37 protein-coding genes and 4 tRNA genes are annotated in these 40705 nt (G+C 40.4%); 3 read left to right on the forward strand and 38 right to left on the reverse strand.

The window, feature by feature from the left end:
- Positions 1-130: 130 nt before the first annotated feature.
- The 15 genes from ACYH0O_RS24595 to ACYH0O_RS24665 all read right to left on the reverse strand — a co-directional run bounded on the left by ACYH0O_RS24595 (position 131) and on the right by ACYH0O_RS24665 (position 12006).
- A complete protein-coding gene (locus tag ACYH0O_RS24595; protein WP_482630703.1) occupies positions 131-925 on the reverse strand; it encodes an MBL fold metallo-hydrolase in 795 nt (264 codons plus the stop codon).
- Positions 926-930: 5 nt separating this feature from the next.
- Complete coding sequence (locus ACYH0O_RS24600; protein WP_482630704.1) at positions 931-1740, reverse strand: two-component system regulatory protein YycI; 810 nt, start codon at positions 1738-1740, stop codon at positions 931-933.
- On the reverse strand, positions 1727-3085 hold the full coding sequence (locus ACYH0O_RS24605) for a YycH family regulatory protein (RefSeq protein ID WP_482630705.1): 1359 nt from the start codon (positions 3083-3085) through the stop codon (positions 1727-1729). The genes ACYH0O_RS24600 and ACYH0O_RS24605 overlap by 14 nt, the downstream gene beginning before the upstream one ends.
- Positions 3082-4905: a cell wall metabolism sensor histidine kinase WalK gene (walK, locus tag ACYH0O_RS24610; RefSeq protein WP_482630706.1), complete on the reverse strand. Its 1824-nt coding sequence runs from the start codon at positions 4903-4905 to the stop codon at positions 3082-3084. The genes ACYH0O_RS24605 and walK overlap by 4 nt, the downstream gene beginning before the upstream one ends.
- A 6-nt stretch (positions 4906-4911) precedes the next feature.
- The gene (gene yycF / locus ACYH0O_RS24615) at positions 4912-5619 is read right to left on the reverse strand and encodes a response regulator YycF (RefSeq protein ID WP_113969391.1); all 708 of its coding nucleotides are present in this window, start codon (positions 5617-5619) and stop codon (positions 4912-4914) included.
- A gap of 216 nt (positions 5620-5835) precedes the next feature.
- A complete protein-coding gene (locus ACYH0O_RS24620; RefSeq protein ID WP_482630707.1) occupies positions 5836-7323 on the reverse strand; it encodes a peptidoglycan DD-metalloendopeptidase family protein in 1488 nt (495 codons plus the stop codon).
- Positions 7324-7676: 353 nt separating this feature from the next.
- A tRNA-Phe gene (locus tag ACYH0O_RS24625) sits at positions 7677-7749 on the reverse strand.
- A gap of 30 nt (positions 7750-7779) precedes the next feature.
- Positions 7780-7856 (reverse strand) — tRNA-Asp (locus ACYH0O_RS24630).
- A 105-nt stretch (positions 7857-7961) separates the two neighbouring features.
- Positions 7962-8033: transfer RNA gene (locus ACYH0O_RS24635), tRNA-Glu, on the reverse strand.
- Between the two features lie 17 nt (positions 8034-8050).
- Positions 8051-8126, reverse strand: a tRNA-Lys gene (locus ACYH0O_RS24640).
- A 174-nt stretch (positions 8127-8300) separates the two neighbouring features.
- Positions 8301-9266, reverse strand: coding sequence for a nuclease-related domain-containing protein (locus ACYH0O_RS24645; RefSeq protein WP_482630708.1), 966 nt, complete (start codon positions 9264-9266; stop codon positions 8301-8303).
- 298 nt (positions 9267-9564) lie between these two features.
- Complete coding sequence (locus tag ACYH0O_RS24650) at positions 9565-9978, reverse strand: DUF350 domain-containing protein (RefSeq protein WP_148970568.1); 414 nt, start codon at positions 9976-9978, stop codon at positions 9565-9567.
- Between the two features lie 15 nt (positions 9979-9993).
- A complete protein-coding gene (locus ACYH0O_RS24655; RefSeq protein WP_482630709.1) occupies positions 9994-11235 on the reverse strand; it encodes a glutathionylspermidine synthase family protein in 1242 nt (413 codons plus the stop codon).
- A 1-nt stretch (position 11236) separates the two neighbouring features.
- Positions 11237-11545 carry a hypothetical protein gene (locus ACYH0O_RS24660; protein WP_113969395.1) on the reverse strand — a complete coding sequence of 103 codons (309 nt, stop codon included), beginning with the start codon at positions 11543-11545 and terminating at the stop codon, positions 11237-11239.
- Entirely contained in the window at positions 11545-12006 is a 462-nt protein-coding gene (locus ACYH0O_RS24665) for a hypothetical protein (protein WP_482630710.1), read from the reverse strand. Before ACYH0O_RS24665 ends, ACYH0O_RS24660 begins: the two co-directional genes overlap by 1 nt.
- A gap of 129 nt (positions 12007-12135) precedes the next feature.
- Here ACYH0O_RS24665 and ACYH0O_RS24670 point away from each other — a divergent pair, with 129 nt between their 5' ends.
- Positions 12136-13158, forward strand: a complete 1023-nt coding sequence (locus tag ACYH0O_RS24670) for a potassium channel family protein (RefSeq protein WP_482630711.1) — start codon at positions 12136-12138, stop codon at positions 13156-13158.
- 41 nt (positions 13159-13199) lie between these two features.
- On the opposite strand, the gene ACYH0O_RS24675 is transcribed toward ACYH0O_RS24670, so the two are convergent.
- Positions 13200-14492, reverse strand: coding sequence for an adenylosuccinate synthase (locus tag ACYH0O_RS24675; protein WP_149154935.1), 1293 nt, complete (start codon positions 14490-14492; stop codon positions 13200-13202).
- A 799-nt stretch (positions 14493-15291) separates the two neighbouring features.
- Here ACYH0O_RS24675 and ACYH0O_RS24680 point away from each other — a divergent pair.
- On the forward strand, positions 15292-17016 hold the full coding sequence (locus ACYH0O_RS24680; protein ID WP_149154936.1) for an ABC transporter ATP-binding protein: 1725 nt from the start codon (positions 15292-15294) through the stop codon (positions 17014-17016).
- Between the two features lie 48 nt (positions 17017-17064).
- Here ACYH0O_RS24680 and dnaB read toward each other — a convergent pair whose 3' ends face one another.
- The 11 genes from dnaB to ACYH0O_RS24735 all read right to left on the reverse strand — a co-directional run bounded on the left by dnaB (position 17065) and on the right by ACYH0O_RS24735 (position 28769).
- Positions 17065-18417, reverse strand: coding sequence for a replicative DNA helicase (dnaB, locus tag ACYH0O_RS24685; protein ID WP_482630712.1), 1353 nt, complete (start codon positions 18415-18417; stop codon positions 17065-17067).
- 230 nt (positions 18418-18647) lie between these two features.
- Complete coding sequence (rplI, locus tag ACYH0O_RS24690) at positions 18648-19094, reverse strand: 50S ribosomal protein L9 (RefSeq protein WP_149154938.1); 447 nt, start codon at positions 19092-19094, stop codon at positions 18648-18650.
- On the reverse strand, positions 19091-21064 hold the full coding sequence (locus ACYH0O_RS24695; protein WP_482630713.1) for a DHH family phosphoesterase: 1974 nt from the start codon (positions 21062-21064) through the stop codon (positions 19091-19093). Before ACYH0O_RS24695 ends, rplI begins: the two co-directional genes overlap by 4 nt.
- A 26-nt stretch (positions 21065-21090) precedes the next feature.
- Entirely contained in the window at positions 21091-22014 is a 924-nt protein-coding gene (locus ACYH0O_RS24700) for a YybS family protein (protein ID WP_149154940.1), read from the reverse strand.
- Positions 22015-22389: 375 nt separating this feature from the next.
- Positions 22390-24450, reverse strand: coding sequence for a methyl-accepting chemotaxis protein (locus ACYH0O_RS24705; protein ID WP_482630714.1), 2061 nt, complete (start codon positions 24448-24450; stop codon positions 22390-22392).
- A 230-nt stretch (positions 24451-24680) separates the two neighbouring features.
- Positions 24681-24917: a 30S ribosomal protein S18 gene (gene rpsR / locus ACYH0O_RS24710; protein WP_034764780.1), complete on the reverse strand. Its 237-nt coding sequence runs from the start codon at positions 24915-24917 to the stop codon at positions 24681-24683.
- Positions 24918-24958: 41 nt separating this feature from the next.
- Entirely contained in the window at positions 24959-25474 is a 516-nt protein-coding gene (gene ssb, locus ACYH0O_RS24715; RefSeq protein ID WP_034764778.1) for a single-stranded DNA-binding protein, read from the reverse strand.
- A gap of 80 nt (positions 25475-25554) precedes the next feature.
- Complete coding sequence (rpsF, locus tag ACYH0O_RS24720) at positions 25555-25842, reverse strand: 30S ribosomal protein S6 (RefSeq protein ID WP_034764776.1); 288 nt, start codon at positions 25840-25842, stop codon at positions 25555-25557.
- Between the two features lie 397 nt (positions 25843-26239).
- Positions 26240-27340: a redox-regulated ATPase YchF gene (gene ychF / locus ACYH0O_RS24725; protein WP_482630715.1), complete on the reverse strand. Its 1101-nt coding sequence runs from the start codon at positions 27338-27340 to the stop codon at positions 26240-26242.
- Positions 27341-27614: 274 nt separating this feature from the next.
- Positions 27615-27815: a DUF951 domain-containing protein gene (locus ACYH0O_RS24730; protein WP_034764770.1), complete on the reverse strand. Its 201-nt coding sequence runs from the start codon at positions 27813-27815 to the stop codon at positions 27615-27617.
- Positions 27816-27839: 24 nt separating this feature from the next.
- A complete protein-coding gene (locus ACYH0O_RS24735; protein ID WP_482630716.1) occupies positions 27840-28769 on the reverse strand; it encodes a mechanosensitive ion channel family protein in 930 nt (309 codons plus the stop codon).
- A 261-nt stretch (positions 28770-29030) separates the two neighbouring features.
- On the opposite strand from ACYH0O_RS24735, the gene yyaC reads away from it, so the two are divergent.
- Positions 29031-29651 (forward strand): spore protease YyaC, encoded by a 621-nt coding sequence (gene yyaC / locus ACYH0O_RS24740; protein ID WP_482630717.1) that lies wholly within the window; start codon positions 29031-29033, stop codon positions 29649-29651.
- Between the two features lie 47 nt (positions 29652-29698).
- Here the strand turns inward: yyaC and ACYH0O_RS24745 are convergent, their stop codons facing one another.
- The 11 genes from ACYH0O_RS24745 to rpmH all read right to left on the reverse strand — a co-directional run bounded on the left by ACYH0O_RS24745 (position 29699) and on the right by rpmH (position 39972).
- Complete coding sequence (locus ACYH0O_RS24745; RefSeq protein WP_482630718.1) at positions 29699-30412, reverse strand: DUF554 domain-containing protein; 714 nt, start codon at positions 30410-30412, stop codon at positions 29699-29701.
- 148 nt (positions 30413-30560) lie between these two features.
- Positions 30561-31400: a ParB/RepB/Spo0J family partition protein gene (locus tag ACYH0O_RS24750; protein WP_482630719.1), complete on the reverse strand. Its 840-nt coding sequence runs from the start codon at positions 31398-31400 to the stop codon at positions 30561-30563.
- Positions 31393-32154, reverse strand: a complete 762-nt coding sequence (locus tag ACYH0O_RS24755; RefSeq protein WP_148970551.1) for a ParA family protein — start codon at positions 32152-32154, stop codon at positions 31393-31395. The genes ACYH0O_RS24750 and ACYH0O_RS24755 overlap by 8 nt, the downstream gene beginning before the upstream one ends.
- Before the next feature lie 232 nt (positions 32155-32386).
- Positions 32387-33250 carry a nucleoid occlusion protein gene (gene noc / locus ACYH0O_RS24760; RefSeq protein WP_149154947.1) on the reverse strand — a complete coding sequence of 288 codons (864 nt, stop codon included), beginning with the start codon at positions 33248-33250 and terminating at the stop codon, positions 32387-32389.
- 118 nt (positions 33251-33368) lie between these two features.
- Positions 33369-34085 (reverse strand): 16S rRNA (guanine(527)-N(7))-methyltransferase RsmG, encoded by a 717-nt coding sequence (rsmG, locus tag ACYH0O_RS24765; RefSeq protein ID WP_482630720.1) that lies wholly within the window; start codon positions 34083-34085, stop codon positions 33369-33371.
- A gap of 20 nt (positions 34086-34105) precedes the next feature.
- Positions 34106-35998 carry a tRNA uridine-5-carboxymethylaminomethyl(34) synthesis enzyme MnmG gene (gene mnmG / locus ACYH0O_RS24770; RefSeq protein ID WP_482630721.1) on the reverse strand — a complete coding sequence of 631 codons (1893 nt, stop codon included), beginning with the start codon at positions 35996-35998 and terminating at the stop codon, positions 34106-34108.
- Positions 35999-36055: 57 nt separating this feature from the next.
- A complete protein-coding gene (mnmE, locus tag ACYH0O_RS24775) occupies positions 36056-37441 on the reverse strand; it encodes a tRNA uridine-5-carboxymethylaminomethyl(34) synthesis GTPase MnmE (protein WP_482630722.1) in 1386 nt (461 codons plus the stop codon).
- 324 nt (positions 37442-37765) lie between these two features.
- The gene (jag, locus tag ACYH0O_RS24780; RefSeq protein WP_482630723.1) at positions 37766-38383 is read right to left on the reverse strand and encodes an RNA-binding cell elongation regulator Jag/EloR; all 618 of its coding nucleotides are present in this window, start codon (positions 38381-38383) and stop codon (positions 37766-37768) included.
- Positions 38380-39168, reverse strand: coding sequence for a YidC family membrane integrase SpoIIIJ (gene spoIIIJ / locus ACYH0O_RS24785; protein WP_149154952.1), 789 nt, complete (start codon positions 39166-39168; stop codon positions 38380-38382). Before spoIIIJ ends, jag begins: the two co-directional genes overlap by 4 nt.
- A 134-nt stretch (positions 39169-39302) precedes the next feature.
- Positions 39303-39677 carry a ribonuclease P protein component gene (gene rnpA, locus ACYH0O_RS24790; protein ID WP_149154953.1) on the reverse strand — a complete coding sequence of 125 codons (375 nt, stop codon included), beginning with the start codon at positions 39675-39677 and terminating at the stop codon, positions 39303-39305.
- Positions 39678-39837: 160 nt separating this feature from the next.
- Entirely contained in the window at positions 39838-39972 is a 135-nt protein-coding gene (rpmH, locus tag ACYH0O_RS24795; protein WP_034764748.1) for a 50S ribosomal protein L34, read from the reverse strand.
- Positions 39973-40705 lie beyond the last annotated feature (733 nt).

The raw sequence follows: 40705 nt of genomic DNA on the forward strand, positions 1-40705 counted from the left end.
TGAAAAAAGTGTAAGAATTTCATATACTTACTGGATATGTAAATACAAAAAGAAGACAAAAAAAGGTGAAGACATCAGCCCTCACCTTCTTCATACCTTCAAAAGAAAAATCGTAAACATTTGAATCGGTTTAAATCGCAACTAAAGGTGTTGGTACTTTAGGGTCCGTATCAAATAAATCAATTTGTTCTCCTACTACTATTCCTTGTGACTCGAGTGTTTGCGTCACACTCATTCTGGCTAGATCTTTCATATTGTTATCCAGGCTCAAATGGGCAAGGTAAATCCCTTTAGTGTTATCACCTATCACTTCACTCATAGCAATGGCAGCATCCTCATTAGAAACATGTCCATAATCACCAAGAATCCGACGCTTTATATTCCACGGATACCGGCACATTCGGAGCATGCCCACATCATGATTACTTTCAAATACATACGCATCGGCATTGGAAATGATCCCTTTCATCCGATCACTTACATATCCCGTGTCGGTTACCAGAACAAGCTTTTTCTCTCCCTGGTGGAAAATATAGAACATTGGCTCTGCCGCATCATGTGAAACCCCGAAGGACTCAATGCTCAATCCTCCAAAGTGCTTGGCTGTTTCCATATCAAACGAAAACTTCTGTTCCGTATCTATTTTCCCTACTAACCTGTCCATGGCATTCCATGTCTTATCGTTGGCATAGATAGGAAGCTTGTACTTTCTCGCAAGCACACCGATCCCTTTAATATGATCACTATGCTCATGAGTAACAAGAATACCCGATAAATCTTCTATCTTTCGATCAATCTGACTGAACAGTCCTTCCATCTGCTTGCCGCTCAATCCTGCATCGACAAGAAAGGAATGCTCTTCCGTCTCCACAAATATCGCATTTCCTGTACTGCCACTGGCAAGCACACTAAAATGCATGGTCATATCTCTCACTCCATTGTTTCTTTTTCTGGTTTGGTCACTTCGAAAATCTGTCCTTCAACTGCATTAATAAATAGGTCTTCCTTATTATCACCTGATTCAACAACAAAGTGCCAGGTTGGTGCCAGGACTTGGGATTCTTCACGTGATAAAAAAGTATAGTATCCCAGTTCAGGTGTTTCGATCGTACTGCCCGTGCTTATCTTATGATTGGTCCACAAAACCTGAAGAGCTTGAAGAGGAGTAAGCAGGCTTTTCTTTTCCCCGCTTAATTCTTCTAAATCCTCAAGCAGTGTTTGTTTATAAGAGACGATTTCATTTTTTTCATTTAGAACAAGAACCACTTTTCCATTTGAATTGTTAAAAAGCTGTCTGCCTTTATACGTCTGATAATAAATAATCGTTTGTTCAGCTTTATTATATTTCCAGAAGCTGTACTTTTCGCCGCCTGCGACCTGGTTTTTCATAAAATCGTTTAATTCGTCCGGCGAAAAATTCTCACTGATGGAGTATGGTTCTTCTAACGTTGAATGAATCGTATTATCAGTGACAACACTGACATCTTGATTTTTCAACTTTTCTATTTCACTCTCCGTGAACACCTTCGTTTTTGCACTAATATAGGCTTCTTTCAATGGATCCTTTGATAGATTATTCGGGTAATCAATTTTATCGGCCTTTAATTGCTCTTCAAAGGAAACTTGACTTAACGTTTCTGGATTGCTTTCAGATACTTTGTTAATGAACAACGACATTAAAAAGATGTCTAAAATAAGAAAGACAATAATAAAAATGCTCTTCGTTTTACTCCAGTCCAATTCCAAGCCCCTCCTGTTCTTCCAAAGGTAGCCGTAACCAATTACCATCGTATTTATAATACCAGGAAGGTTCAAATACAAGGAATTTTCTATTCGATTCATTAGTATCTCTAGTCATCTTATATCCGACAATGACATCTTCTACATACTCCAGGTTGATGGTGTCATCCTTTGCCAATAGATATAAAACGGTAGATCCGGATGGCAATCTCATCTCGTTTACACTATCAAACTTCAACTTCAGATCATAATCTAATTTAAAGTAAGGACGATTGTACTCGTTAACCGACTCCTGACCCATGATTTGAGAAATTTCAGCCATCCCGTTTTCATTAAAAACAGGATAATTTTGCACAAATAGTCGGTAGACGATTTTATTCTCTAGAGGGCTGATCGAGAAAAATTGATATTGATCAGTCCATCCACCATGATCATTCACAAACTCCATGCTTTTTTGAAGCAGCTCTGTGGCAGACGATCCTCCATTTTTTTCTTCTGATGGATTTACATAAGACAACGTGTTATGTTCTTTATTCGTTTTTAATAAACTATATACATTTGTGAATTTTTCTCCCTGCTCAGTAAAACCCTTATCTACACTATTGGGATCACTAAACAGTGCCTGTACATACTCTTCGGGGGAATCAAGGTCCGAATAATATCTATAGCTGATATAATCCTCAGGATTTTTGGGCAGAAAGATCGTTTTTTTATTATTTAATGGCTGTTCAATATATTCATCAAAATTATAAACGGCTTTTTGAACAAAGCTTTTTTCGAAAGCTTCTAAACTGGCACGGTCTACCCGGCTTTCATAAAATTTCTTTTCTCCTTCTTCATATAAAACAAAATATACGGAACCTGTATCTGAACCGTTATTATTCAGGTCGATAATGATTCGGTTAAATGAACCGTTCAGGGTGTTTTTCTCCTCTATTTTTAACACTTGACTATAAATAGAGAGTGGAACATTATCTGGGAAAACAATTTCTACCTTTTTCTCACCGTGTATAACAGATTTGATTTCTGACATATTATACTCTCTTGAAAGATCTTTCATATCAAATAATGTCCAGGTTCTTAATTGTTCAATAACCTTATTGATTTCGAATTCATCCGAAGTCCCGACTGTCTTACTTCCTGAATGATAGAAAAGTTTAAACGGTTTGATTAGAACGCTGTTCAGTTCATTCTCAGGTATCTTGTCTCCCACGGCTACATCGTAAGCTTCATCTTTATTAATCGTATCGTATCCTGGTTGATACGTCCAAAGATTGAAGGTAAGAAATATACTGATGCATACGAGCAGCGTTAGAATTATTGATTTGATTTTTTCATAATTCATGACCAATCATCCTCTTGAGTGGAATCATATGGGAGAGTGAATGTGATGGTGGTTCCTTTTCCTTCAGTACTTGTCGCCCATACGTCACCACCATGTGCTGAAATCATCTCTTTTGCTATGGCAAGGCCAAGTCCTGTGCCACCCATTTGTCTTGTTCTGGCTTTATCGACACGATAGAAACGCTCAAAGATTTTCTCCAGATTTTCTTTCGGGATCCCTAATCCTTGATCTGATACACTGATTTCAATATATCCGTTCTTTTCTATGGTTTTAAATGTAATGGTACCGCCCTCTGGTGAATATTTCAAAGCGTTCGAAATGATGTTATCCAAAACCTGTGTTATTTTATCCTGATCCACTCCCACAAACATTGCTTTGTCTGGTAAGAAACGGTTAAAGGTCACATTGACATTCTTAGTCATTTCAAATCGATCAATGATTTTATGGAAAAAGAGAATGAAATCAACCCAATCTTTATTAAAACGATAGTCTTTACTATCCATTTTCGATAATTGAAGAAGATCATTTACTAACCGAATCATTCTCTCCGTTTCATTTTGAGTGACATCAAGGAATTGAGGTGCGATGTTTTCATCTTGCCATGCCCCTTCTGCTAATGCCTCTAAGTAACTCCTCATCGTTGTAAGCGGCGTACGAAGTTCATGGGATACATTTGCAACAAATTCCCGTCTCTCTAAATCAATTTTCTGCTGCTCCGTAATATCATGTAATACCGTTATCAGACCGTTCACAAACCCGGTCTCTTTTTGAATAATGGAGAAATTCGCCCGTAAGATATAAGGTTTTTCTTTAGTGCTGTAATCTAAAATGATCGAATCCTGTTCATTGGACAGATCATCAAACGTGTATTCCTCATCCAATCCCAGTAAGGATACAATGGGTTGAGAAACGACTGTTTCACGTGAAACATTCAGCATATCCGCTGCAGGATCATTAATCAGAATGACCCGTCCTTTTCGATCTGTTGCAATGACACCATCGGTCATATAGGAAAGCACGGAAGAAAGCTTTCTTCGCTCGCCCTCCGTCGTAGCTTGGGCTTCTTGAAGACGTTTCGTCAAATTATTGAATGTAATCGCAAGCTGACCTATTTCATCGTACCCGTAGACCTTTACTTTTCTGGAAAAGTTTCCTTTTGCCATAGCGAGTGCTTGTTTTCTCATATCAGATATCGGTCTTGTCACGGTTTGAGCCAATAACACACCCAATATCGCTGTTATGACTAAAGCAATTAGGGTACCATTCGTAAAAATCTTGTTGATTTCACTCATTTGGTCATAAACCGACTCAATTTCACCGACAAGATAAATAGCACCAATGACTTCTTCATTTGAAGTTATTGGTGCTGTATACACCCAGATTCGATCTTTCGTTTTATCATCAAGATAGATATCCTCATGACCTAATCCTATTCCCAGTGCTCTTTTAACTTCTTTCTCCCCACTAACCTGCCCAACTAAACTCTGATTATTGGGATCTGAGGTCCCAATAATCTTAGTTCTATCATTGATTACTCGAATTTCTGAGATGTCTGATGTTTTACTATCATCCAACACTCTCCGGATATCTTCTTCGAGTGTGGGATCATCTTCACTGCGTTTCTTTACTATTTCTTCACGAATTGTATACTCTAATAATTCCACTCTATTTTTAATAGAAGTTTGGAAATTATCGACGAGCTTCTCTTCTAGGGCCCTTACAAAATATACACCGATAATCTGCATGGCGAGAAGAATGAGCAGAACATAAATCAAAACGAATTTCAGATGTATGGAACGGGTTAAACCAACTTTCTTCATTACAAATTACTCCTGTTCAGGATTTCGTAAGTAATAACCGACTCCTCTACGTGTTACGATCCAGGTAGGGTGACTTGGGTTGTCTTCAATTTTCTCGCGAAGACGTCTGACGGTAACATCGACAGTACGTACATCTCCGTAGTAATCATAACCCCAAACAGTCTGAAGCAAATGTTCACGGGTCATCACTTGTCCAATATGCTTCGCTAAGTAATGAAGAAGCTCAAACTCACGATGTGTCAGCTCAATCGTTTCTCCTCTTTTAGAAACAACATACGCATCCGGATGGATGGTTAAAGAACCTACCGTAATTTCATTGTTCTCATCTTCAGCATTTTGCTGTGCCCCTTGCTGATGGCGTCGCAGATTAGCTTTCACACGGGCAATCAATTCACGTGTACTAAAAGGTTTCGTTACATAATCATCAGCACCCAGTTCTAAACCCAGTACCTTATCAATTTCAGAGTCTTTCGCTGTCAGCATAATGATAGGCATTTCATACTTCTTCCTGATTTCACGGCAAACTTCCATTCCATCACGATTCGGAAGCATAATATCAAGAAGGACAAGATCAGGCTTGATTTCTTCAGCCATCTTGACGGCTTCGTCTCCATCATACGCACAATGTACTTCATAACCTTCTTTTTTCAAATTAAACTGTAGTATATCTGCAATTGGTTTCTCATCGTCAACGACTAATATTTTCTTCTCCATGTCAATTGATCTCCTTTAGAAAAAAGTAATGTATCATATAAAGTTGTGATTAGTATAGGATTCTTCCTTTAAATTTATCACTATCTCCATATTAATTCATCTTTAACTCTATCATAACCTTTATTTCATTTCTTTTTGACTACAATCTAAATATAACAAAGGGGACTGACAAATAAAATGATTGTGTCAGTCCCATGATTGATTACCTATATACAATTACAATACATCTAATGGATTGATAAGTGATCCATTTTTGTAAACTTCGATATGCAGGTGAACACCGGTAGATTCACCAGTTGAACCCATGATACCGATTTTTTGACCTCTTTCCACCGTTTGACCGGCAGAAACAGAAATGGAATCTAAATGAGCATAAATCGTTTTATATCCATTTCCATGATCGATCACAACTTTATTTCCATAACCGCCATCGTCCCAACCGGCAGAAACGACTCTTCCGTTATCAACGGATTTAATTGTAGGATTATCTGGTCGCGCAATGTCGATCCCTTTATGAACTTTACCCCATCTTGGTCCTTGTTTAGAGGAAATATAACCGCCATTTGTCGGCCATGCAAAGTTTCCTGATCCCCTTGATGGAGTTGCTTTTGTTCCTTTAATGACAATATATTTCACTGGATCTTTTAGTTTCTTCTCTTCTTTTACATTTTTCTCGATTTGAGAACCGTTCACTTCTTTTGTTTCAAACGTAACGGATTTCTCACCTTCTTGACCTTCCTGCTTCACTTTCGTATCGCCTTTATTCATAGAAGAGTCTTCTACTACTTCTTTCTCATAGGCAATCTTTTCGATCTTGTTAGCTTCTTTCTTAACAAGTACATGGACAAGAGGTTCATAGACGGTCACAATTAACTCCGAACCGACTTTAAGGGCATCGTCTTTTTTCAGCTCTGAGTTTAATTCCAGCAACTTCCCTGTGGTTAACTGATGCTCTTCTGCAATCGTACCAAGAGCATCACCTTCTTGAATCTTATATTTCTTTTCTTCTAAGGTACCCTTCTTAAGAAGATCTGCAGCTTCCTTAGAAGACATCATTTCTTCCGGCTCCACTTGCGTCTTCTTCATCTCTACCTCTTCTTTAAAAGAAACTTCTAATAAACGTGTTTCATTTTCCTTTAAAGCGGGTAGAGAAGAGGATGAAGAGTCACTTTTTCGCGCTTCCAATTCGCTTAACTCTTCTTCAGAAACATAGTTGAGCTTAAAAGTCTTTAAAGCTTCTTCAGCTGCCTTTTCATCTTTTACATAAGCAACAGGTTTATTGTTCACAACTAAAGCAAAAGCATTTGCTTCAACCGATACTGATTTATTTAGATTCTCAATTACCTTTTGATTGTTTGTTTTCACAGCAGAAAACACATTCTCAGGTATGTACGTTACATCATGAGTAAAATCAACCTGGAAATCCGTGTATTCCTTCTTAGCCTCAGACAGTTTCTCATCCAAAACAGCTTCTACTTCTTCCTGATTCGTTACTGCCCCTACATACTCACTACCCATATATACATGATAGATGGTTTGAAGATTTTCATCCGTTCCAGTACTTGCTGCCGCAGATGAAAAAGTTAGAGTCGTAAGAGCGAGAGTTGTAATCCCTACTCTTTTTACAAATTGATTGGATCTATGTCGAATATTAAGTTTTTTATATTTTTCTAAAATGGGTGTTAATTTCTCTCCAAAACTCATTGAGTTGCCTCCTATAAACTAAAGCAAAAATCCCAGTTACGGTAGTTCATTAAGCCTAATTTAGTAAAATTCTATAAAATTCGTACTTTACTAATTTACCATAATTCGACGAAATCCGGGACACAGAATTAAGATTGTAATAAAACTGTATAATTGATTAGAGTTCAAAGTAAGCGCTTCAATGGTGTTTTTAGCGTCACAGTGGGAACCAGGTGGGTCTAAAGGTGGATGATCCGCTGAAACAATCATGGTAGAAATTAGAGGAATTTTATAATGTTTTGTTACAATAGTGTTACAAAGGCAAATAAAAAAGTACTACGAGAGTCAAAGTCGTCGCAGTACTTTTTGTAAGATGGCTCAGGACGGAATCGAACCGCCGACACATGGATTTTCAGTCCATTGCTCTACCAACTGAGCTACTGAGCCATATCGTTTTAATAGAATCAAATATGTAAATGGCGGTCCGGACGGGACTCGAACCCGCGACCTCCTGCGTGACAGGCAGGCATTCTAACCAACTGAACTACCGGACCAAAAATTTTTGCGATAGCAAAATATTTTTCCTTTAATTGCTTTAGCAAAATATTTTCATGAAGCTACATCAACAAAACTATCAATCTCACTTCAAAAAATAAAAATGACCCATACGGGATTCGAACCCGTGTTACCGCCGTGAAAGGGCGGTGTCTTAACCGCTTGACCAATGGGCCATGTAGAGAGAAAAAAATGGTGAGCCATGAAGGATTCGAACCTTCGACCCTCTGATTAAAAGTCAGATGCTCTACCAACTGAGCTAATGGCTCTAAGTATATATATAAACACTAATAGCAAGCTTGATCAGAGCCGCTTTCGTGACAACGAAATTAATATTATCACAGTATGAATGTCGAGGGCAATAGTTTTTTTGGATTTATTGTCGAAATTTATTTCTTGGGGAATAATTTAGAGGGATTTCCGATATGAAGTATTTCTCAAAGCTATTTGTGCTTAGATGGCAAAGTGTGGACTCGTCCTTTTCCTTTCCCACGATAACCTACACATACGGAGTTTAATATTCTTGTTGCAAGGGCAGGTGAAGAAATCCTTAAAAAGTCTTTCAGTTGTTGTCCGGTAATTTCTTCTCCAAAAAGCAGATTGTAATGCTCGAGTGCCTCAAGATGAGCTACTTTCGACTTTGTTTTACATTTAGGACAGGACCAGTATCCATGCACTCTATCTAAGGGAAGATAACTACAAATCTCACAAAATACTCCATTTATTATTTCTTGTCTGGATATATTATATTGATTTAGTACTGAGGGGTTCAGTGGGGTATCAAATTTTTTTATTAGCTTAATCATCTTTCTAATATCTCTATCCAGTAAAATATTTTTATGAGATTCATTATTCATTTGAGAAATTTTTTTGGGGAGCAAAGCAGCGTGGATGACCTTTTGACTTACATTCTTATCATTTGAACGAATAATTGTCTGGGGGTTACTGATAACGATGAGTGTGTGGATTGGGATTGGAGGGAAATGATGCTCATGTAACCATGATTTAAATTGAGATTCTTGCCTGCCAATTTGAATAATAGGATCAGGCAGTGCAATTTCAACACCGTTCTTCTTCTGTATCATTTGATGAAAGGTTGAATCAAAGTCTATCGACCCGGCTATATTTTTCACTTCTAAAATGAGTGCAAAGCTTTTTGTTAATAGTAAAGTATCAATCTGGAAATATCGACCGTTTATAAAGAGGCGTAAGTCATGAAGAATATAAAAGGATTTGTCGGGGAGAAGGCTTAAAAAATAGTCGATTGATTTCTCTCCATTATAACCGGCTAAACTTTTTGAGAGGTTTTCTTTAATAAAGTTTGTTTTAGAATGGGTCTCAAGGATACGTAAGAGCAGGACCTGCAGTTTTTGAATTTTAATCGGAAAAGGACGTTCTTTACTGATCATTTCATCACTCCAATACTAATTTTTTATTTATATTCTACTTTTATTAAAGAAACCCTGCTTTTTTCTGATGATATCTTAACAATAAATTGATGCGAGAGAGGTTTATTTTCAAAACTTGACCTTTTATTTTCAAAAATAGTATTTTATTTTCAAAAACCTCACTTTTATTTTCAAAACTGGAAATTTATTTTCAAGAATGCATTAAATCCGATAATACCTAGAACTCACCAGCAAAAGAAGACCCACCACCAGAGCACCAACACAACGCTCCAGCAGCAGATCTCCATCATAACCAATATTAATAAGTCAAACTAGCAGCCACAACCAATCCCACTACAATCGCAGCAGAGAATAGGCTGAATCCAATGGCGATATTTCCTTCTTCCACTTTCTTCGCTAAATTCGTCTTAGGTGTTAGTACGTACTCAATGATCCAGTAGGCGATGACTTGAGTGGCGATACCGATGAGTCCCCAGATAAAGGCGTCAAGCAAATTCAGGCTGTTAGCCCAGACGGTGTAGATGACGATGGCGAGTCCGATGGCTTTTCCCCATAGTTTGAGGGCTACGGCAATGTTTCCTTCCCTGATTAAGGTAGCTTCTGAGAATTTGGTAGTAAAGGCGAAAACGGTGATTCCGAGGATCATCAGTCCAAGGCCCGTTCCGACGTGAGCCAGAAAGCTGAGTAGTGCTTCACTTGTTATGATTTGCATGAGTTTCTCTCCTTTTTATTTCTTCTGTAACCCTACAGGCAGAAAGTATGATTCGTTATCGGTGATGGCGTTACCAGCCCGTATTCCGATTGCACCGGCCGTGCCATTAATAATGAAACTGCCTACCATCAAACTTGCATCCTTTATTCCCTCATCCGTCTTAATCGCAGCAACAGGCAGAGGGATAAATTGTTGGAATACTGGCAGGGTCTGCTTATAGGTTTCTTTTTTATCTTCTAAAAGGATCTTTCCTGTCGCTTCAATGATTTTGACCGTATCTCCTTCACGGCCAAATGCAGGTTTTTGAACGTAGGTGATCCCATTCTTCTCGAATTGATCAGAATCTAAGTAAGTTGGAAGAAAGTATCGTTCGATCCATTGATGTTCCTCATCTGTATAGAAGGCACTACATGCTTCATGAAGACCCCATATAAGTGCTTGAACTCCTTTAGACTGGAGTAAAAAAGCGGAGGGAGGATTCAAGATGGCAACCTTTTTTTCCAATACCATTTGCATCAGGTCCAAGCCTACATAATCTTCTGTCAGTGGATCCTTATCTTCAATGAGATGTTCGACAGGATACGTCGGCCGGTATAATACATCAATCCGCTCCCCTTGAGGAGTATAAAGACCATCTTCTCGAATCTGCAGCTGATCCAGGCTCACATATTCAGACGGCACACCTGAAAGCTTTTGTAGATATTTTGTTGTCAGGTGATCCTCTTCGTGATCCTGGTGAGAGGTGAAGACGATCTTAGGTTCGCCTTCCCGTTGCAAAGACTTCCAGGAAGATAAGAGTGCCCGCTTTAGCTCTTTCGCTAACGCTACCTCGAATCCCTCATTAGGATTTGAACACCCGAAATACTGACAAACCTTTTCATTCACATGATAAAGCTCTTTGATGAAGGTGGGGGTGTCGCTATTGAACTCTAATAGCTTGATTTCCCTACCACTTACAACGAAATCAAAGCGACCAACAATACATTCTTGAGGAATGGACTTAAACCTTATATAGGAAAGAGATTCCTTTGGAAAACCTAGCTCCAGAAGGGTATCATCCTCCAGCTCACGAAGTAGATCCGCACTTTTTTGATAAATAGTGTACACTCTTCGGGATGCTTCATGAATCGCTGAAATCGTGTCACGTGATTCCATCTTAATATCCAATAACGAGTACTCCAAGTCATATAAATCATGCCAAAACTCCGGGATGCGCTGATAGAAAGCGTTTCTTTTATCGCGGTGAGAGGCTATCATTTTATCCTCCGAACCCGCCCTTGGAGCCGCTTCCGATACCTGATTTATAGCTCTTAGAGTACGATTTATAGCTTGAATAATTTTTTAAACTGGATTTATTTTTGAACATTCTACCAGCAAACCAAAAGTAGCCAAAGTGAGGGGAACGGTCGTCATCACAATAATACGTGCCGCTTTCGTCATCCCAATCCCAGTCATCACAGTCAACATCTGTCGGTTCAGGTGGAAGCTCCTGATTTCCACAGCCGGTTACCGATATCGCCATCACGGATGCGACTACCCCAGCCATCATTTTCTTCGTTTTGTTCATTATCTTTCCTCCTCCAGCTTATAGCCCGTTGTTTTTACATATAATATATACACATAGCGATCCTCATCGATTTCAGCAGAATCACGTTCCCATTCCACCCCATCAATATAATAATAAACAGAACCGATGACGCTTAGAATATCGAGATGATATTCATGGTGTTCTATTTTTAAAATAGGGTGGTTGTTTCGTGGATTCAGTTCGCGAATTTCCAGTACCAATCCTTCAGGTGGAAACAAGGGATCCGTAACAGGTTCTTCTTCAAATATTTCTACATATAGTATAAATCGATCCCCTTCAATCGCTGAAGAAAGCTGACGATACGTCACACCTTCTTTAACAAAAAATTCGCATTCCCTTCTAGCCAGGATTTGTTCTAATTCGATATCAGGGTAATGATAGATTGCTTCATACGTATCGTTGCCTTTTCGTAAACGGTATTCAAGTACAGGTCGTTTCATTTTTGACTCCAGCCTCCTGATTGGAAGGATATGATTTCATTAAATATACGAACCAGTGAGGAAAAGGTTTCATTCCTCAGGGATTCATTGGTATTATTGAACTATGATTTTTCCGTAAGGAGGTTATGTATGATTATATTCCAAAGGCTTTGGAAACAGATTACGAAGATGGACTTCGGTTTCATTCTTCTATTATCCCTGATTATTATCCTGTTTGGAACCTTTGGCAGCCATTTTTTGGAGCCTGATACATTTCCAACGCTTTTTGATGGGTTTTGGTGGACGATGACGACCTTGACCACAGTGGGATACGGGGATTATTTTCCCGTTTCGGTGGGAGGAAGGTTATTGGGAATCTTCCTGTTTATCTTTGGAATCGGTATTATCGGGGTGTTGATCAGTAAAACCGTTGATTCCATTACCACATTCCAGAAATTCAAAAGGGAGGGAAAGTTAGTGTATACATATGAAGATCATTATATCTACATCAATTGGTCGAAGAAAACGGAGAGAGCCATTGAAGAAATTCTTGCTCATGTGCCAGACGCTGAAATTGTGCTCATTGACATGCTTCCTATCACCCCCATTGAGCATGAGCAGATTCATTTCATCCAAGGGGACCCTTCCGATGAAAATGTATTACTGAAGGCCAATATCTTTGAGGCCAAACGAGTGGCGATTTTCTCCGATTCAAAGATTGAAGATCCGTCCCTTGTTGATGGGAAAACTTTATTAATTGCGTCTGCCGTTGAGGGATTATCGAAAACGCATGGGAAACCAGTCCATACAATCGTGGAAGTGTCTGAAGATCGTCACATTCCAAAGTTCCAGCATATTGCTGTTGAGGATTTTATTTTATCGAATGATTCTGTTTCCCTACTGATGGCAAAAGCGACCCTTCATCCTGGAACGACTAATTTATTCAGACAGTTACTTAGTAAACGATACGGCAATAATATTCACGAATTCAAAGTAAAGGAGCATTGGAAGACCATTAAGCAGGCTTCTGAGGAGTTGCTGGAGAAGGGAGCTATTCTGCTCGCTGTGAATGATAATATGGATTTCACCGATGCCATGAACCGGGAGCTGCATGCTGATGACATTCTTTATGTCGTATGTCATGACAGAGTGTACGAACAATTAAATCAATAAAAAACTCTCAGCCGCTTAAATGGCTGAGAGTTTTTTATGAATTAATTCGGGCTCCACACGCTTCGAACTACATTTGTTTGAGAGCGGTCCGGACCAACTGAGAAGATGGAAAGAGGAATACCAGTTAATTGAGATACGCGCTCTAAGTAGTGACGAGCGTTTTCTGGCAGATCCGTTAACGTTTTACATCCTGTAATATCTTCTGTCCAGCCTGGAAGCTCTTCATATACTGGCTCACATTCAGCAAGAATGTTCAGGTTAGCAGGGAATTCTTCCATGACTTCACCTTTGTATTTGTATGCTACACAGATTTTTAAGTTTTCGATTCCAGTTAATACATCGATCGAATTCAATGAAAGATCTGTTAAACCACTAACACGACGGGCATGACGTACAACCACGCTGTCGAACCAGCCTACACGACGAGGGCGGCCGGTCGTTGTTCCGTACTCACGTCCTACTTCTCGGATTCTGTCTCCGATTTCGTTCGTCAGTTCAGTCGGGAAAGGTCCGTCCCCAACACGGGTTGTGTATGCTTTTGATACTCCAACGACGTGGTTGATTTTTGTCGGGCCAACTCCAGAACCGATTGTTACCCCGCCAGCTACCGGGTTAGAAGAAGTAACAAATGGATATGTACCTTGATCGATATCAAGCATTACCCCTTGAGCTCCTTCAAATAAGACGCGGCGGCCGTTATCGATCGCATCGTTCAATACAACGGATGTGTCTACAACGTAGTGCTTAATTTGTTGACCATACTCATAATATTCATCCAGGATATCTTCAATATTGAAGCCTTCTGTTTCATAGAATTTTTCAAAAAGGCGGTTTTTCTCTTCCAGGTTACGAGCAAGCTTTTCTTCAAAAGATTGACGATCCAGAAGATCTGCGATACGGATTCCGACACGTGCTGCTTTATCCATATAAGCAGGACCGATTCCTTTTTTCGTTGTACCGATTTTATTGGCACCTTTGCGTTCTTCATCAATTTCATCAAGCTTTAAGTGATATGGAAGAATCACATGTGCACGGTTGCTGATACGCAGGTTGTCTGTTTTCACATCGCGATCGTGAAGATACTTCAATTCTTTCACAAGAGCTTTAGGATCGACAACCATCCCATTCCCGATAACGGATGTTTTTTCGTTATAGAAAATACCTGATGGAATTAAGTGTAATTTATATGTTTCTCCGTCAAACTTAATTGTATGACCCGCGTTGTTCCCACCTTGGTAACGCGCGATAACTTCTGCATGTTCAGAAAGGAAGTCAGTGATCTTTCCTTTTCCTTCGTCTCCCCATTGCGTACCTACTACTACTACTGAAGACATATTAAGCACCTCCGACGGGAATTAGTATTCCCTCTTTTATCAAACAAACTCATTTTATCAACACTAAAAAGGAAAGTCAATGAAAACACGAACGTTTATATAGGTAATTATATTTATGTTCGTATAATTTCAGGCATTTGTCCCGAAAATCCTGTAGTTTAAGAATTTTGAGACAAATAAAAAAGTCATAACTAAAAGTGAGTAGTGATAGTGTGAAAGCAGGGACCGTTCCTTTCCGCTCCAGGCACAAGATTCCCCGGGGAGGAAGTCGATCCTCCTCGGGCATTGCCCTGTGGGGTCTCGACCTTTCCTCTATTTCCCGCAGGAGTCAAGTGCCTTCCGCTACAATCCACTCTGCGCTTCTACACTCTTACCAACCTATAAATATGGATAGACAATCACAGAAAGCTCTATTGTAGATAGTCTGTTCCAAACTATTTACAAATGAACACCAAATTAGCCTCATTATGATAGCTCAACTATTTGCTTCGTTCCATTACTCTTCCATAGAGATTGTCAGGGGATTTGCGAGACTCCTATGAAAAATAGGCGGGCCAAGAACCCCGCAACGAATGCGAGGAGACTTGACCGGTAGTCTGCGGAAAGGGAGAGAATCCACTGACAATCAAACAGTTTGCTAATTGAACAGAGCAAGAGCACTCATTTTGAATGAAGTATTAAGCATGTTTACGTAACGAGCATTAACAGAAAGTTATGATAGCGCAATTTAGAAACTTTTGCTAATCTAAAATAAGCATTTTGAATTTTACACACAATTGTATACAGAGGTGACGATGAGATGATTAAACGTTTTTTCAGCTATTACCGGCCTCACCGGCGGCTTTTTTACATTGATTTTGCCTGTGCCGTGTTGGTTGGACTTTTAGAATTAGGGTTTCCCATGGCGGTATCATGGTTTATCGATTCCCTTTTGCCTGAGGGAAACTGGAGTACCATATTGGCGGTTTCTGCCGGCCTGCTTGTTCTTTACCTACTTAGTTCGAGTATGCAATTCGTCGTGAACTATTGGGGGCATAAGCTCGGGATCAATATCGAAACGGATATGAGACGGGAATTGTTTCACCATGTTCAAAGACAATCCTTCCGCTTCTTTGATAATACGAAAACGGGTCATATTATGAGCCGTGTGACAAACGATCTGATGGACATAGGAGAGCTCGCCCATCACGGACCTGAAGATCTGTTCATCGCAGTCATGACCTTCATCGGTGCGTTTTGGATCATGCTCACAATAAATATGGAGCTTGCTCTGGTCGCTATTATTATTGTTCCATTTCTTGTTTGGCTTATTTCGTATTCGAATATTAAAATGAACGTAGCCTGGACGAAAATGTACGGAAACATTGCCGATGTAAACAGCCGCGTTGAAGACAGCGTTTCCGGGGCGAGAGTAGTTCAGTCTTTTACGAACGAATCCTATGAAATGGAACGATTCAATGAAAATAACCAATTCTTCCGCAAATCCAAACTGAAAGCCTATAACGTGATGAGCGTGAATTTATCCGGAATCTACATTACGACTCGATTGATGACCTTGATCATTCTAGTATACGGAGCCTGGTTAAGCTTTTCCGGAGTGCTCTCTTATGGAGAACTCGTTGCCTTTATTCTTTATATCAATGTCCTGTTTAAACCGATCGACAAGATATCAGCCCTCCTTGAGTTATATCCGAAGGGAATGGCCGGTTTTAAACGGTTCACCGAGCTTATGGATATGGAACCTGATATTGAAAACCGTCCACATGCCATAGAAGTTCCCACTCTACGTGGAGATATTGCATTTGACGACGTTACGTTTGGTTATGAGTCAAACCGTCCTATTCTAAGAGATTTATCCTTTTCCATTCAATCAGGACAGACCGTGGCGTTTGTCGGACCTTCAGGTGCAGGGAAAACAACGATCTGTTCATTGATTCCACGCTTCTATGATATAGAAGATGGAGCCATCACCATTGATGGCATCGATATCAGGGAGATGACGAAGGAATCCTTGCGTGCTCAAATTGGCATCGTTCAGCAGGATGTATTCTTATTCACCGGAACTCTTCGGGAGAATATCGCCTATGGAAAACTTGATGCTACGCAGGAAGAAATTGAAGAAGCAACGAGACGTGCTCATCTGACCGATCTCATTGCATCCCTACCAGACGGATATGATACCCAAATCGGGGAAAGAGGACTGAAGCTGTCAGGTGGCCAAAAGCAGCGCTTATCCATCGCCCGCATGTTCCTGAAGAATCCACGAATCTTGATTCTGGATGAAGCTACTTCCGCCCTTGATACGGAAACGGAAGCGATCATCCAAGAGGCATTAAATGAACTGGCAAAAGACCGGACCACCCTGGTCATCGCCCATCGATTGGCGACGATTCGTAAGGCTGACCGCATTCTGGTCGTCACCGAAAATGGGATTGCTGAAGATGGTACTCATGAAGAACTGCTCTCAAAAGAGGACGGCATCTTCACAAGACTTCATGCCCATCAACATGCAACCATTCTATAAAGAAAAAAATCCAAGCACCTGTACCAGACAGGGCTTGGATTTTTTCTTCTAAGCCGGAGCGTCGTCAAATCGCCGCTCGAGATTTACGAATTTATTGTATTCCTTCACAAACGCAAGCGATACATTTCCAACAGGGCCGTTACGTTGCTTGGCAATGATGATTTCGATTATGTTTTTGTTTTCCGCTTCTTTGTCATAGTAATCTTCACGGTATAAGAAAGCTACGATATCCGCATCCTGCTCGATACTTCCTGATTCACGAATATCAGACATCATTGGGCGCTTATCTTGACGCTGCTCCACACCACGGGAGAGCTGGGATAAGGCAATGACCGGTACTTCAAGCTCACGGGCCAGCCCTTTAAGGGAACGGGAAATTTCAGAAACCTCCTGCTGACGGTTTTCTCCTGAACGCCCGCTCCCCTGAATGAGCTGCAAGTAGTCAATGAGGATCATTCCAAGTCCGTGCTCCTGAGCGAGACGTCGGCATTTCGAACGAATTTCCCCCACTTTAATACCAGGCGTATCATCGATATAAATGCCGGCATTCGAGAGACTTCCCATTGCCATCGTGAGCTTTCTCCAATCTTCGTCGGTTAAATCACCTGTTCGAAGGTTTTGGGCATTAATATTGCCTTCTGCACATAGCATACGCATAACAAGCTGCTCAGCTCCCATCTCCAGGGAGAAGATCGCGACGTTTTCTTTCGCTTTTACAGCGACGTTTTGAGCGATATTAAGGGCGAAGGCTGTTTTACCCATGGAAGGACGGGCTCCCACAATGATCAAGTCATTTCGCTGGAAACCGGCCGTCATATGGTCAAGGTCTGCAAACCCCGTTGAAATCCCCGTTACGTCACCCTTACGATTCGTTAAAGTTTCGATGTTGTCATAGGTTCTGACAAGGACATCTTTAATATTATGGAACGCACCGGCATTTTTTCGCTGTGCTACTTCCATGATGTTTTTTTCCGCTTCACTCAGGAGGCTATCGACTTCATCCTCCCGGGCATAGCCGTCAGAAGCAATATCTGTCGCTGTACGGATCAATCGTCTCAGTAAAGATTTTTCTTCAACGATCTTTGCGTAATATTCAATATTCGCAGCCGTCGGAACTGAGCCTGCAAGCTCACTTAAATAAGCGACCCCCCCAACATCTTCAAGCTCTTTCGCTGCTGCAAGCTCCTCTGTCACCGTAATTAAGTCGACGGCTTTTCCCCCGTCTCCCAAATTCAGCATGACATTGTATATTTTTTGATGAGAATGACGATAAAAATCCTCTGGAATCAAAATTTCTGATGTGGTTGTTAATGCGCTGGGCTCTAGGAAAATAGCACCTAATACCGCTTGTTCTGCCTCAATATTCTGTGGTGGAATCCGTTCCTGGAACACTTCATTCATCTATGCATAACCTCCAATTCAAACTGCGAAGGGGCAACGGACGTCTATAGGCATCTGCTGCCTGCGTCAAAGTTAACACCTTAATCTATATAAAAATAAGAATTTAGTCCTACCGAAAAAATGTGATCGGGATAGTATCCAGATCACATTTTTTATCAAGCTATATTCATTTTAACATGTTTTTCTCAAAATGAAGTTACCAAATTTCGTATATTTTCTCTGAAAAAATCTTATTCCTCTGTTACATGTACCTTTAAGGTTGCTGAAACGTCCGTATGAAGCTTCACAGGGACATTCGTATAGCCAAGGGCACGAATGGCATCGTTCATTTCAATTTTACGTTTATCGATTTTGATGTCATGTGCTTTTTTCAACGCATCCGCGATTTGCTTGCTCGTGATGGAACCGAATAAACGACCACCCTCACCAGATTTTGCTTTCATTTCAACCGTGATTTCTTCTAAAGTCGCTTTTAATCTTTTTGCTTCTTCCAATTCTTCCTGAGCCAGTTGCTCTTCTTTCTTCTTTTGACCCTCAAGCTGACCCATGTTTGCATTTGTTGCTTCAACGGCCAAGCCTTTTTTTAATAAAAAGTTATGTGCATAGCCATCTGCTACGTTTTTTACTTCTCCTTTTTTCCCTTTACCTTTAACGTCTTTTAAGAAAATTACTTTCATATCTCTTTTCTCCCTTCAAAATAATCATTTAATGCTTCCTTCAGCTGTTCTTCAGCTTCTGATACAGATGCTTGTTTTATTTGAGTAGCGGCGTTGGTTAAATGACCTCCACCGTTTAAGTTTTCCATAATGATTTGTACGTTCACGTCACCTAAAGAACGGGCACTGATCCCGATTGTTTCAGGATCCCGCTTAGAGATGACAAAGGAAGCAATTACTTCATCCATGGTCAATAGCGTATCCGCTGCCTGTGCAATCAGGACGGGATCATAAATGACGTCATCCTCTGCTTTCGCAATCGCAACGCCTTCACGGAAAAATTTAACCGATTCGATTAACCTTGACCGCTTTATATAAGTATCGACATCCTCTTTCAGGAACTTTTGGACTAATACGGTATCTGCCCCTTGTGCCCTTAAATAGGAAGCAGCATCAAAGGTCCTTGATCCCGTTCGAAGCGTGAAGCTCTTCGTATCCACAATGATTCCCGCCAGCAGAGAAGTGGCTTCCAGCATCGTGATTTTTTCATGTTTAGGCTGATATTCCAATAGCTCCGTCACAAGTTCTGCTGTTGAAGAGGCATATGGCTCCATATAAACAAGCAATGGGTTTTTAATAAAGTCTTCTCCGCGACGATGGTGATCGATCACCACGACTTTATCCATTTTATTTAAAAGCCTTTCTTCAATAACCATAGAAGGCTTGTGGGTATCGACGACCACAAGCAGCGTATCTTCTGTCGCCATTTCGAGTGCTTCCTCGGGGGTGATGAATCGGGAATGAAGATCGGAATTGACTTTAATCTCCTTCATCAACCGTTTCACGCCATTATCTATTTCATTAAAGTTTAAGACAACGTACCCTTCCCGCTGATTCATTTGAGCCACTTTTCGAATGCCGATGGCGGCTCCGATGGCATCCATATCAGGATGTTTATGTCCCATGATGATGACCTTATCACTTTCGATCATGATTTCCTTTAGAGCATGGGAAATGACTCTGGCACGTACCCGGGTACGTTTCTCCATTGGATTGGTTTTTCCACCGTAGAATTTAACTTTTCCATTCGTTTGCTTAATGGCCACCTGATCCCCTCCACGACCTAACGCGAGATCCAGGCTTGATTGAGCCAGGGTACCCAGTTCAGGCAGGGAAGAAACCCCGGTCCCTACACCAATACTTAGAGTCAAGGGTACATTTTGCTTGGCTGTGGTATCCCGGACATCATCCAATATACCGAACTTTTCCTTCTCTAATACTTGAAGGATCTTCTCATTAATGACGGCGATAAACCTCTCGGAAGAAACCCGCTTCAAGAATACGCCATATTCTTTTGCCCACTTATTCAGAATGGACGTCACGAGGCTATTCAAGCTGCTTCTTGTTTGGTCGTCCATCCCTTGCGTTAATTCATCATAGTTATCTAGAAAGATGATTCCAATATTCGTGCGTTCATCATGATATTGCTTTTCTATTTCTTTTTGTTCGGTGACATCAAAGAAATAGAGAAGTTTTTCTTTGAGCTTCAATACGACTTGATACTTTCTCTCATTAATCGTCACAATTTCTGAATCTACTTCCTGCTTGATTAATGGAACAAGAGATTCTGCCACATCGTATAAGGATCTTCCAACGACTGTATCTTCATTAAAACAAGAGGCAAGAAAAGGATTCGTCCATTCTATGTAATATTCATCATTGATCAGCATGATCCCAATGGGCATCTCCATTAACGCCTCTTCCCCTACACGCTTTACACGATAGGATAAAGTGGAGATATACTCCTCTGTTTCTTCGTGCGATCTTCTCTCAAAATAGAAAGCGAGAAAATACACGATTCCAAAGACAATCAACCCTATTAACGAAATGATCCATTGGTAAAAGGAGACCGATACTAACAATAGAGCTGTTAATATAGCAAGACCGTACAATGGGTAGCGGATCATTCGCTTATTAAAATAAGATGGCATGATTTCAGCTCCTGGACCTTAAATTTCTATGACTTGCGTTGTAGGCGTTGTCTTAGATCAAATCCTAAGTCAATTATACCTAAAATTCGCACGAGATAAAGAAGAGGAATCGAAATGATTGTAATTAATACCAAAATTCCTTTTGACCATCCTTTTATATGAGCGAAAAAATAGAGGAAAGACAAGCCCTGGACCGCCATCAATGTTTGCAATACATACAGAACATTTAGAAGGGCCGTATAGGCATACGTTCCTTTCTCCGGCTGCAGAATCATAGATAGAACTAAGGTAAGTAAATAATACCAAAGGATACTCTTAGGAAGCTTCCATTCTCTAAATGGTTTAAATACGGGTACATCTCTCCCTAAACGCTTCATGATGGGAAAGTTGATCAGCATAAATAACAGAGCCAATACGACAGCAATTCCAAGAAACAAGGTAGGCATCAAGGTCTGAATTAGATCAATGGAGCTCTCCAGACTTTCCACCAGTCTCTTATCCGGTTCCTGACCAAGCTTCTCAAATAAAGAATAATAAGCTGCCTTCGATTCAGCTAAGCTATCTTCTATAATATTAACATCGAAGAGTAGGATAGAAAAAACAAAACCAATCACAATATTGATGACAAGCGTGAGACTTGACGCCATAAACAGCCTCATTTTATCTACTTTCGCTTTCACACACCAGCCAATCACTACCCCGGTCGTCGCAACCATGAAGGCAACAGGCAGCGCAATGAGCCCTCCAAACAAGAAAGATAACCCTAACGATCCGATCAATACGTAAAAAGAATTCAGTAACGAATACTTAGAACTAAACAGAATAAGAGGGAGGGGCAATACGAAAAATGCAAGGGTCCCAATAAGCGGAACATATAAAGCCAACAACAGTAAAACAGTAAAGATGGCGAGCATAAGCGCACCTTCCGTTAACACACGGGGATTTTTCAATTGAAACGCTCCTTACGATATATTCAAAAACATGCAATAGCACTATCATATCAATTTTGAAGATAGATTTCATCTAGTGGGTCCTTACCCGAAGGTGAGAAGCATACTTTAATGTCCACCATTTAACTTTGTTGTGCCAATTTTGACCAAACTTGTGCCAATTTTTGCGTTTGTTGTGCCACTTCCCACTAAACTTGTGCCAAATTGTGAATATCAATAACTATTATTGTTAAAATCACTTCATTTTCATAAAAAAGAAGGTACCCCTTCAACATGCTTCTTTTCTTCATCTACTCTAGTATGCACTCATTTTTAAAAGGAGTATACGCAGTAGATAAAGAATAGCAATGTATCAGGACCACCCTCTAATGAATATTATGAAATTTTAAAACGTTCGATTGAAGACTGAAGCTCTTGACTTAAGTCTGTTAAGCGTTCAGCTGCTTCTGTAACCGATTGGACGGCCCTTACTTGTTCTTCCGTAGAGGCACTCATTTCCTCACAGGAAGCAGCTGTTTGTTCCGCTGTAGCGGCCATCATCTGAATCACGTTGACCACTTCATCTTTTTCAAGATTGATTTGACCCACTTCCTCATACATTCTTTCTATTTCATCCTGCATGGATTTCATTAACTGTGAGGTTTGGTCAAATACGTGATTGGTTTTTTGGATCACTTCATTTTGGACCTCAAAGGTTTCTTTCGTTTTCACCATTTCATCAACTGCTTGATGAGAGCCTTGTTGAATTTCTATAATGGTGCGTTTTACTTCTTCGGTTGCCTTCACTGACTGATCGGCAAGCTTTCGTACTTCTTCCGCCACGACAGCAAATCCCTTGCCGTGTTCACCTGCTCTGGCAGCCTCAATGCTCGCATTTAAAGCAAGGAGGTTGGTTTGAGAAGAAATATCCGTTATTGTACCCATGACCGATTCAATCGTCTTCACCTTTGCTTCCAAACTAAAGATGACTTTCTCCATGGAGGAGATGTATTCACTGGAAGAATGGTAGGCATTTTCTAATTCTTTTACCTGGTTTAACCCGGACTGGTTCATGACACCTGCTTGTCCTGCCATCTCAGACATAGCTTTCGACTTTTCATAGACTCCATTAATTCTTGTTCCTAATTGCTCTGTTTGATGATGAGCCCGATCAGAGTCGGCCGCTGATTGAGAAGCCCCTGTCGCAATTTCGGAAACAGCCTTTGCCATCTCTTCACTTGAGGCATTTGTCTCCTCAGAAACAGCACTTAATCCTTCAGCCGATTCCCGGACATTATAGATCGATTCTTGGACGACTTGTATCGTATCTTTCATTTTCACGATCATTTTGTTTAAATCGGACGCTAGTAATCCTGTCTCATCTTTGGAATCAATTTCAGACTGAATGGATAAATCTCCAGTAGAAACATCGGTTACCGTTTTTTGAAGCTGCTTGATTGGTTTAGTGATTTTATTAGAAATGAAGACAACTAACACCAACATGACAGCCAGGGTAATAAGTGCTGTCACGATCAGTAACCGTTCGATTTCTTTGGATGACTGAATGAGATCCTTCATACTATAGGCAGAGCCCACTTTCCAGTTCGTCTTTGGTACCGTACTATATACCAATACCTTTTCGTCACCTTCCAGTTCGTAACGGATTGTATCGGATTCCTTCTCAGAATTCAGCATTTTACTGATGAAAGGTAGCGATGAAAGATTTTCCCCCCGCTTAGTAGGGTGGACGATGGCTGTACCATCGAGTCCGAACAGGAATGGATAGCCGTTAAACCCAATGTCCATTTCTGAGACTCGGTCAGTAAGTTTTGTCAAATTAATATCGACACCGAGAACGCCTACTACTTTATTATCTGAAACTATCGCTCTGGAAGCTGTAATGATATATTCTTCCGTTGCAGTATCTACGTACGGCTCGCTCCAAACCACGCCAGCCCTTACTTCCTCAGCATTTTTATACCAATCCCTGCTTGTCGGATCAAAGTCACTAGGCAGAGAAACGGATGGAACGATTTTTAATTTCTTATTTGGTGATGCGAAGTAAATAGAAGTAGCTTCCTGATAAAGGCTTAAGTAATTATCAAAATCCGATTGAATATTGGCAAACAGCTCTGTATTTTTGCCGCCAGATTCTGTTTGCAACTGTGCTTTTGCATAATCTTTTAACGAGTTGGAGATTGAATATTGATCAATACTTTTTTCGTATTGTCCAAGAAAGAGTTGCACTGAATTATTTAGTTCTCCTACGATCCCTTGAGTTTGATCAATAACCTCTTTTTCTGTTTTCATTCTCGTTTGTAAGCTTGTAATCGCAATGATAACGGCTAACGATACCATAAATAAAATGGATATGATTACAATAAGCTTCATTCTAATAGATGATAGAAGAAAACCCTTCTTTCGTTCCACCTGTTTCCTTGTGTTTTTCTTTTTCACATAAATTCCCCCTCTTACTACCAAAAAGCTATCTATATATACACTTATTCATCGACATTTTTCAGCATTTCTTTATAGGTACACGGGAATTTACAAGAACAAAGTGATGGCAGATAGGATAATCGAAGGGGTGCTTTGCATAGGAGGAAGAGATCTCATACACACCGTTTAAAAAACGGCATAAAAAAAGCAGAAGAGACAAGTCTCTGCTGCTTTTTTAGTCGATGATATTATTCACCAGTAACGTATGGAAGTAATGCCATTGTACGAGCGCGTTTGATCGCACGAGTCAACTTACGTTGGTACTTAGCGTTAGTTCCAGTTACACGACGTGGAAGAATTTTTCCACGTTCAGATACGAATTTCTTAAGAAGATCTACATCTTTGAAATCGATATGTGTAATTCCGTTTGCTGTGAAGTAGCACACCTTACGACGTCTACGTCCACCTCTACGTCCTCCTGCCATTTGTTTCGCCTCCTATCTTGTTTAGATTCATTATCGTTCGTTTAGAATGGTAGATCATCATCGGAAATGTCGATCGGCTGACCGTCATTTGCAAATGGATCCTCATCTACACGTGTATAGTTGTTGTTATTATTGTTGTTGCGTTGTTGATTCTGATTCTGACTATACGGATTTCCTTGGTCACGTTGACCTCCACCCGAATAGCCCGGACTTCCTCCACGATCGCCTTGATTCGCACTACGCGGCTCTAAGAACTGAACGCTTTCTGCTACAACTTCCGTCATAAACACCCGGCGTCCATCTTGTCCTTCGAAATTACGTGTTTGAATACGACCGTCAACGCCAGCTAAGCTGCCTTTTTTAAGAAAGTTTGCTACATTCTCTGCAGGGCGACGCCATACAACGCAGTTAATAAAATCTGCTTCCCGTTCTCCTGATTGATTCGTAAAACTACGATTGACAGCCAGTGTAAACGAAGCAACAGCTACTCCACTTGGAGTATATTTTAATTCAGGGTCTTTGGTTAAACGCCCTACTAATACAACTCGGTTCATCATCAGAATCAACCCCTTCCTTCTAGTTTACTGTTTCACGTGAAACAGATGATAGAAGTGTATATCTTAAAAAAACGTACGGATTATTCTTCTTCTTTAACAACGATATGACGGATAATATCATCGCTGATTTTAGCTAAACGATCGAATTCGTTAACTGCATCAGAAGTAGCGCTCATCTTAACTAGTTGATAGAAACCATCACGAAAATCGTTGATTTCATACGCTAAACGACGTTTACCCCAATCTTTTGACTCGATGATTTCCGCGCCGTTAGTTGTTAAAACGTTATCGAAACGCTCAACTACTGCTTTCTTTGACTCGTCGTCAATGTTTGGGCGGACAATGTACATAACTTCGTACTTTCTCATCTGAATGTCACCTCCTCGTGGTCTATGCGGTCCTTTCTTTGTGAAAGAACAAGGAGCAATGCGTTCATTACTCACGAAATAAAATTATAGCACAGGTTATCTATTATTGCAATATGACGTAAAAAAAAGACTAGAATCGGGACTCTAGTCTTTCAATAATGCTTTTTTCGTAAACTTTGTTGCTCTTTAAGAAGCGAGTGCTGGTTGATTTCCACTCCAGGTGCTCGCTTTCCGCGGGGCGTGAGTTGAGCCTCCTCGGGCTTTGCCCTGCGGGGTCTCAACTTTCCCGCTATTCCCGCATGAGTCGAGTGCCTTCCGCTCCAATCAACTCTCAGAGAATTCAGTTCTGATGAAAAGTCAAAGAAAAAGCATAGTCTCGCCTATTTTTTCTCAAAACCTACACATTAAAACGGAAGTGAATGATATCTCCGTCTTTTACGAGGTATTCTTTACCTTCTAAACGGACTTTTCCTGCTTCACGGGCTGCACCCATTGTTCCTGCTTCCACCAGGTCTTCATAAGAAACCGTTTCGGCACGGATGAAGCCTCTTTCGAAGTCAGTATGGATGACTCCGGCACATTGTGGAGCTTTCATCCCTTCACGGAATGTCCAGGCGCGGACCTCTTGAACGCCGGCTGTGAAGTACGTAGCCAGTCCTAATAAAGAGTAGGTAGCGCGGATCAGCTGATCTAAACCGGACTCTTCAATCCCTAGCTCTTCCAGGAACATCGCTTTTTCTTCGTCATCAAGCTCAGCAATTTCAGATTCGATTTTCGCACAGACAACAATCACTTCTGCATTGTCTTCTTTAGCAAATTCACGTACTTTCTGAACATATTCGTTGTCAGAAGGGTCGGAAATTTCATCTTCACTTACGTTTGCTACATATAATACAGGCTTTGAAGTCAGAAGATGAAGCTGTTTCACAAGCTTCATTTGTTCATCGGAGAACTCAACCGTACGAGCCGGCTGCTCTGCTTCAAGGGCTTCTTTGATTTTCACAAGGATATCATGCTCAAATACCGCTTCTTTATCTTTTTGCTTGGCCATTTTCTGAACTCTCGTGAGACGCTTATCCACTGTCTCAAGGTCAGCTAAGATCAATTCCAGGTTGATGACTTCAATATCCGCAATCGGATCTACTTTACCTGAAACGTGTGTGATATTATCATCCGCGAAACAACGGACAACCTGACAGATTGCATCCACTTGGCGAATATGAGATAAGAATTTATTCCCTAATCCTTCTCCTTTACTCGCTCCTTTTACAATACCGGCGATATCCGTGAATTCAAAGGCAGTGGGAACCGTCTTCTTCGGTTCTACAAGCTCTGTTAATTTATCTAAACGGTGATCGGGAACTTCAACAATTCCTACGTTCGGATCAATTGTACAGAAAGGATAATTGGCAGATTCTGCACCTGCTTTTGTAATTGCATTAAATAAAGTGGACTTCCCTACGTTAGGTAATCCAACAATACCAGCTGTTAAAGCCATTATGGTCACTCCTCATCTAAATTCTTATCTATTAAAAATCATGTAAGATCGAAAATAAGTAAACGGTCGAACCTTTCACAATTATAGAGATAATAGAAGGAAAAGACAAGTGAAGCTTCAGGCATCGTTTAGGGAAGTGAGAATATTTTTTTCTTTCAGCATGGCTTAACAAAAAGAGCATCCAATCGACTGAAACCGACTGAATGCTCGTAAACCTGGCAAATTAAACATAGGATGGATTAGGCCAAAAGAAATATGGGTAAAAAAAGAATACTTATTCTTCTTCGCCGCTACTGATGACTTTTTTCATTTTTTTCGCAAAGTCTTTTCTGGGAATCATGACACTGTGGCCGCAGCCTACACATTTGATGCGAATATCCATTCCCATACGGATCACTTTCCAGCGGTTCGTACCACATGGATGCGGCTTTTTCATTTCTACAATATCATTTAAAGTGAATGTCTTGGGCTCCACTGGATTTTTCCTCCTTATTCGCTTTCAAGTTTTCTTTGCTTTTCTTGCACGTGGCTGGATATCTTCCTGATCCTGACGTGAATACATCACCATACGAGGGAATGGAATTTCAATACCATGCTCATCCAGACATAGTTTAACCTCTTTACGTATCATTCTTGCCATATACCAATGTCTCATCGGAACCGTTTCAGCCACGATTCGGATGACCACATCTGATGCTCCCAGGGTTTGAACACCCAAAAGTTCAGGTGGATTCACGAGATCTTCATATTTTTGCGGTAAAGCAAGGAGAAGCTCCTGCATCACTTTCTCTGCTTCTTCTATATTTTCTTCATAGGCAATACTGACATCTACAACCGCAATGCTGTTGTGAATGGAGAAGTTCGTTACTTCCGTAATATTACCATTGGGGAAGATATGTAATTCCCCGGTCCAGCTTTTGATCTTTGTCGTACGAAGGCCGATTTCTTCAACAGTACCTTCAGCAGAACCAATTCGAACATAGTCACCTACTGAAAACTGGTCCTCGAATATTATAAAGAAACCGGTGATGATATCACGAACAAGGTTTTGTGCACCGAAACCTACCGCCAGACCGACAATCCCAGCACCGGCAATCAGCCCTTTCACATCAATATCAAGAGTCGATAGAATCGTCATTAAACTAATAAAATAAATAACATAGGTTAATACATTCTCTAATAGTTTCGATAACGTGGCTTCCCGACGCTCCGTAAATTTAAGAGGTGAACGGGACCGGACCCTGAACACATTTCGAATGGCTGACCTTCCCAGCCTTAGAGCGATATAGGTAATGACCATGATCGCCACAATTTTTATCGCCCCTGATCCCAAGGCAATCCATAATTCATTATCAATAAGTTTTTGAGCTGCTTCACTATCTTTTATTTTTTCTACGGTTTCTTCAACTTCTGTTTTAGTACTCGACATATATACCGAACCTCCACTTATCGTTCAATAAGAAGTATTCCTTATTTTATCAACTTTCCCTCTCCTTGTGTAGATATAACCTCATATTAATATAGTTTCTAGAAAATTTTTATTTTATGAAAAATCCAACCATATTATGTATGAAAAAAAGAAATCGTCCGTATACTGATAATACTTAGAAAATATGATTATGGTAGTCACGTCCGACAAAGTATGTTCACTATAAAATTCCCCTTAAACATATCCAAAGGAGTGGAAGCGATGAATCTAAAAAAAGGACTATTTGAACGAAGACCTGAACCCTTCAGAGTCCTTCATCAGGAAGAGCGTGCGGCACAGGATCTTTCCGTTCAATTGTCGTCGATGCTTCCCACTTACTATCGTACAAGACCCATTGTCTTCGTATGTATTGGCACAGACCGTTCAACAGGGGATTCATTAGGCCCATTAGTTGGAACCTTAATAGAGGAACAAGATATCAAACCATTTCATGTATATGGAACGCTGGATGATCCGATCCATGCAGTAAACCTGGAAGAGAAGCTGAGTCAAATTGCCGCTAAACATATCAATCCTTTTATTATCGGTGTAGATGCCTGTCTTGGTCGATTAAAAAGTGTCGGCGCCATTCAATTAAGTGAGGGGCCATTAAAACCTGGTGCAGGCGTAAATAAAGAGTTACCAGAGGTTGGAGAGATTCACTTGACCGGAATCGTGAATGTAAGTGGATTTATGGAATTCTTTGTGTTACAAAATACACGTTTGAATCTTGTGATGAAAATGGCAAAGACGATTGCTCAAGCCATTGTGCTGGCAGGCGATTCAGTTGAACGCCGCAACGCCGTCAGTATTGAAAAATGGCGGGAAGAATTACAGCAATAAAAGGGAGATGATCCAGTTACGTTCTGGGTTATCTCCCTTTTCACTTATTAAATATACAGGTGGTATGCGTGTATGATTCCTACGACCAATCCCACTACGATGATCCCGGGAAGTAAATTGGCGACCCTGATCTTCGTTACACCGAGGAGATTGAGTCCAATCGCAAAAATCATGATTCCTCCCGTTGCGGTCATCTCTACAATATAGGCATCCATGAGCTCTTCTGGAACCCACTGATGAATTTGAGTCGCAAATAAAGCAATGAATCCTTGATAAAGGACGACAGGAATCGCCGAAAACATGACACCGATTCCTAAAGTCGTCGTTAGGATCAGCGATGTAAAGCCATCAATGATCGACTTCGTCAGCAGAACATCATGATCGCCCCTGATACCGCTATCCAACGCACCTATTACTGCCATTGCTCCAATAACAAAAATAAGGGTAGCTGTGACAAACCCTTGAGAGATGGATGTTTCTTTATTACTGCCCAGCTTCTTTTCCAACCAGTTACCCAATGAGTTAAGCTTGTCCTCCAGGTTCATCCACTCTCCCCATGCAGCACCCAGAGCCAGGCTGATGATGACAATGAGAAAGTTTTCACTTTTCAATCCCATCTGTAGCCCAAGGACTATGACAGCTAAACCAATCGCTTTCATGACAGTTCCCTTCATATCTTCCGGGATGCGATGAAGGACCTTACCCAGGAGAGTTCCGATGATAATACATACTCCATTTACCAGCGTTCCTAATAGTACCATGACGTTCTCCTTATCTGTCCGAAAAATTCTTTTCCTGTTCTTTGATAATTATTTCCCAAAGAATAGTGTACCTTCTATGTACCATATGGAAGAGGACTGGCTTAATTGGTATAGGTTTACCTTTTAAGCCAGTCCTTTTCCTAAGTGGTTACTGCAATAATTCCAAAATCCGGTCGAGATCTTCTTTCGAAAAAAATTCGAGCTCGATTTTTCCTTTTTTCTTTGATTGTTTAATCGTGACCGTTGTCCCGAAGCGCTCGCGTAGAAGGGATTCCTGTTCCTGAATGAAAACATCTTTTCGCTCTGTATTTTTTGTTTCACGTGGAACATTCTCATTCAGTTCTTGAATGATTTTTTCTAATTGGCGAACGTTTAATGATTCTTTAAGGATACGATTTACAACGGTTGATAGATTTTTCTTATTTTTCAACCCAAGAAGTGCACGTCCATGTCCCATCGTTAACTTACCTTCTGAAATAAGCTCCTGAATAGGGGCAGGGAGGGATAGTAAGCGAATATGATTGGCAATATGAGGTCTGCTCTTTCCTAACCTCTTCGCTAATTCCTCCTGAGTGAGCTTTAGCTTATCCATCAGCATTTGATAAGCAGCGCCTTCTTCGATCGGTGTCAGATCTTCACGTTGAAGGTTTTCTAATACGGCAAGCTCCATCATTTGTTGCTCATTCAATTCCCGGACTACGACAGGAGCCGATTCTAATTTAGCCGCTTTAGCTGCACGATAACGGCGTTCCCCAACGACAATTTCATACCCTTTGATCGTTTTACGCACAATGATCGGTTGCAGGATACCGTGTTCTATGATTGAATCTTTTAATTCTTCAATTGCTTGCGGCTCAAAGATCTTTCTTGGTTGATATGGATTCGGCCGTATTTCTTTCAGGCTCACTTCTTGCACAGACTCTTCATTTTGTGTTGTTTGGATATTGGTGAAGAGAGCATTGATGCCCTTTCCTAAACCTTTAGCCATTCGCCGCCACTTCCTTTGCTAGTTCTAAATAAACTTCTGCTCCCCTGGACTTCGCATCATAGATGATAATTGGTTCACCATGACTGGGCGCTTCACTTAAACGAACGTTACGTGGAATAATTGTGCGATACACTTTATCTTGAAAATATTTTTTAACCTCTTCAATGACCTGGATTCCCAGATTGGTTCTCGCATCAAGCATCGTAAGCAGTACACCATCGATCATAAGGTCATGATTCAGATGCTTCTGAACTAAACGAACGGTACTTAAAAGCTGACTCAATCCTTCCAGAGCATAATATTCGCATTGAACCGGTATGACGACAGCATCTGAGGCTGTTAAGGCATTGATTGTCAATAATCCTAATGATGGTGGGCAATCAATGATAATATAATCAAATTCGTCTTTTACTTTCTCTAACGCTTTCTTTAAACGTACTTCACGGGATATGGTTGGAACAAGTTCAATTTCTGCTCCCGCCAATGAAATCGTTGCAGGTACAATGGATAAATTCTCGACTTTTGATTGTTTAATGGTTTCTCTGACATCGACATCATCTACCAGCACATCATAGATGCACTGCTGGACATCCCCTTTTTCCACACCTACACCACTAGTGGCGTTTCCTTGAGGATCAATGTCTACCAGTAAAACCTTTTTCCCTATATAAGCTAAGCAAGCCCCCAAATTGACGGATGTTGTGGTCTTTCCCACTCCACCTTTTTGATTTGTAACGGCTACTATTCTGCCCAAGGTTGTCACCTACCTTTTGACTTCCTAAGATTCACTAAATTTTTTACAGTATTCTTCTATTCTATCAAAATTCTTCGTTAATTGTCTGTCAATTTTTCAAAAAGTACAGTGTTTCTAAAAATAGGAAATTACGAACTGTTCATTCGTCATTAATCGATCGTAAACCCTCTGATTCGACAACAAAAAAAGTGAGAAACCAATCCGATATGTTTCTCACTTTTAGACTACGAATCTATTTTTTTTTAGGAATACGGATGGTGAATTGATAGAATTCCTCATGCTCTTCTTCTTCAGAGTCCAGATTGATTCCGCTGTCCGATACCATGGAGAGAGATTGACGAATCGTATTCACAGCTATTCTCATATCCTTACTGAATGCTTTTCGTTTCGGTTTTGGCTTTTGAGTCGTTCCTTCTTGCATTTTCACAACCCGGTCTTCGGTTTGTTTGACATTCAAGCTTTTTTCAATGATTTCTTGAAGGAGCTGAATTTGTTTTTCAGCATTCTTCAGAGGAATCAATGCCCTGGCATGACGTTCTGTAATCAGTTTATCTAATAAGGCTGATTGAATTTCTTCTGGAAGCTTTAGGAGACGAAGCTTGTTCGCCACAGTCGATTGTCCTTTTCCTAAGCGTTGAGCAAGGGCTTCTTGAGTTAAATCATGTAACTCCAACAGTTTTCCATACGCAATGGCTTCTTCTATAGGAGAGAGCTCTTCTCTTTGTAAGTTTTCAATTAATGCAACAGATGCTGTTTCTGTATCATTAAGATTCTTTACAATGGCCGGTACAGTGTCCCAGCCAAGCTTCTGAACGGCTCTGTATCGACGTTCACCTGCAATGATTTCAAACTGCTCATCATCGTATTGTCTAACCACAATCGGTTGGATAATACCATGAGTATGAATCGTTCTGGATAACTCTTCTATCTTTTCATCATTGAACACTGTTCTTGGTTGAAAGCGATTAGGGATGATTTGTGAGACGGGTATCTTTTTCACTTCATCTCGATCTTCTTCCACTACATTTGATTCTTCAGATTCAACATCTTGCTCCTTTTCACCTAGGCCAAAAAAACGAGAGAAAGGATGCTTCATCTTCCTACACCACCTTTAAGAAACTCCCTTTATTAATATTCTCTAAAATATGGCAAGTTCCTGCCTGTGCCGAGATTTTCAAAGCATTGTTACTGTCATGGCAGGAGTACTTTTCATATTATTCTAACGGTAATTTATTGGGTGTCCCAGGTTTTCTGGGATATTTATTAGGCGTTTCTTTCACTTTGTCGATCTTCACGATATTTCGTTCACTTTCCTCTTCCGGTAATACGAAGGAATACATTTTATCTGTTTGTCCACCCAGCATGCCAATTGCTTTCTTCGCATTGGATAGTTCCTCTTTCACATTTGAAGCCTTCATCGCTACAAATAAGCCGCCCTTTTTAACAAGTGGTAAACATAGTTCACTTAATACAGACATTCTGGCTACTGCTCTTGCTGTAACCATATCATACTTTTCACGATGAGCCTTGTTTTTACCAAAAGTCTCTGCACGATCATGATAGAAGTTCGTGTTTTCAAGTCCTAACTCATCTGATAAATGGTTTAAGAACGTAATCCGCTTGTTCAAGGAGTCAACAATCGAGATATGTAAGTGCGGGTAGCATATTTTAAGAGGGATACTCGGAAAACCGGCTCCTGCCCCAACATCACAAAGAGTTGTCACCTGCGTGAAATCAACATAAAAAGCTGCACTGATTGAATCGTAAAAATGCTTTAAATAAACATCTTCCTTTTCTGTGATGGCCGTCAGGTTCATTTTTTCATTCCATTCAACCAACAATTCATAATAGCGCTCAAACTGATTTAATTGCTGAGGAGAAAGGGAGATACCCTTCTCCTCAAGCATTGACTGAAATTCATTTACATTCATGAAATTACCTTCCTTCGCCTCTATTGATCACCTGATACTTTTGCAATTTTCCCTTGCTCGATATAGACGAGTAAAATAGAGATATCTGCAGGATTCACTCCGGAAATCCGGGAAGCTTGTGCAAGAGAAAGAGGCTGAACCTCGATTAATTTCTGTCTCGCTTCAGACGCTAAACCGCTAATCGCACTGTAATCAATGTTTTCAGGAATTCTTTTGTTTTCCATCTTCTTCATTTTATCGACCTGTTGAAGAGATTTTTCAATATAGCCTTCATATTTCACTTGGATTTCCACCTGTTCCTCTACATCGGAATCTAACTCGATTTCGCTTGGAACGAGTGATTTAATATGACTATAGTTCATTTCAGGGCGCTTCAGAAGATCCGCTGCTAATATACCGTCTTTCAGCTCGCTTCCGCCTGCTTCACGGATAACGGCTTGTGTTTCGTCAGTCGGCTTAATACGGATTCCTTCCAGGCGCTTTTTCTCTGAAGAAATTGCTTCTTTTTTCGCTGTAAAACGTTCGTATCGATCATCGGAGATTAATCCTATTTTATGACCTATATCAGTCAGGCGGAGATCGGCATTGTCATGACGAAGCAACAGGCGATATTCAGCACGGGAAGTCAATAGGCGATACGGTTCGTTCGTTCCTTTTGTTACAAGGTCATCGATTAAAACCCCGATATATGCATCAGAACGGCTTAAGATAACCTCTTCTTTATCCAGGGCACGGCAGGCAGCATTTATACCCGCCATCAGACCTTGTCCAGCTGCTTCTTCATAACCGGACGTTCCATTGATTTGTCCCGCTGTATAGAGATTTTTTATTTTTTTCGTTTCAAGGGTAGGCCACAATTGAGTCGGTACGATGGAATCATACTCAATGGCATACCCGGCACGCATCATCTGTACTTTCTCAAGACCCGGGATGGTTTGAAGAATCTTTTGTTGTACGTCTTCAGGTAAACTCGTTGATAATCCCTGCACATAGACTTCTTGTGTATTTCGTCCTTCCGGCTCCAAGAAAATCTGATGACGCGGCTTATCATGAAAACGTACGACTTTATCCTCAATGGAAGGACAGTAACGCGGTCCGGTTCCTTTAATCATTCCAGAATACATTGGTGAACGATGCAAGTTGTCATCAATCAATTGATGAGTGTGTTCGTTCGTATACGTTAACCAACATGGAAGTTGATCGGTGATATATTTCGTCGTTTCATAGCTGAATGCACGGGGAACATCATCACCTGGTTGAATTTCTGTTTTCGAATAATCGATTGTAGAACTATTCACACGTGGTGGAGTCCCTGTTTTAAAACGAACAGTATCAAAGCCTAATTCATGTAAATGATCAGAAAGTCTGATGGAAGGTTGTTGATTATTAGGACCGCTTGAATATTTCAGATCTCCTAATATGATTTCACCACGCAGGAATGTACCCGTTGTAATGACGACTGTTTTCGCGCGGTAGGCAGCACCCGTCATCGTTACGACACCTTTACATTCATCATCTTCCACAATCAATTCTTCAACCATTCCTTGTAGCAAGGTCATGTTCGGTTCATTTTCAATCGTGCGTTTCATTTCATGCTGATAAAGGAATTTATCCGCCTGAGCCCGTAATGCCCGGACAGCTGGACCTTTTCCTGTATTCAACATTCTCATTTGAATATGTGTTTTATCTATATTACGCCCCATTTCTCCACCCAGAGCGTCAATCTCTCTTACAACGATCCCTTTTGCCGGTCCACCAACAGATGGATTACATGGCATAAAGGCGACCATATCCAAGTTAATGGTAACCATTAACGTTTTAGCCCCCATACGGGCGGAAGCAAGTCCTGCTTCTACTCCGGCATGGCCAGCACCAATGACAATGACATCATATTGCCCTGCGTCATATTGCATGGTTTATTTTTTCCTCCTTGTAGGACCTTGAATTTACAGTCCACATTATAATAGTATTTATTTCCCTAAGCAGAATTGAGAAAACAGCTGATCAATCAGACTTTCATGAACGCTATCCCCAATGATTTCACCTAAAAGCTCCCACGTTCTGGTTAAGTCAATTTGAGCGATATCGATGGGAGTTCCCATTTCCACGCTATTGATGGCTTCATTAATCGCAAGGGAAGCTTGATTGAGTAGAGCGATATGGCGGCTATTGGACACATATGTCATATCCCCCGCTTCAATGGAACCCGCAAAGAATAAAGAAGAAATGGCTTCTTCCAACTCATCGATTCCCTGTTCTTCAAGTAAAGCCGTTGTGACCAGCTGATGATTTTCCGCCAGTTTTCTTACTTTATCTATATCGATCTTCTGAGGCAAATCTGTTTTGTTCACGATGACAATAACGTCCATTCCTCTTACCGCTTCGAATAGCTGTTCATCCTCAGGAGTCAATTCGTCCGCATAGTTGAGCACGAGTAAAATTAAATCGGCTTCTTTTAATACTTGTTGTGAACGTTCCACACCGATTCGTTCGACGATGTCTTCTGTTTCACGAATCCCTGCCGTATCGACCAGACGTAACGGAACACCGCGTACATTCACGTATTCCTCAATCACATCCCGGGTTGTTCCGGGGATATCGGTTACAATCGCCTTGTTTTCATGAACAAGACTGTTTAATAGAGATGACTTCCCTACATTTGGCCGTCCGATAATCACGGTAGAAAGACCTTCTCTTAGAATTTTACCCTGCTCCGATGTTCGCACCAACTTGTCAATTTCATCCCGGACATGTTTCGATTTCTCCAACAGTACGTTATGCGTCATTTCTTCTACATCATCATACTCCGGATAATCGATATTCACTTCTACATGAGCAAGTGTTTCAAGAATTTCCTGACGAAGCTTTCGAATCAAATTGGAAAGTCGGCCTTCCATTTGATTAAGGGCTACATTCATCGCCCGATCGGTTTTTGCACGAATAAGATCCATCACCGCTTCTGCCTGGGAAAGGTCAATTCGTCCGTTCAAGAATGCCCGTTTCGTAAATTCTCCCGGCTCTGCAAGGCGGGCTCCATTTTTCAATACGAGCTGCAATACTTTATTGACCGACACAAGTCCTCCATGACAGTTAATTTCTATAATATCTTCACGGGTGAATGTCTTGGGCCCTCTCATCACAGAAACCATGACTTCTTCCACCACTTGCTCCGTGTCCGGATCGATAATATGTCCATAATGAATGGTATGAGAAGCAAAGTCTTTCATAGAGTTCCCTTTCATTCCCTTAAAGACCTTATCACCGATATCGAAGGCTTGATCACCGCTTAGACGCACGATCGCAATCGCCCCTTCGCCCATCGGAGTAGAAATAGCAGCAATTGTATCAAACTCCATTGTATTCACCTCTCTTATTTCTTCGTTGATCTATTTATAAATGAATTATAGTAAAGAGCAAAGTTTCCCCAAATTATTAGAATATCACAATCCTATTTAATACTAAAGAAAGGAAACCCTCTATATCGTCACCAAATAATGTTATCCACACCGATAACACTTCATCTCTATTATTTTAACTTATCCACATGTGAATAACAATAAACCCGGATGAAAATAAGAATCCACAGAAACGGCAGTAGACAAAATCCCCAATAAGCTCCCTTCTACAATCAGCTTCCTGAAAGCAAAAAAAACGATCCCCCGAAAGGAATCGTCTCTTATTTATTTTGGAGCAATTACAATGTAACGATTGGGTTCTCTGCCTTCTGAGTGTGTATCAACACTAGTCGAATCGACTAATGCTGTGTGAATCACTTTTCGTTCATAGGAAGGCATTGGTTCTAATGAAACGGAACGATGTGTGCGCAATGCTTTCTCTGCTAAACGTTCAGCCAGGTTTGTTAATGTTTGCTTTCGTCTTTCACGATAGTTCTCCGCATCTAAAAGGATGGTGATGAACTGATCGGAAACCCGATTTGCAATCAGTTGAGTTAAATGTTGAAGGGCATTCAACGTTTGTCCTCTTTTTCCTATTAATAGAGCCATTTTTTCACCGGAAATGTTGAACTCAACATCTCTTCCATCTCTTTTCACTTCAATGGTAGCATTAACTCCCATTTCATGTGCCACTGATAGAAGAAAATCTTTTGCTTCATTTACCGGATCAATCGCTTTTTTGACTTGAACGACAGCAGGTCTTCCACCAAACAATCCGAACAAGCCTTTTTTACCTTGATCAATGACGTCAATCTCTGCTTCTTCTTTGGTGATATTCAGTTGAGACAAGGCTGATTCAATGGCTTCTTCCACCGTTTGACCAGTCGCTTCTACTTCTCTCACTTTTTCTTTCCTCCCGAATTCCCACCAGCTTTAGCGGTTTGCGCTTCTTTGATTTCAGGTCCTTTAATGAAATACGTTTGAACAATCATAAATAGATTTCCGACTACCCAGTAAAGGGATAGAGCTGCAGGGAAGTTAATCGCAAAAATGATGATCATGACCGGCATAATGTAAAGCATCATCGCCATTTGCGGATTTTGATTCGCTGTACCCGCCATCATTAATTTCTGTTGGATAAACGTCGTTATACCTGCTACTAAAGGTAAAATATAGTACGGATCCGGGTTACCAAGATCAAACCACAGGAAATTATGAGCTTTAATTTCTTCTGTTCTCACGATCGCATGGTAGAAACCAATTAAAATCGGCATTTGAACGATCAATGGGAAACAACCCGCCAGCGGATTAACCCCGTGACTTTGGAATAAAGCCATCGTCTCTTGTTGAAGCTTTTGTTGAGTTTGTGCATCTTTAGAGCTATATTTTTCACGCAGCTTTTTCATTTCCGGTTGCAAAGCCTGCATGGCTTTTGAATTTTTCGTTTGTTTAATCATTAATGGCAGAATCGCTAAACGAATAATCAATGTAACAATGACAATGGCCAATCCATAAGAACCATTCATGAACTCAGCTACCATTGTAATTAATTGTGATAAAGGATAGACAATATATTCATTCCATATTCCGCTACTCTCAGGTGTTATAGGCTGATTGTATTCCGTACAACCTGATAGTATAGCCATTAGCCCAATGATTCCCATCAGGGCTATAATTCTCTTTTTCACCCTTAATTTCCTCCCTACTAATATCTTTCAAATTAATGTAAAACAGGTCTTCCGTACTTAAAAAGAACAATCTCTCGTATTGTAACATCTTTTCATAGGCTTGTGATGACGAAACCTGTCAATATCGTAAAATGTTATGACTTCTTTCTAACATGTTTTCCATTAGAGGATCTTTTCAACACTTTTCCTCTTTTCAGAACATGGGTGAGGCTGCCCTTCACCTCATGGAAATTCATTTCGGCCGCCGGTTTTCTGGCGATGATTAAGTAATCGTACTGATTTTTTACTTCTTCTTGTAATTCTAAGAAAGCCTGTCTGACATACCGTTTAATTTGGTTTCGACAAACAGCGTTTCCAATTTTCTTACTTACGGAGATTCCAATTCGAAATGGTTGAGGCTCTTCTTTCTTCAATAGATATAAGACGAATTGCCGATTTGCAAAGGATGTTCCTTTTTTGAAAATCTCCTGGAACTCTTTATTCTTCTTCACTCTCTGATCTTTCCGCATTGACCACACCTACATTTTTGTCTTGATGTATCCTCGACATTATTGGCTCATTCATTTGAAATTATAAGGTAATTTTTCTCTTAAAACAAAATACGAACGAGCCAAATCGTCTTTCACTTGGGATAAAGGAAAAAAAAGACCACTGAGTCAGTTCAGTGGTCTAGGCAGATAATACTTTTCTTCCTTTGCTACGACGACGAGCTAAAACATTACGTCCGTTTTTAGAGCTCATACGTGCACGGAAACCGTGGTTCTTTTTTCTTTTACGATTATTTGGTTGAAACGTTCTTTTCATCTATGACACCTCCCTGAAGGATATCTTTATAAAAGTTAAAGACATTCCTCACTATTATAAAGACGGTACCCATGAAAAGTCAACACTCATATTATTTTTCTTTTTGATTCTGTTCTTACATTAATAGATTTTCTGAATTAACTCATTAGTAATCATAGTTGATATTTTCCAACAAGCAAGTACTGGTTGATTTCCGTTCCAATCAACTTACTGAGCATGCAGTTTTTAACATCGCCTTTTATCAATTAACTAAATTTCTTCTTGATCTTTAACCTTCTACAAATCTTATTTCATTTCCTTATCCAACCTGCCTGTGGATAGGATTCGACACCATTTTAAATTATCCACAACACATACTGACAACTTTTTCACAAGTTTATGGCTTGTGGACAAAATAATCCCACAAGGGCCAGGGGTTGTGGATAAAATTTAAAAAGCATTGCACCCCTTAGGATATTTTGATATGATTATTGTGTTTTCACTCTTAATAACTTTGTATACGAAAATGATTTATCCACAAAATGTGGATATCATGTGGGTAACTTATTCAGAGGGTTTGTAAAACGTTGTCCACAAGTGGTGGATATTGTCGAAAAACCATTTTCTTTCCTTATTATATATATTTTCCACATTCATTGTTTTGTATTTTTATAAAAAAGCGAGAGTTAACGGATTTTATAGCATGTAATTGTTGTACAGAAGTTATACAAACTGAGAAAAGGAGGGATCAGGA

It is taken from the genome of Rossellomorea sp. H136 (assembly GCF_056838065.1).

Excerpts from the sequence above, each read along its gene's own strand:
- yyaC (WP_482630717.1), top strand. The coding sequence starts at position 29,031 with ATGAATCTAAAAAAAGGACTATTTGAACGAAGACCTGAACCCTTCAGA.
- ACYH0O_RS24645 (WP_482630708.1), bottom strand. The coding sequence starts at position 9,266 with ATGATCAGTAAAGAACGTCCTTTTCCGATTAAAATTCAAAAACTGCAG.
- ACYH0O_RS24665 (WP_482630710.1), bottom strand. The coding sequence starts at position 12,006 with ATGAAACGACCTGTACTTGAATACCGTTTACGAAAAGGCAACGATACG.
- ACYH0O_RS24655 (WP_482630709.1), bottom strand. The coding sequence starts at position 11,235 with ATGATAGCCTCTCACCGCGATAAAAGAAACGCTTTCTATCAGCGCATC.
- ssb (WP_034764778.1), bottom strand. The coding sequence starts at position 25,474 with ATGATGAACCGAGTTGTATTAGTAGGGCGTTTAACCAAAGACCCTGAA.
- rpsR (WP_034764780.1), bottom strand. The coding sequence starts at position 24,917 with ATGGCAGGAGGACGTAGAGGTGGACGTAGACGTCGTAAGGTGTGCTAC.
- ACYH0O_RS24680 (WP_149154936.1), top strand. The coding sequence starts at position 15,292 with ATGATTAAACGTTTTTTCAGCTATTACCGGCCTCACCGGCGGCTTTTT.
- ACYH0O_RS24605 (WP_482630705.1), bottom strand. The coding sequence starts at position 3,085 with ATGAATTATGAAAAAATCAAATCAATAATTCTAACGCTGCTCGTATGC.
- yycF (WP_113969391.1), bottom strand. The coding sequence starts at position 5,619 with ATGGAGAAGAAAATATTAGTCGTTGACGATGAGAAACCAATTGCAGAT.
- ACYH0O_RS24735 (WP_482630716.1), bottom strand. The coding sequence starts at position 28,769 with ATGTCGAGTACTAAAACAGAAGTTGAAGAAACCGTAGAAAAAATAAAA.
- noc (WP_149154947.1), bottom strand. The coding sequence starts at position 33,250 with ATGAAGCATCCTTTCTCTCGTTTTTTTGGCCTAGGTGAAAAGGAGCAA.
- ACYH0O_RS24670 (WP_482630711.1), top strand. The coding sequence starts at position 12,136 with ATGATTATATTCCAAAGGCTTTGGAAACAGATTACGAAGATGGACTTC.
- dnaB (WP_482630712.1), bottom strand. The coding sequence starts at position 18,417 with ATGAATGAAGTGTTCCAGGAACGGATTCCACCACAGAATATTGAGGCA.
- rsmG (WP_482630720.1), bottom strand. The coding sequence starts at position 34,085 with ATGAATGTAAATGAATTTCAGTCAATGCTTGAGGAGAAGGGTATCTCC.
- ACYH0O_RS24750 (WP_482630719.1), bottom strand. The coding sequence starts at position 31,400 with ATGGCTAAAGGTTTAGGAAAGGGCATCAATGCTCTCTTCACCAATATC.
- ACYH0O_RS24595 (WP_482630703.1), bottom strand. The coding sequence starts at position 925 with ATGACCATGCATTTTAGTGTGCTTGCCAGTGGCAGTACAGGAAATGCG.
- mnmE (WP_482630722.1), bottom strand. The coding sequence starts at position 37,441 with ATGGAGTTTGATACAATTGCTGCTATTTCTACTCCGATGGGCGAAGGG.
- rpmH (WP_034764748.1), bottom strand. The coding sequence starts at position 39,972 with ATGAAAAGAACGTTTCAACCAAATAATCGTAAAAGAAAAAAGAACCAC.
- mnmG (WP_482630721.1), bottom strand. The coding sequence starts at position 35,998 with ATGCAATATGACGCAGGGCAATATGATGTCATTGTCATTGGTGCTGGC.
- walK (WP_482630706.1), bottom strand. The coding sequence starts at position 4,905 with ATGAAGAAAGTTGGTTTAACCCGTTCCATACATCTGAAATTCGTTTTG.
- ACYH0O_RS24695 (WP_482630713.1), bottom strand. The coding sequence starts at position 21,064 with ATGCCATCTTATTTTAATAAGCGAATGATCCGCTACCCATTGTACGGT.
- ACYH0O_RS24620 (WP_482630707.1), bottom strand. The coding sequence starts at position 7,323 with ATGAGTTTTGGAGAGAAATTAACACCCATTTTAGAAAAATATAAAAAA.
- ACYH0O_RS24675 (WP_149154935.1), bottom strand. The coding sequence starts at position 14,492 with ATGTCTTCAGTAGTAGTAGTAGGTACGCAATGGGGAGACGAAGGAAAA.
- ACYH0O_RS24745 (WP_482630718.1), bottom strand. The coding sequence starts at position 30,412 with ATGGTACTATTAGGAACGCTGGTAAATGGAGTATGTATTATCATCGGA.
- ACYH0O_RS24660 (WP_113969395.1), bottom strand. The coding sequence starts at position 11,545 with ATGAACAAAACGAAGAAAATGATGGCTGGGGTAGTCGCATCCGTGATG.
- rnpA (WP_149154953.1), bottom strand. The coding sequence starts at position 39,677 with ATGCGGAAAGATCAGAGAGTGAAGAAGAATAAAGAGTTCCAGGAGATT.
- ACYH0O_RS24650 (WP_148970568.1), bottom strand. The coding sequence starts at position 9,978 with ATGCAAATCATAACAAGTGAAGCACTACTCAGCTTTCTGGCTCACGTC.
- rpsF (WP_034764776.1), bottom strand. The coding sequence starts at position 25,842 with ATGAGAAAGTACGAAGTTATGTACATTGTCCGCCCAAACATTGACGAC.
- rplI (WP_149154938.1), bottom strand. The coding sequence starts at position 19,094 with ATGAAAGTAATTTTCTTAAAAGACGTTAAAGGTAAAGGGAAAAAAGGA.
- ychF (WP_482630715.1), bottom strand. The coding sequence starts at position 27,340 with ATGGCTTTAACAGCTGGTATTGTTGGATTACCTAACGTAGGGAAGTCC.